The organism is Streptosporangium sp. NPDC048047, assembly GCF_040653115.1.
In the GTDB taxonomy this organism is placed as follows: Bacteria; Actinomycetota; Actinomycetes; order Streptosporangiales; family Streptosporangiaceae; genus Streptosporangium.
This window is the reverse complement of record NZ_JBEZNH010000007.1, coordinates 1-57671: the sequence shown is the minus strand read 5'-3', so window position 1 is coordinate 57671 and position 57671 is coordinate 1. Positions and strand designations below refer to the sequence as shown.

General features: G+C 72.1%; 47 protein-coding genes, 1 pseudogene and 1 riboswitch (1 of these 49 running past the window's edge). Of the genes and pseudogenes, 22 read left to right on the top strand and 26 right to left on the bottom strand.

The features are described 5' to 3' along the window. Positions 1 to 22, top strand: partial view of an aldo/keto reductase gene (locus AB0D67_RS08370; RefSeq protein ID WP_362931342.1) — the 3' end only. It extends 947 nt beyond the left edge of the window; the window shows 22 of its 969 coding nt (coding positions 948–969); its start codon lies off the left edge, out of view; it ends in the stop codon at positions 20 to 22. A gap of 283 nt (positions 23 to 305) precedes the next feature. On the opposite strand, the gene thpR is transcribed toward AB0D67_RS08370, so the two are convergent. From thpR to AB0D67_RS08345, 5 genes are all read right to left on the bottom strand, one after another. Continuing rightward, the gene (thpR, locus tag AB0D67_RS08365) at positions 306 to 878 is read right to left on the bottom strand and encodes an RNA 2',3'-cyclic phosphodiesterase (protein WP_362931340.1); all 573 of its coding nucleotides are present in this window, start codon (positions 876 to 878) and stop codon (positions 306 to 308) included. Next, a complete protein-coding gene (locus AB0D67_RS08360; protein ID WP_362931338.1) occupies positions 835 to 2205 on the bottom strand; it encodes an MFS transporter in 1371 nt (456 codons plus the stop codon). The genes thpR and AB0D67_RS08360 overlap by 44 nt, the downstream gene beginning before the upstream one ends. Positions 2206 to 2336: 131 nt before the next feature. Then, a complete protein-coding gene (locus tag AB0D67_RS08355) occupies positions 2337 to 2789 on the bottom strand; it encodes a MarR family transcriptional regulator (protein WP_362931336.1) in 453 nt (150 codons plus the stop codon). 271 nt (positions 2790 to 3060) lie between these two features. Continuing rightward, positions 3061 to 3765 (bottom strand): response regulator transcription factor, encoded by a 705-nt coding sequence (locus tag AB0D67_RS08350; RefSeq protein ID WP_362931334.1) that lies wholly within the window; start codon positions 3763 to 3765, stop codon positions 3061 to 3063. Then, a complete protein-coding gene (locus AB0D67_RS08345) occupies positions 3762 to 5084 on the bottom strand; it encodes a histidine kinase (protein WP_362931332.1) in 1323 nt (440 codons plus the stop codon). The genes AB0D67_RS08350 and AB0D67_RS08345 overlap by 4 nt, the downstream gene beginning before the upstream one ends. Before the next feature lie 230 nt (positions 5085 to 5314). Between AB0D67_RS08345 and AB0D67_RS08340 the strand changes: the two genes are divergently transcribed. Both AB0D67_RS08340 and AB0D67_RS08335 read left to right on the top strand, forming a co-directional pair. Further along, positions 5315 to 6601: an alpha/beta hydrolase gene (locus AB0D67_RS08340; RefSeq protein WP_362931330.1), complete on the top strand. Its 1287-nt coding sequence runs from the start codon at positions 5315 to 5317 to the stop codon at positions 6599 to 6601. Between the two features lie 193 nt (positions 6602 to 6794). Then, on the top strand, positions 6795 to 8300 hold the full coding sequence (locus tag AB0D67_RS08335; RefSeq protein ID WP_362931328.1) for an ATP-binding protein: 1506 nt from the start codon (positions 6795 to 6797) through the stop codon (positions 8298 to 8300). 95 nt (positions 8301 to 8395) lie between these two features. On the opposite strand, the gene AB0D67_RS08330 is transcribed toward AB0D67_RS08335, so the two are convergent. Beyond that, a complete protein-coding gene (locus AB0D67_RS08330; protein WP_362931326.1) occupies positions 8396 to 9859 on the bottom strand; it encodes an NCS2 family permease in 1464 nt (487 codons plus the stop codon). A gap of 129 nt (positions 9860 to 9988) precedes the next feature. Between AB0D67_RS08330 and AB0D67_RS08325 the strand changes: the two genes are divergently transcribed. Then, positions 9989 to 10291, top strand: a complete 303-nt coding sequence (locus tag AB0D67_RS08325; RefSeq protein WP_362931324.1) for a DUF2530 domain-containing protein — start codon at positions 9989 to 9991, stop codon at positions 10289 to 10291. A gap of 160 nt (positions 10292 to 10451) precedes the next feature. Here AB0D67_RS08325 and AB0D67_RS08320 read toward each other — a convergent pair whose 3' ends face one another. Together AB0D67_RS08320 and AB0D67_RS08315 are read right to left on the bottom strand one after the other, a co-directional pair. Beyond that, positions 10452 to 13508 carry a hypothetical protein gene (locus AB0D67_RS08320; RefSeq protein ID WP_362931685.1) on the bottom strand — a complete coding sequence of 1019 codons (3057 nt, stop codon included), beginning with the start codon at positions 13506 to 13508 and terminating at the stop codon, positions 10452 to 10454. A gap of 169 nt (positions 13509 to 13677) precedes the next feature. Next, entirely contained in the window at positions 13678 to 14505 is an 828-nt protein-coding gene (locus tag AB0D67_RS08315) for a DUF3027 domain-containing protein (protein WP_362931322.1), read from the bottom strand. Positions 14506 to 14793: 288 nt separating this feature from the next. On the opposite strand from AB0D67_RS08315, the gene AB0D67_RS08310 reads away from it, so the two are divergent. After that, positions 14794 to 16551 carry an MFS transporter gene (locus AB0D67_RS08310; RefSeq protein WP_362931320.1) on the top strand — a complete coding sequence of 586 codons (1758 nt, stop codon included), beginning with the start codon at positions 14794 to 14796 and terminating at the stop codon, positions 16549 to 16551. Positions 16552 to 16578: 27 nt separating this feature from the next. Here AB0D67_RS08310 and AB0D67_RS08305 read toward each other — a convergent pair whose 3' ends face one another. The 3 genes from AB0D67_RS08305 to AB0D67_RS08295 form a co-directional block, all read right to left on the bottom strand. Beyond that, positions 16579 to 16977 carry a cold-shock protein gene (locus AB0D67_RS08305; protein WP_362931318.1) on the bottom strand — a complete coding sequence of 133 codons (399 nt, stop codon included), beginning with the start codon at positions 16975 to 16977 and terminating at the stop codon, positions 16579 to 16581. 89 nt (positions 16978 to 17066) lie between these two features. Then, on the bottom strand, positions 17067 to 17684 hold the full coding sequence (locus tag AB0D67_RS08300) for an HAD family hydrolase (RefSeq protein WP_362931316.1): 618 nt from the start codon (positions 17682 to 17684) through the stop codon (positions 17067 to 17069). 202 nt (positions 17685 to 17886) lie between these two features. Beyond that, entirely contained in the window at positions 17887 to 18321 is a 435-nt protein-coding gene (locus tag AB0D67_RS08295; RefSeq protein WP_362931314.1) for a hypothetical protein, read from the bottom strand. Positions 18322 to 18590: 269 nt separating this feature from the next. Between AB0D67_RS08295 and AB0D67_RS08290 the strand changes: the two genes are divergently transcribed. The 6 genes from AB0D67_RS08290 to AB0D67_RS08265 all read left to right on the top strand — a co-directional run bounded on the left by AB0D67_RS08290 (position 18591) and on the right by AB0D67_RS08265 (position 27990). Further along, a complete protein-coding gene (locus AB0D67_RS08290) occupies positions 18591 to 19910 on the top strand; it encodes a helix-turn-helix transcriptional regulator (RefSeq protein ID WP_362931312.1) in 1320 nt (439 codons plus the stop codon). An 11-nt stretch (positions 19911 to 19921) separates the two neighbouring features. Then, a complete protein-coding gene (locus AB0D67_RS08285; protein ID WP_362931310.1) occupies positions 19922 to 20053 on the top strand; it encodes a hypothetical protein in 132 nt (43 codons plus the stop codon). 42 nt (positions 20054 to 20095) lie between these two features. Next, positions 20096 to 22765: a helicase-associated domain-containing protein gene (locus tag AB0D67_RS08280; RefSeq protein ID WP_362931308.1), complete on the top strand. Its 2670-nt coding sequence runs from the start codon at positions 20096 to 20098 to the stop codon at positions 22763 to 22765. 91 nt (positions 22766 to 22856) lie between these two features. Beyond that, positions 22857 to 23462, top strand: coding sequence for a hypothetical protein (locus AB0D67_RS08275; protein ID WP_362931306.1), 606 nt, complete (start codon positions 22857 to 22859; stop codon positions 23460 to 23462). Positions 23463 to 23817: 355 nt separating this feature from the next. Then, positions 23818 to 25464: a DNA repair helicase XPB gene (locus tag AB0D67_RS08270; protein WP_362931303.1), complete on the top strand. Its 1647-nt coding sequence runs from the start codon at positions 23818 to 23820 to the stop codon at positions 25462 to 25464. A gap of 438 nt (positions 25465 to 25902) precedes the next feature. Next, positions 25903 to 27990, top strand: a complete 2088-nt coding sequence (locus AB0D67_RS08265; RefSeq protein WP_362931301.1) for an AAA family ATPase — start codon at positions 25903 to 25905, stop codon at positions 27988 to 27990. A gap of 155 nt (positions 27991 to 28145) precedes the next feature. Here AB0D67_RS08265 and groL read toward each other — a convergent pair whose 3' ends face one another. The 7 genes from groL to AB0D67_RS08230 form a co-directional block, all read right to left on the bottom strand. Further along, the gene (groL, locus tag AB0D67_RS08260) at positions 28146 to 29771 is read right to left on the bottom strand and encodes a chaperonin GroEL (RefSeq protein ID WP_362931299.1); all 1626 of its coding nucleotides are present in this window, start codon (positions 29769 to 29771) and stop codon (positions 28146 to 28148) included. A 459-nt stretch (positions 29772 to 30230) separates the two neighbouring features. Further along, entirely contained in the window at positions 30231 to 30431 is a 201-nt protein-coding gene (locus AB0D67_RS08255) for a cold-shock protein (RefSeq protein ID WP_012895270.1), read from the bottom strand. Between the two features lie 334 nt (positions 30432 to 30765). Further along, the gene (locus tag AB0D67_RS08250) at positions 30766 to 31041 is read right to left on the bottom strand and encodes a MoaD/ThiS family protein (RefSeq protein ID WP_362931297.1); all 276 of its coding nucleotides are present in this window, start codon (positions 31039 to 31041) and stop codon (positions 30766 to 30768) included. A 23-nt stretch (positions 31042 to 31064) separates the two neighbouring features. Then, positions 31065 to 32357: a threonine synthase gene (thrC, locus tag AB0D67_RS08245; protein WP_362931295.1), complete on the bottom strand. Its 1293-nt coding sequence runs from the start codon at positions 32355 to 32357 to the stop codon at positions 31065 to 31067. A gap of 14 nt (positions 32358 to 32371) precedes the next feature. Continuing rightward, positions 32372 to 32511, bottom strand: a riboswitch (SAM riboswitch). A 129-nt stretch (positions 32512 to 32640) separates the two neighbouring features. Continuing rightward, positions 32641 to 34131, bottom strand: coding sequence for a S1 family peptidase (locus tag AB0D67_RS08240; protein WP_362931293.1), 1491 nt, complete (start codon positions 34129 to 34131; stop codon positions 32641 to 32643). Between the two features lie 269 nt (positions 34132 to 34400). Next, the gene (locus AB0D67_RS08235) at positions 34401 to 35954 is read right to left on the bottom strand and encodes a S1 family peptidase (protein WP_362931291.1); all 1554 of its coding nucleotides are present in this window, start codon (positions 35952 to 35954) and stop codon (positions 34401 to 34403) included. 283 nt (positions 35955 to 36237) lie between these two features. After that, complete coding sequence (locus tag AB0D67_RS08230) at positions 36238 to 36795, bottom strand: RNA polymerase sigma factor (RefSeq protein WP_362931289.1); 558 nt, start codon at positions 36793 to 36795, stop codon at positions 36238 to 36240. 231 nt (positions 36796 to 37026) lie between these two features. Here AB0D67_RS08230 and AB0D67_RS08225 point away from each other — a divergent pair, with 231 nt between their 5' ends. Further along, a complete protein-coding gene (locus AB0D67_RS08225; RefSeq protein ID WP_362931287.1) occupies positions 37027 to 38454 on the top strand; it encodes a trehalose-6-phosphate synthase in 1428 nt (475 codons plus the stop codon). Positions 38455 to 38606: 152 nt separating this feature from the next. Here AB0D67_RS08225 and otsB read toward each other — a convergent pair whose 3' ends face one another. Both otsB and AB0D67_RS08215 read right to left on the bottom strand, forming a co-directional pair. Continuing rightward, entirely contained in the window at positions 38607 to 39398 is a 792-nt protein-coding gene (gene otsB / locus AB0D67_RS08220) for a trehalose-phosphatase (RefSeq protein WP_362931285.1), read from the bottom strand. 277 nt (positions 39399 to 39675) lie between these two features. Then, positions 39676 to 39972: pseudogene (locus AB0D67_RS08215) on the bottom strand (DUF3263 domain-containing protein); the annotation flags it as partial. A 115-nt stretch (positions 39973 to 40087) separates the two neighbouring features. Between AB0D67_RS08215 and AB0D67_RS08210 the strand changes: the two are divergent. Both AB0D67_RS08210 and AB0D67_RS08205 read left to right on the top strand, forming a co-directional pair. Beyond that, positions 40088 to 40891: an SAM-dependent chlorinase/fluorinase gene (locus AB0D67_RS08210; RefSeq protein ID WP_362931283.1), complete on the top strand. Its 804-nt coding sequence runs from the start codon at positions 40088 to 40090 to the stop codon at positions 40889 to 40891. Positions 40892 to 41217: 326 nt separating this feature from the next. Continuing rightward, complete coding sequence (locus tag AB0D67_RS08205; protein ID WP_362931281.1) at positions 41218 to 41655, top strand: hypothetical protein; 438 nt, start codon at positions 41218 to 41220, stop codon at positions 41653 to 41655. A 217-nt stretch (positions 41656 to 41872) separates the two neighbouring features. On the opposite strand, the gene AB0D67_RS08200 is transcribed toward AB0D67_RS08205, so the two are convergent. From AB0D67_RS08200 to AB0D67_RS08180, 5 genes are all read right to left on the bottom strand, one after another. Then, the gene (locus AB0D67_RS08200) at positions 41873 to 42886 is read right to left on the bottom strand and encodes a dipeptide ABC transporter ATP-binding protein (protein ID WP_362931279.1); all 1014 of its coding nucleotides are present in this window, start codon (positions 42884 to 42886) and stop codon (positions 41873 to 41875) included. Further along, positions 42870 to 43907, bottom strand: coding sequence for an ABC transporter ATP-binding protein (locus tag AB0D67_RS08195; RefSeq protein WP_362931276.1), 1038 nt, complete (start codon positions 43905 to 43907; stop codon positions 42870 to 42872). Before AB0D67_RS08195 ends, AB0D67_RS08200 begins: the two co-directional genes overlap by 17 nt. Positions 43908 to 43919: 12 nt before the next feature. Beyond that, entirely contained in the window at positions 43920 to 44876 is a 957-nt protein-coding gene (locus tag AB0D67_RS08190) for an ABC transporter permease (protein WP_362931274.1), read from the bottom strand. Further along, positions 44869 to 45807: an ABC transporter permease gene (locus AB0D67_RS08185; protein ID WP_362931272.1), complete on the bottom strand. Its 939-nt coding sequence runs from the start codon at positions 45805 to 45807 to the stop codon at positions 44869 to 44871. The genes AB0D67_RS08190 and AB0D67_RS08185 overlap by 8 nt, the downstream gene beginning before the upstream one ends. A gap of 133 nt (positions 45808 to 45940) precedes the next feature. Then, positions 45941 to 47575: an ABC transporter substrate-binding protein gene (locus AB0D67_RS08180; protein WP_362931270.1), complete on the bottom strand. Its 1635-nt coding sequence runs from the start codon at positions 47573 to 47575 to the stop codon at positions 45941 to 45943. A 508-nt stretch (positions 47576 to 48083) separates the two neighbouring features. On the opposite strand from AB0D67_RS08180, the gene AB0D67_RS08175 reads away from it, so the two are divergent. The 4 genes from AB0D67_RS08175 to AB0D67_RS08160 all read left to right on the top strand — a co-directional run bounded on the left by AB0D67_RS08175 (position 48084) and on the right by AB0D67_RS08160 (position 50832). Then, a complete protein-coding gene (locus tag AB0D67_RS08175; RefSeq protein WP_362931268.1) occupies positions 48084 to 49019 on the top strand; it encodes an ABC transporter permease in 936 nt (311 codons plus the stop codon). Then, positions 49012 to 49863, top strand: coding sequence for an ABC transporter ATP-binding protein (locus AB0D67_RS08170; protein ID WP_362931266.1), 852 nt, complete (start codon positions 49012 to 49014; stop codon positions 49861 to 49863). The genes AB0D67_RS08175 and AB0D67_RS08170 overlap by 8 nt, the downstream gene beginning before the upstream one ends. Positions 49864 to 49914: 51 nt before the next feature. Then, positions 49915 to 50436 carry a YbhB/YbcL family Raf kinase inhibitor-like protein gene (locus AB0D67_RS08165; protein WP_362931264.1) on the top strand — a complete coding sequence of 174 codons (522 nt, stop codon included), beginning with the start codon at positions 49915 to 49917 and terminating at the stop codon, positions 50434 to 50436. Between the two features lie 192 nt (positions 50437 to 50628). After that, entirely contained in the window at positions 50629 to 50832 is a 204-nt protein-coding gene (locus AB0D67_RS08160) for a hypothetical protein (RefSeq protein ID WP_362931262.1), read from the top strand. A 400-nt stretch (positions 50833 to 51232) separates the two neighbouring features. Here AB0D67_RS08160 and AB0D67_RS08155 read toward each other — a convergent pair whose 3' ends face one another. Then, positions 51233 to 51595 (bottom strand): hypothetical protein, encoded by a 363-nt coding sequence (locus AB0D67_RS08155; RefSeq protein WP_362931260.1) that lies wholly within the window; start codon positions 51593 to 51595, stop codon positions 51233 to 51235. A 528-nt stretch (positions 51596 to 52123) separates the two neighbouring features. On the opposite strand from AB0D67_RS08155, the gene AB0D67_RS08150 reads away from it, so the two are divergent. The 4 genes from AB0D67_RS08150 to AB0D67_RS08135 all read left to right on the top strand — a co-directional run bounded on the left by AB0D67_RS08150 (position 52124) and on the right by AB0D67_RS08135 (position 57616). Then, complete coding sequence (locus AB0D67_RS08150; protein WP_362931258.1) at positions 52124 to 52738, top strand: DUF1707 domain-containing protein; 615 nt, start codon at positions 52124 to 52126, stop codon at positions 52736 to 52738. Between the two features lie 292 nt (positions 52739 to 53030). After that, positions 53031 to 54140 (top strand): phosphate acyltransferase PlsX, encoded by a 1110-nt coding sequence (plsX, locus tag AB0D67_RS08145; protein WP_362931256.1) that lies wholly within the window; start codon positions 53031 to 53033, stop codon positions 54138 to 54140. A gap of 253 nt (positions 54141 to 54393) precedes the next feature. Continuing rightward, positions 54394 to 56142 carry an arginine--tRNA ligase gene (argS, locus tag AB0D67_RS08140; protein ID WP_362931254.1) on the top strand — a complete coding sequence of 583 codons (1749 nt, stop codon included), beginning with the start codon at positions 54394 to 54396 and terminating at the stop codon, positions 56140 to 56142. A gap of 145 nt (positions 56143 to 56287) precedes the next feature. Continuing rightward, positions 56288 to 57616: a hypothetical protein gene (locus AB0D67_RS08135; RefSeq protein ID WP_362931252.1), complete on the top strand. Its 1329-nt coding sequence runs from the start codon at positions 56288 to 56290 to the stop codon at positions 57614 to 57616. Positions 57617 to 57671: the final 55 nt, after the last annotated feature.

Sequence of the window (57671 nt, the reverse complement as noted above, 5' to 3'; positions counted from 1 at the left end):
CCCCGAGGAGTACGCCTGGTAGCAGGCGACCGGCGGACACGGCGCGCGGGTTCCCGTTCCTGCGGGGATCCGCGCGCCGTACGGCCCGCGGGATCCGCACGCCGTACGGCGGGGCCCGGGAGAGCCGGCGCGTGCCCCGTGAAGCCGTACGGCGGAAGCCCGGGAGAGCCGGCGCGTGCCCCGTGAAGCCGTACGGCGGGGCCCGGGAGGTCTAGGAGACGAGGGCGCCGATCACCACGAGCAGCACGAGCAGTGCGAGCACCGTGGGCAGCAGCCAGCGACGGGGACGATCCACGCTCTGGAGCTTAGTCCCGCCCATCGGATGCGGGCGCCGCGAGGGGGTAGTCCCCGACCTTCTCGTAGCGGACCGTCGCCCCCAGGTGGCTCCGCACCAGGTGCACGGTGTCCGCCTCCCAGGAGGACCCGGCGAACGCGGCGAACGCGTCCACCAGGTCCTGGACGTCGACGCCGGACCTGGCCCTGGCCAGCGACAGATGCGGCCGGAGCCGCCGCCGGTCGGTCTGTTCGGCCCCGGCCCGGCGCGCCCCCGCCCCGAGCGAGTCCGCCAGGCGGACGAGCCGGAGCTCGGGGCCGCGCAGACCGGTCCAGAAGACCCGCGCCCGGCGGGCGGAGGGGAAGGCGCCCCCGCCCGCGAACGACAGCGTCATCGGCTCGTGGCGTGACGCGGCGCGCGCCAGCCGGACGTGCAGGCCGGGCAGGGCCGCCTCGGGGACCTCGCCCAGGAACGACAGCGTGACGTGCCAGTTCACGGCGTTCAGCCAGCGCAGCTCGGGCCAGGCCGCCCGGTGGGGCTCCAGGGCGCGGGCGAGCTCGTCAAGCGCCTGCCGCGGCGGCAGTAGTCCGACGAACAGCCGCATGCGTCGTCCTCCTGCCGATCGCCCTGGTCAGCATTATCGCCGCGCCGACCCCGAGCATCGTGAGCACCCCTCCGATGACGACGCCCGTACGGGGACCGCCGATCTCCGCGACCCAGCCGAGCAGCGGCGCGCCGATCGGGGCGCCTCCGGTGAAGACCAGCACGTAGATGCCCATCACCCGGCCGCGCATCTCCGGCGAGGCGGCGAGCTGGACGCTGGTGTTGGCGGCGGTGTTGACCGTGATCAGCGCGATCCCGGCGGGGATGAGGAAGAGCAGGTAGAGCGGGTACCAGAGGGCCAGGCCGCTGACGATCTGCGCCACGCCGAAGGACAGGGCGCCGCCGATCAGCAGCTTGCGGCTGGGCCGTACCCGCCGGGCCGCGAGCAGCGCGCCGCCCAGCGCGCCGACCGCGAACATGCTGGAGGCCAGGCCGAAGGAGGACGCGCCCGCGCCGAAGACCTGCCGGGCCATCAGCGCGATCGACATCGAGAACGACTGGGTGAACAGCGACACGAAGGCGACCAGCAGTATCGGCAGCAGCAGCTCGGGGCGCGCCAGCACGTACCGCAGGCCCTCGCGGAGCTGGCCCTTGGCCCTGGGAACCGGGTCGGGAGCGGTCAGCTCCGAGGTCCGCATCATCGCCAGCCCGGCGAGGACCGCACCGAACGACACCGCGTTGATGAGGAACATCGGGCCGGTGCCGCCGAGCGCGGAGATCAGCACGCCCGCGACGGCCGGGCCGACCACGCGGGCCAGGTTGAAGCTGGAGGCGTTCAGCGCGACGGCGTTGGACAGGTCCTTGCGGCCCACCATCTCCACGACGAACGACTGCCGGGTCGGCACCTCGACGCAGGAGATGAGGCCCAGCATGAAGGCCATCACGTAGACGTGCCAGACCTGCGCGCTGCCGGTCACCACGAGCACGCCCATGGTCAGCGCCAGCAGTCCCATGAGCGACTGGGCGGTGATGAGCAGCGGCCGCTTGGGGTAGCGGTCGGCGAGCATGCCGCCCCACAGCCCGAACAGCAGCAGCGGCAGGAACTGCAGCGCGGTGGTCAGGCCCAGGGCGAAGGCGCTGCCGTGCGCCAGGTCCAGCACCAGCAGGTCCTGCGCGGTGCGCTGCATCCACCCGCCGACGTTGGAGATCACGCCGCCGATGGCGAACAGCCGGTAGTTGTGGACGCGCAGCGACCGGAACATCCCGCCCCGCGCGTCGGAGGCGCCGGGAACGGCCTGGACGGTCCTGGTCTCGACGGCCTGCAGCTCACCGACGGCCGCCGCCCGCGCGGTCCGGCGGCGGCGCGCGGCCGCCCGCCGGCCGGGCATCGCGCGCGTCACCCGTCGCGTGGCCCGCCGTACCGGCCCCTCCTGCGGTACGGCGCTCCCGGCGCCCTCCGGTACGGCGTGCGCCTCGGCGTCCTGCGGGGCCGCCGAGGCGCGGGGTTCCTCGGGTTCGGCTAGATCCGGCTGAGCTTCTCCAGAATCGGAGCCGCCTGCCTCAGCACGGCCCTCTCCTCGGGTGTCAGCTCCTTCAGCTGCCGTGTCAGCCACGCCTCCTTGCGGCGGCGCTCCTCCTTCAGCAACGCCGAGCCCGCCTCGGTCACGCTCAGCGTCACCTGGCGCCGGTCGGTCGGGTGCGGTGTGCGCGACACCAGCCCTCGCTCGCCCAGCACGGCGGTCACGCGGGTCATCGAGGGCGGTTGCACCTTCTCGAGCTCGGCCAATTCGCCGGGGGTTATCCCGGAATGCCGTTCCACCGCGGCGAGCGTCGCGAGCTGGGTGGGGGTCAGTGAGTGCCCCGCGGCCTGCCTGCGCAGGCGTCTGTTCAGTCGCGCCAGCGACACGCGCAGCGCCGAGGCCAGACCGGCGTCGCTGCGCAGACTCGCGCGTTGGTCCTTGCTTGGGTTCATTATCAAGACTCATTACCTTCGCTAACTATACACGGCGCTCGGGAATTCCCGGAGGGACAGGCTTTCTCACGTGCGTCGGCCGGCCCCGGACAGCGGCCCCCGCCGCATGTTCGCAGAGTACGGCGAGCACCCCCCTCGCCTCCCCCGGACCCCGCGGAACGGATGGACCGGCCCGCTTCTGACATGCGGGTACGGACAGGGGCGGAGCCGTCCGGGTTCCGCCGCCGTCGGGCCGGCGGCCGGACGGCGCGGCGGGGAACGACCCGGGCGGTCACCGCCGGCCGGGTGAGTCCTCCGGCGCACGGTCGCCGGACGAGCCGGGGGCGATCAACCCGGTCTCGTAGGCCAGCACGACCGCCTGAACCCTGTCCCTGAGGCCGAGCTTGGACAGGATGCGCGCGACATGGGTCTTCACCGTCGCCGCACTGAGACTCAGCCGGTCGGCGAGCTCGGCGTTGCTCAGCCCGGTGGCCAGCAGGCGCAACACCTCCAGCTCCCGGGGCGTCAGCTCCGACAGGTCCCGGTGCACGGCCGTCCCGGCCTCGTCGCGGCGGGCGAACCGCTCGACCAGGCGGCGGGTGATCGTCGGCGCGAGCAGGGCGTCCCCCGCGCGCACCAGGCGCACCGCGGCCGCCAGGTGCTCGGGGGTGACGTCCTTGAGCAGGAAGCCGCTGGCCCCCGCGGTGAGTGCGGCATAGACGTAGTGATCGAGGTCGTAGGTGGTCAGGATGAGGACGCGGGTCCCGTCCGCGCCTTCCGTCATGATCCGCCGGGTGGCTTCGATGCCGTCCATCCGCGGCATCCGGATGTCCATGAGCACGACGTCGGGCCGGGTGCGCCGGACGGCGGCGACGGCCTCCGCCCCGTCGGCCGCCTCGGCCGTCACCTCGATGCCGTCGGCGGCGAGGATCATCCCGAACCCGCTGCGCACCAGCGCCTGGTCGTCGGCGATGACCACGCGCACGGGCCCGCTCACGTGGTGGTCCACGGAACCCGCGCCCTGATCCGGTAGCCGCCGTCGTCTCGCGGCCCGGCCTGCAGGGTGCCGCCGTAGAGGGCGAGCCGCTCCCGCAACCCGATCAGGCCCCGGCCCCGGCTGTCTCCGGCGCGTGCCGTCCGCCCGCCCCCGGTGTCGGTGACCTCGATCTCCAGCCAGTCGCCGCGGTGGCCGACGGTGACGTACGCCGTCGCACCGGCCGCGTGCTTGATCGTGTTGGTCAGCGCCTCCTGGACGACCCGGTAGACGGCGAGGTCCACCCCGGGCGGCAACGGGCCGGGCGGCGGAGAGATCTCGGCCCCGACCGGCACCCCGGCCGCGCGGACCCGTTCGATCAACGAGTCGAGCCGGTCGAGTCCCGGTTGCGGTTCGAGCCCTTCGGCGCCGCCCGCCCGCTCGCTCTCGGGCCCGGCGAGCAGTCCCATGACGTGGCGCAGCTCGGCCATGGCGGCCCGGCCACCGGCTTCGACCGCCAGCATGGCCTCCTTCGACCGTTCCGGAGCCGTGTCCATCACCTTGCGTGCCGCTCCGGCCTGGATCACCATCACGTTCACATTGTGGGTGACGACGTCATGTAGTTCGCCGGCGATCCGGGAGCGCTCTTCCTGGACGGCCTCGCGCATCGCCTCCTCCTGCGCGTACCGCAGTTCGGTGAGCCGCCGCCGCCAGGATCGGGTGAGACCGGCGGCGACTCCGGCGCTCATCAGCACCACGAACGGCCCCAGCCAACCCGGCAGCGCCGGGAGGGAGTCCCGGAAGGCGACGCCCGCCAGCACGGCGGCGAGGACGAGTCCCCCGATGGCCGGCATCCGGTGGGGGCTGTGGGCCACGGCGCCGTAGGCGGCGACGGCGAACGTCAGCACGGTGATCCACGTCGCGTCGTCGTGGGTGGCCAGCGCCGCGGCCAGCACCGTCCAGAAGGCGACCAGTGGGTGGAGCCTCCGCACCGCCAGCGGCAGGGCCGTCAGGACCACCAGGAGCGGGAGCGGGCCCCGGTCCTTCCGGTCCTCCGCGGGGGCGACGGGCCGTTCCGGGCGATCAGGCGGGACTGCGCTGCTCGGCGGCGGAGGAGGAGGGGGCCGCAGCCGCAGGGGCTCCAGCAGGGAGGGCGGCCGCTCTCCGACGCGGTGGGCGTCGCCCACGGAGCCCGCCGTCGCGGCCACCGCGGCGACGGTCAGGACGATCGCGAGCAGCAGGTCGGCGAGAAGCGACCGGCGCGAAGGCCGGGCGGGTTTCCATGCGGGACGCGGCACATCCAGCCCGAACCGCCGCCGTCCCCGTCGTTCGCTCCGTATCACCGGTGAATTGTCCCGGTTGTACGGCGCGCCCCGCGTCCGTCCCGGTGACCGTGTCCGTCGCCGCCAGGAGTACATCGCGGGGATGACACGGCGGAGGGGTCCTCCCCGGGAGGGGCGCGATATCGCCATGGCAGCCGACGCGGACGGGCCCCGCCGAAGCCTAGGTTCGTTGCCGCAACCGGCCGCCACCGGGGGTCCCGTCGAGGAGGCCCCGTCAGGAAGGACAGCTCATGAGCCATGTGATGGACAGGAAGAGCACGCCCGGCCCCACCGCGGAACACGGTGGCGGCGAACCGGCGCCGCCCCGCCGGATCCGCCGGGGTGCCACCACCGTCGCGGCCCTGCTCGCCTTCGTGGCCGTCCCCTCCTGCGCCTTCGCGTCCGCTCCGGCCGGACCCGGCCCGGTCGTCGTGACCGCCGCCTCACAGGAGACGGCGTCCGGGTCCACCGGCGCGCTCCGCCTCCCCGAACCGACCGGCCCCCACCCGGTCGGCATCACGTCCCTGCACCTCAGGGACGCCTCCCGCGCCGACCCCTGGGTCCCCGGTGTGAAGGCCAGGGAGCTCATGGTCTCCCTGTGGTATCCGGCGAAGTCCCGTGGAGGGAAGCGGGCGCCTTACATGACGGCTAAGGAGTCGGAGCTCATCCTGAAGGGCGAAGAGGTCACCGGCGTGCCGTACGACGTGTTGAGCAGGACGCGGACCAACGCCTTCAGCGGCGCCGAACCGGCCGGGCGTGAGCACGGCCTGCCCCTGGTGGTGCTCTCTCCGGGCTTCACCGAGCCCCGCAGCTCGCTCACCGCCCTGGCCGAGGAACTCGCGAGCAGGGGTTACGTGGTGGCCGGCGTCGAACACACCTACGAGAGCCTGGCCACGTCCTTCCCCGACGGCCGGATCACCACGTGTGTCGCGTGTGAGGCGCCCAAGGGCCAGGACTTCTGGAACAAGGTGGCCCGGGGCCGGGCGGACGACGTCTCCTTCGTGCTGGACGAGCTGACCGGCGCACGCCCCGCGTGGAAGGGCGCCTCACTGATCGGCCCGTCCCGGATCGGGATGGCCGGGCACTCGGCGGGCGGCGCGAGCGTCATCGCCGCCATGCTGAAGGACACCCGCGTGCGCGCCGGGATCGACATGGACGGCACGACCTTCGCCCCGATCCCGGACGGCGGGCTGCCGCGGCCGTTCCTCTTCCTGGGCACGAAGGCGGGGCACAGCCCGGGAGGCAGGGACACCACGTGGGAACGTGACTGGGCGCGTCTGACCGGGTGGAAGCGCTGGCTCGTGGTGAAGGGGGCGGAGCACTCCTCCTTCACCGACACCGCGCTGCTGGTGGAGCGACTCGGCATCCACCGCAATCCCGACCTGCCCGGAGAGCGCGCCGTCGAGATCACCCGCGACCACGTCCGGGCCTTCTTCGACCTGCACCTGCGCCACAGGCCCCAGCCGCTGTTCGACAGGCCGTCGAAACGCCACCCCGAGGTCGAGCGGTGCGACGTCGAACGGAAGACCTGCGCCTAGACCACCGGCCCCGGTGACCTGGAACGGCTCGGACGGCTGAGGAAGACCCTCCGCGACGAGGATCACGACATCATCTCGGCCCTCCCCCGCCCCTGTGCCCGCGTCACTGTCTCGCATGTCGAGCGAGCGCAAGTTGTCTGCACGTATGACTCCTATTTTGTATGCTTGGAAGCATACAAAATAGGAGGCGCCAATGAAGAAGCCCTCTCGCCTGCTCTCTCGCGACTCCGAATGGTCGACGCTCACGGAGTTCGTCAGGCATCCCGACCCGCACCTGCGCCTGGGAGTGGTCTCGGGACGCCGCCGGGTCGGCAAGAGTTACCTCCTGCGCGCGCTGGCCGACGCGGTGGGCGGGCTCTACGTCTCCGCGGTCGCCGAAGAGGGCGCGCCGGCCGCGCGGCGGCGGTTCGCGGAGGACATCGCGCGGTATGCGGGGATCGGGCCGGACATCCTGGGCGCCGACGCCGGCTGGGAGTCCCTCCTCGACTCGGCGATCAGCCTGACCGCGCGCCGGAGCGGCGCGTCCGGGCTCCTGGTCATCGACGAGTTGCCCTACTGGATGGCGCACTCCCCGGAGATCCCCGGCCTGCTCCAGCTTCTCTACGACCGCTCACAGACCGGTCACGGTCATGAGGGCGGTCGAGTGATCCTGTGCGGATCCGCCATCTCCGTGATGAACGAGCTCATGTCCGGCACGAAGGCGCTGCGTGGCCGGGCCGCCGTCGACCTCCGCCTCCAGCCGTTCGACCTGACCACCACCGCACGGCACTGGGGGATCGATGACCCCGCGACCGCCCTGCGCGTGCACGCCGTACTCGGCGGGTCGCCCGGCTACCGCAACCTCGCCCCCGGGCCCGCGCCCCGGAGCCTCCCGGAGTTCGACGCATGGATTCCCGCCACGGTCCTCGACCCGGGTCAGGCGCTCTTCTCCCGCAGTGAGGCGGAGTACCTCCTGCGGGAGGACCCGCGGTTCACCGGCAACTCGCTCCACTACGCGATCATCAACGCGGTCGCCTCCGGGGCGACCAGCCCGGCGAAGATCGGCGGCATGCTGGAGCGGGATCGCACCTCTCTGGGCCGTCCGCTGGAGATGCTGACGAACTCGGGTTACCTCAGTCATTCGACGGACCCGCTCTGGGAGCGGCGTCCGGTGATCACCGTCGCGGACCCCATCATCCGCTTCCACAACCTGATCACCGTTCCGAAACGGGATCTCGTCGAAACGGGCGGTTCGGCGCGGGCATGGCACGACTCGCAGGCCACCTTCGTCTCCCGCGTTCTGGGCCCGCACTTCGAGGAGTGCGCCCGTGACTGGCTCCGCCGTCACCCCGACCCCTCGCTCCGCGGAGGAAGCGGTCTGGTCGCCTCGACGGTGGTCAACGACAAAGGCGGCAGGGCCAAGCATGAGATCGACGTCATCGCCCTGGACAAAAGGGCCGGCCGTGCCGTGGTGGGTCTCATCGGGGAGGCCAAGGCCACCCTCGTACGGCGAGGCCCCGCCGACCTGGAGCGACTCGGACGGCTGAAGGAGGTCCTCCGCGGCGAGGGGCACGACGTCACCTCGGCCCTGCTGGCGATCTTCTCGCTGGAGGGTTTCCATCCCGACCTCGTGGAGGCCGCCGGCCGTCGTGGCGACGTGCTCCTGGTCGACCTGCCCTCCCTCTTCGGGAGGACGGCGCCTCCGCTCATACCCCGATGACCCGGGCCCGGCGGCCTCACGGGGCCCGGGGGAAAGCCAGAGAGGCCGTCGTGGCGACCCGCGCCGTCGCCACGACAGCCTCTCCCATGTGTTCCTCAGCCGACGCCGAGGAGGGACTTGATCGGGCCGAGGGCGAAGTAGAGGACGAACAGCGCCGCGACCACCCACATCAGGGTGTGAACCTCGCGCGCCTTGCCCTTCGCCAGCTTGATCAGCACGAAGCTGACGAAGCCCGCGCCGATGCCGTTGGCGATGGAGTAGCTGAACGGCATGAGCACGATGGTGAGGAACGCCGGGATGGCGATCTCGTAGTCGGTGAAGTCGATCTCGCGGATCGCCGTCATCATCAGGAAGCCCACGACGACCAGCGCCGGGGCGGCGGCCTCGTGCGGGACGACCGCGACCAGCGGCGAGACGAAGATCGCCAGCAGGAAGAGCACGCCGGTGACGACGCTGGCCAGACCGGTGCGCGCGCCCTCCCCGACGCCCGCCGCCGACTCGACGTAGGTGGTGTTGGACGAGACCGAGGCCGCGCCGCCGACCGCCGCGCCGATCGAGTCGACCAGGAGGATCTCCCTGGTCCGGGGCAGCGTGCCGTCCTCCTCGATCAGGCCCGCCTGCCCTCCGACGCCGACGATCGTTCCCATGGTGTCGAAGAAGTCGGTGATCAGCAGGGTGAAGACGAGCAGCAGCGCCACGATGACCGAGACGGAGCCGAACGCGCCGAACGGGTCGAACTCCCGGAACAGCACCAGCGGGTTCTCGAACCCGAAGACCTTCTCCGGCATCGCGGGCACGACGAGCCGCCAGCCGCCGGGGTTCGGCTGGTCGGGCGTGCCCGAGCCGCCGACCTTGGCGACGGCCTCCACGATGATCGCCAGAACGGTGGTCCCGACGATGCCGAGGAGGATGGCGCCCTTCACCTTGCGGGCCACGAGCATGACGAGCAGCAGCAGGCCGGCCACGAACACGAAGATCGGCCAGCTCGTCAGGTTGCCGCCGATGCCCAGCTCCAGCGGAACGGCCGGCGCCTTGCGGACGAAACCGGCGTCCACGAAGCCGATCAGCGCGATGAACAGGCCGATGCCGACGCTGATCGCGGTCTTCAGCTGGGGCGGGATGGCGTTGAACACCGCCGTCCTGAACCCGGTCAGCACCAGCAGGGCGATGATCACGCCTTCGAGGAAGACCAGGCCCATGGCCGCTTCCCACGACATCTGCGAGGCGATGCCGTAGGTGACGAAGGCGTTCAGGCCGAGCCCGGCGGCCATCGCGAACGGGACCTTCCCGACGACGCCCATCAGGATGCACAGCACGCCGGCGACGAAGGCGGTCCCGGCGGCCACCAGGCCGGTGGGCGCGGAGGTCGCGTCGGCGATGAACTGGCCGTCCGCGTCCTTGGCGGTGGCGATGATCAGGGGGTTGAGCACCACGATGTAGGCCATCGTGAAGAAGGTCGCCAGACCGCCCCGGACCTCTCGGCCGACCGACGAGTTGCGCTCGGAAATGCGAAAGAAACGGTCAAGACCGCTCAATTGGGTGGGTTTACTGTCAGTCACGGACGCAGGGTGACAGTGCGTGTCCGCCGCCGGAAGAGCCAGGCCGGGATGGTGATGTTTTCGCGACCGATTCGCGATCTCACGGGGCCATGTTGCGGGCGGTGAGCCCCCGTCGCCTACGCTGGCTCCGTGAAGCAGTCTCGCCCCTCGGATCTCCAGCCGCTGAAGACCAACGACACGGCCACGATCCTCACGGGCATCGGCCTGTGGGCGGCCGCCCTCGTCGTGCTTCTGATCGTCGGCACCGACGCCGAGCACCACTGGTGGATCTGGACCTGCGTCTCCGGCATCTGCGGCGGCGTCTTCGGCGTGTGGTTCATCCGGCGGCGCGACCGGCACCCCCCGGCCTCGGCCCCGGCTCCCGGCCAGGAGCCGGTCGAGCCCGCCACCGCGATCCCGCCGATCTCCCCCGCCCCGCCGCCCACCCCCTGACCGGCGGCCCGGCGAGGACGGTCGGCCCGGCCAGGACGGCCCCCGGCTGAGGGCCGTCCGGTCGCTCTCCGCTCACGAGAGGGCCGCTCCGGCTGAGGAGCGTCCGGTCCCTCTCCGTCCACGACGGGGGCGGCCCCGGCGACCGCCCCCGTCCGGAGCGCTAGTTCGTCGAGGCGGTCCAGCTGTCCAGGTCGGCCTCGGCCAGCAGCAGCGGTACGGCCGCCGGGTCGCGCAGCAGCGCCGCCACGGCCAGCCGGTCGCCCCACTGGCCCGACGCCCAGGCCAGCCCCCGCGCCAGGCCCTCCACACCCGAGGCGTGCACCGTGCCCTCGAAGAACCGCCAGGCCGCGGGGACGCCGTCCACCAGCAGTTTCTCGTGCTCCACGTACGTGGCGGGCGCGGTGGGCAGCAGCGACCGTACGGCGGGCGGCACCTCGCGGACCGCGCCCGACGAGGTCACCTCACCGGCCGCCTCCTCCCCCGCCAGCGGCAGGTCCAGCAGCTCCGACAGCGCCTCGGCGAGATCGAACGGGGCCAGCACCAGCGGGCGGCCCGCCACCAGCGGCAGCAGGTCCGGGGCCTCCACCACCACCGGCTCGGGCACCTCGGCCCCGGCGCCCCCGACGCGGTCGGACCCCGCGAGCAGCCGCCCGTTCTCGACGTCCACGACGACGATCTCACCGTCGAGGATCGCCCGCACCGCCGTCGGCGGCGCGACGCGGGCGGGCTCGACACCGGCGAGCGCCACCCACAGCGACCGCAGCTGCGCCCGGTCCACCTCGACCGAGGGGTCGCCCAGCAGGTCCAGCAGCTCGTCGGGGCCGCCGTGCGAGGCGAGCAGGTCGGTCAGGGTGGTCCGCACGCCGATCATGGCGAGCGCGGCCTCGTCCACCGCCGGGGACGCGTCGCCGTACAGGCCGAACAGCAGCGGGTCGGCGGCCGGCAGCCGCAGCTGCGTGGGACGCCGGCCGTCCAGGACCGGGCGGGTGGACAGCCACCACGCGGTGTAGGACGGCACCTCCACGACCTCACCGGCCGCCAGGACCCGCAGCGGGTGCAGGACCGAGCGCAGCGGCGGGCGTGACAGCAGGGCCAGGGCCGACGGCCAGTCGGCGACGTACTCCAGGTCGCGGACGGCGGAGAACTCACGGGCGACCGGCGGCACGTCGAGGTCGGGCAGCAGGTCGAGCACCGCCTCCAGCCACTCCTCCTCACGGTCGAGGTCGTGGTCGCACTCGTCCGGGTCGAGCATGACGTCGGCGTCGTTGACCACGGCGAAGCCGTCGAGCACGCCGGTCGCGGCCAGCACCCGGGGACCGTACCGCTCCACCAGGTCGGGCGCGGCCGTGCCGAAGTGGGTCTCGGCGTCGAGCAGCCCGGCCAGCGCGCCGTCGGCCAGGAGAAGCTCGCCCGCCGGGTACAGCTCGCCGTCGGAGCCGCGCAGCGCCAGCTCCGACAGCCACGGCGCGTCACCGGGGACCAGCCCGGCGGCGTCCACCAGCGCGAGCACCGCCTGCGCCACAGGCTCGGGGTCGGGGCCGTCCAGCGACTCCGCGACGGCCGAACGGGTCAGCGGGTCCTCAAGGACCGTCCTGGGCGTCGCCTCGGCGGCGCCCAGGCGCAGCAGCAGCGGGTGGGCGGCCTCCGGGTGGACCACGCGCAGGCCCAGCGGGCCCAGCACCGCCGGGTCCAGCGCCGAGCCGTCGCTCAGCAGCAGCGTGCCGCGCGGCCCCCGGACCAGGCGGCCGTCGGCCAGCGGCACCGGCAGCGCGCCGAGCGCCTCGGGGTCGTCGGCGGGCAGCACCTCGTACAGCGACCGCCACCACCCGGGGCCGAGGTCGGCGACGGCGTCCCCGGAGAGCATGTCCACCACGTCGGACAGCTGCACCCGCCGGACGCCGAGCGCGGAGATCGCGGGGTGCCGGGACGGCCACCCGGCCGGCAGCAGCCCGGGGACCATGCCGGCGATCTTCGTGAGCAGTTCGCCCGGCGCCGCCACCACCGACGCCTGCCGTCCCGCGACGACGATCTCCCCGGCGTCCCCGGCGTCCCCGGCGGCTTTGCCCGGCCCGGCGGCGGCGTCGGCGGGGGGCGACAGCGCCGGAAGCAGCGGCAGGTCCGGAAGCCTGCGCAGGATGGCGCGGCGGATCCGCGCGTCGAGCTCGCCCCTGCCCATCAGGCCGGGGACGAGGTCGAGGAGGGCGGGCGTGCGGGGCAGCCCGGCCAGCAGGTCGAGGTAGGCGTCGGCGGCGCGCTCCACCAGGAAGTCGGTCAGCGGCCCCATGGCCACGTGCCGCCGGTCGGTCGCCATCGGGAAGGAGGCGATGAGCAGGACGGGCAGGTCGAGCGGCTCGTCGCTGGGCGTCGGCGCGTGCACCACCGGCCGGACCAGCTCGGGCAGCGGCCGCGGCTCACCCGACGCCTCGGCGACCGGTACGGCCCAGCGGACCAGCCAGTGGGGACGGCTCCGCTCCTCGGTCGGCCGGTCGGCGAACAGCTCGGCGGCCTCCTCCGGAGTGAACCGCCCGGACGCCGAGACCACCCGCCAGCCGCCCGGCAGGATCGTGCGCGTCTCGCCGTCGAGGTCGATCTCGATCGACTCCAGCGCGGGCAGCCCGAGCAGCAGCGCGGGACCGGCCTCCCGCAGCATCCGCCGTACGGCGTCCTCGGACGCGGCGTCGCGCAGCGGCAGCCGGACGAGCGTGTCGAACCCCGGCGGCACCTCCACCGGACCTGCCGGGAACGGCAGGCGCAGCAGCGGCACGTGCCCGCCGCGCTCGGCCAGCTCCGCGGCGAGCACCGGCTCGGCGGCCACCAGCGCGGCGGTCTGGGAACGGGACCAGCGGACCACCCCGGACCCGAGCGAGCCGATCACCGGCTCGTCGCTGACCGAGACCACGGCGGCGAAGCCGACACCGAAGCGGCCCGCGGCGTCCTCCTCGCCGCGCTTGGCGGAGGCGCGCAGCGTCGACAGGCTCTCGATCCCGGCGGTGTCCACCGCCGCTCCGGTGTTGGCCGCCGACAGCACGCCCTCGCGCAGCGACAGGCGCAGCCGCCCCGGCGCCCCGGCGCGGACCGCGGCGTCGGCGGCGTTCTGGGCGAGCTCGACGATCAGCCGGTCGCGGTAGCCGCCGAGCGCGAAGTCCTCCTCGGCGTTGGCGTCCTCGCGGAACCGCGCGGGCGAGGCCGTCCAGGCCGCGAGCACCGCGGAGCGCATCCGGTCGGTGCCGAAGGTGTCGGGGCCGAAAATGTCAGTCACAGCGATGAGTCCAAGGGTCGAAGGGATCCAATGGTCACGTCGCGCGCCGGGCCGGCGGGCCGGTGAACGGCCCGCCCGCGCCGGACGGCCCCGCGGGGACCGGGACGCGGCCCCGCGAGGGGCCGCGTCAGGAGTGGCCCAGCGGCTCGGCCGCGGCGTCGTCCACCGAACCGCCGCGGTCCGCCCCCGGCAGCTCCTCCGCGAGGTGCTCGGTGATGTCGTAGGCGAGTTCGTCGAGGATCGGCGCGGTCGGCTCGACCTGGGGCGGCGTCACGGCCGCCTCCGAGTGCGCGCCGCAGCCGTGGTCGGCGGCGACCACGCGGCCGTCGTCCGGGGCGAACTCGTTGGTGCAGACGCCGAACGTGGCGCCCAGCGCGCCGGCCAACGGCCAGTAGAAACCGCAGGTGGAGCACTGGGCGGGCGCGGCGTGCGCGATCGGGGTGTGCGGCCCGGCCTCGCCCGCGTGCCAGCGCCGCACGGCGCGGTCGCGGCCGACCGGGGACAGCACCCGGGCCCTGCCGAGACCGTACTCGAAGAACATCTCGCGGTCGGTCTCCTCGCCCGTGTCGGTGAAACCGGGCGCGAGGCGGACGTCGTCGGCCGAGGTGGGCAGCAGGTCGCCCACGCCGAGGTCGCCGGGGAGCAGGCGTTCGCTCCACGGCACCCACTGCGGCGGCAGCAGCGCGCCCTCGCCGGGCACGAGCACGACCTCGCTGACCGTGACGTTGCGCGCCCGCGAGGCGCGGGCGACGGTCACCGCCCACCGCCAGCCGATGTAGGCGCGGTCGAGGCAGGCGAAGTAATGGGTGACGACCCGCTCGCCGTCGCTCTCCGCTCCGAGGTGCCCGCCCACCTCGCCGGGCGGGACGTTCTCCTCGACGGCGGAACGGGCCAGGTCCACGGCGGCGGCGCAGGCGGGGTCGAGAACCGGGGTGCGGGTCCTGGCGGGGCTCACGAGCTCGCTCCCGTCGGCCCCGCAACCGGACGGTCGCTGTGCTTGCTCGCTCGCTCGTTGCGCTGACTCACAGTTCATTCTCACCCATGTCCGGAGCGGACGGCACCGTCCTCCCCTGCACGGGAGGGACGGGCGGTGGCCATCGGACGACCTGGCCATCACCATTTTTCCAGGAACCGGTCCCGGGTGCGAAAAGGCGTCCCGACATCGCCGGGCGCGCGCCGCGGAACGGCCGGCCCTGGGCGCGGACCGATCGTAGGGCGAGATCGATCGGGTAAGACTGGATGCGTGGGAAACGGGTGGAACCGGACGCGGCGGGTGGTGGGCGAGGCGTCCCGCCGGGTGAGCCGGGCGGCGGCCGGAGCGGGGCGGGGCACCGTACAGGCGGGCCGGGGCGCGGGACGGGCGGCGGCGCGCGCCGGTCGCGGCACGGCCGGCGGGGTGCGCCGGTCAGGCCGGGCCATGCGGCGGCTCACCCATGCCCAGGGGGCCGGCCGTACCGGGCTGGGGCCGCTCATCGAGCTGACCGCCGCGCAGAGCGCCGGCGACGCGCTGGTCACCGCCGCCCTGGCCGGGACGCTGTTCAAGCTCCCGGTCAACGAGGCCCGCGGCCAGGTCGCCCTCTACCTGCTGATCACGATGATCCCCTTCGTGGTGGTCGCGCCGTTCGTCGGCCCGGTCCTCGACCGCCTCCGCTCCGGCCGGCGCTTCGTGATGGCCGGCACGCTGTTCGGCCGGGGACTGCTGTGCTTCGCGATGGCGGCGGCGTTCGTCAGCGGCGACCCGTTCACCATCTTCCCGGCGGCGCTGGCCGTGCTGGTGCTGTCGAAGGCCTACAGCGTCTCCCGCGCCGCGATCATGCCGAACGTGCTGCCGGCCGACATCCCGCTGGTCACCGCGAACGCCAGGGTCGCGCTGTTCGCGCTGGTGGCGGCCGGGGTGGCGGTCCCGGTCGGCGCGGGCGTCAGCGCCTGGATCGGCGGCGACTGGATACTGCGCGGGGCGACGGTGGTCTTCCTGCTCCAGGGGGTGTGGGCCGTACGGCTCCCCCGCCACGTCGACTCCCCCGACCTGGAGGAGCTCCGGGAGGAGGGGGAGGAGCGGCCGCACCGCTGGCGCACCCTGCTGAACGTCGGCCCGGTGGTCACCGAGGCGATGCGGGCCAACATGGCCATCCGCGTCCAGTCCGGGTTCCTGCTGTTCTACCTTCTGTTCCTGGTGCAGGACGGCAAGCTGCCGGGCCAGACGCCCGCGGTGACCATCGGCCTGCTCGCGGTGGCCGCCGGGGCGGGCGGCCTCGCCGGCACGGCCGTGGCCTCCCGGATGCGCCGCCGCTCGCCGCAGGTCATCGTGCTGGCCACGCTGGCGCTGGCGACCGTGGCGACGATCGTCCCCGCGGTCGTGTTCACGCTGTGGACGGCGGTGGCCGTCGCCCTGGTGGCCGCGTTCGCCCAGGGGCTGGGCAAGCTGGCGCTCGACGCCATCGTGCAGCGTGAGATCGGCGAGGAGGTGCGCTCGTCCACCTTCGGCGTGGTGGAGGCGATCCTGCAGATCACCTGGGTGGCCGGCGGCCTGTTCGGGCTGCTGCTGTCGCTGTTCGCCGGCGGCCGTACCGGGCTCGCGGTGATGGCGGCGCTGCTGGGCGGCTCGTTCGGCTGGCTGGTGGCTCGGCGCCGGGGACGGACGATGGCGGTGGAGGAGCGGATCCAGGCCGCGCGATCCGCTTCCGGCGTCCCCGCCGCCTCGACGGTCGCCGGGGCCGGGGACGACGCGCCCGGCTCCGAGGGCCCCGCCGCCCCGCCCGCGCCGGACGGTGATCCGCAGGGCCCGCCGTCCGGCGGTCCCGCGCCGGGCGGCCCGGTGCCCGGTGGTCCGGCGGGCGAGCCGTACGACGACTCCGCGGCGTCCGGCACGCGCCGGCTCCGGTGGACCCGGCGCGCTCCCAAGCCCGCCGGGCCGGCCACCACGATCGTGCGTCACGGGGACCACCCGGCGGACAAGAAGACGGACAAGCACACCAAACCGCTGACCAACCCGCACGGCTGAGCCACCCGGGAGGTCAGGGTGAGGCCGTCAGGCCTCCAGGTCGTCGGCCACCGTGCGGAGGATGGCGGCGATCTTCCTGCCGTGCGCGGGCTCGGGGTGCTTGCCCCTCTGGTACGCCGTGGAGACGTCGTCCAGCAGCTTGATCAGGTCTTCCACGATGACCACCATCTCGTCGGGCTTCTTGCGCTTGCCCTTCGGCTTGGCGGCCCTGGCGAGCGTCGGGGGCTGGTCGAGCACCCGGACCGAGAGCGCCTGCTGGCCACGGCGCCCCTCGGCCACTCCGAACTCGACCTTCTGCCCTGGCTTGAGGATGTCCACGCCACCGGGAAGCGCGGAGGAATGCACGAAGACCTCACCGCCGTCGTCGCGGGTGAGGAAGCCGAAACCCTTGTCGGCGTCGTACCACTTGACCTTGCCACTCGGCACAGGGGTGACCTCGTTCAGACTGTCGTGAAACGGAATGGATGTAGGTTATGCCCACAGGACGCCGGGAGCGACCGTCTATTTCCGTGGAATTACGCGACGACAGCGGCGTTTCGCCAACCGCCGAACCACTCCCCGAACTCGGTCAGATCCGCCAGGACCACATCGGCCCCGTGATCACGCAGATCCTCCGCCGGATGGCCGCCGGTGGCCACCGCCACGCTGACCGCGCCGCCCGCCCTGGCCGCCTCGATGTCGGCCACGTGGTCCCCCACGTAGGCGGTCGCGCCGAAGTCGGCGAGGGCCGGGCCCTTGGCCGCTCCGAAGACCGACCCGGCGACCGCGTCCACCTCCAGGCCGAGGAACTCGACCGTCCGCGTCGCGTCGACGGTGTTCTTCCCGGTCACCACGATGACCCGGCCGCCGCCGCGCCGTACGGCCTCGACGGCCTCGCGCGCGCCGGGCATGGTCACGGTGGCGGGCACGGCGATCGAGGGGTACAGCTCCCGGTAGAGGGCCACGGCCGGCGGGATCTCCTCCGGCGGCAGCCAGTTGGCCAGCTCCCACTCCAGCGGCGGCCCGAGCCTGGCCACCACGACGGCGCTGTCGATGAACACGCCGAGCCGCAGGGACAGCTCGTCGTAGACGGCGGCGATGCCGGCGCGCGTGTCGGCGAGCGTCAGGTCCAGGTCGAATCCCACCGACGTCATCGGACGCTCATCCGCTCAACACTCCTCGTCATCCGCCGGGGGGCTCACCCCGCACGCTCCCCGCAGTGTGCCAAATCCCGCGGGGGCGGGGGTAATCGCCACCGGTGAACGGTCCCGGTCCCCCGAGGGCGGGGTGATCGCCCCCGGGAACGGGCCGGGCGGCGGCCGCCCTGCGGATCCCCGCGGATCTTTTGGCGGGTCGTCAGCAGGGAGAGCGCGGCCCCGGTGGTGAGTCCCGCACGTACGCGTCCTGCGGACGCGACCCCCGCCCGTACGGTGTGACGGCGGTCGCCGCCGGCCGCGCGTGCCGCCCCTGGCCCGTGGAGAAGCCCATGGCCGGTCTGCTCACCGGAGAGCCCGTGGGCGAGTGGAACAGCCTGGAGGAGCGGGCCGTGGTGGGCTTGATCGTGCCGGGGAAGGGACGGTCGCACAGGCCGAGGCGCCTGCGGGCGGTCATCCGGGCGCGGACCTGGGCGGGTGTGGGCTGCTCCCACAGGTGTCCGGGCCGGTGTGGCAGGCCGTGGGTGTCGTGGGCGTAGGGCGGGTGGCCGCACCAGCGGCACCCGAGCGGGGTGGGTGGCTGTTCGGCGTGCCAACGGACCCGGATGATCCGTAGGGCTCGGTTAGGGTTGGACACGGGTCGCACCTCCGCGTGCGATCAAGGCCCTGCCCGGCGACTTGGCCTCGCCTGGTGGGGCCGTTTCCTTGTGGGCCATGAGGTTTCAGGGAGCTTGCCGGGAGCCTGTTTCCACAGGCTGTGGACAAGTGTGCGGACCGTCAGACGGGACCCCAGGGTCGCTCGGGCTCAGGCTCCGGCGCAGCTCCGCACATCGCGCAGCCACCAGCCGGGCGATCTCCTCAACCCCGGACACCGGCCGTTCCAGCGCTCGTCACCCCTCACGGAGAGTGAAGCTATGGAAGCACAACGGCGCGGACATCAGTGCCGTTGATATTTCGCCGATGGGTAAGGCCAAGGCCGTCCAGCGAGGTTACTTTGAGGCCATGGCCTACTCAGATCCGGCGGCGGAGAGCGTGGGGACCCGGGTACGGCGTGCCCGCAAGCGCGCCGGTATCACCCAGACCGAGCTGGCCCGGCGCATCGGCCGCACGCAGTCCTGGGTGTCCGGGGTCGAGAACGACAGCATCCCTCTGGACTCCATCGCACTGATCAACACCCTCGCCCACGCCCTGCGCATGCATCCCAATGAGCTCACCGCCCGCCCCTACCGCGGCGACAACCCGAGCGAGGACCGCGGCCACTCCGCCATCCCCGAGATCCGCCGCCAACTGGAGCGCTACGACCTCGACCCCGAGTGGGAAGGAACGGTACGGCCACTGGCAGACCTGCACGCGGCGATCGAACACGCCCGCTGGCTGAGACGAGAAGCACGCTACGCAGAGCTGGCGGACGAACTTCCCTCACTGCTCTCCGAACTCCAGGCCGCGACGCACCTGTACGAGGGCCCCGACCGGGATGCGGCCTTCGGTCTGCTCGCTTTCGCGTATCGAGCAGCCGACGCGGTCACCTACAACCTGGGCTACGCCGATCTCTCTGTGATCACTGCCAATCGGGTTCGCTGGGCAGGAGAACGCGCCGGGGACTTCTATAACGAGGCCATATTCGCCTATATCCGAAGCCGCAACCTGTGGGCCAGCACTTCGTGGAACGACGCGATGACCGTACTCGACACGGCGTGCGCAAGCATCGAAAGCGAGTACGCCGCAGGCACGCCGGAAGCATTGGCCGTCTGGGGTGGCCTCCAGTTGAGAGCCGCGATCACGGCCGCGCGTAAGAACGATGCCGATGAGGCGTGGTCACGCCATCGGTTTGCGGCTGAAGCGGTCAGGCGACTCGGGCAGCGCCAACGCACGAACTACTACGAGTTGTCCACCAACCAGACCAACATCGACATTCACGGCGTCGCTATTGCCGTTGAACTCGGTGATGGTCCACAGGCTGTGCAGCGAGCCCAGACGGTTCGGCTTCCGAAGCATCTGCAATCCGGTCGCGCTGGATATCACCATCTGGATTATGCACGGGGGTTGTTGTGGTGTGGCAAGCGCGACGCCGCTGTGATTGAGCTGGAACGCGCCGAGAAGATCGCCCCGATGCTGATCCGCAACCACCCCATGGCCCAGCAGGCCGTACGAACGCTGCTGGACCTGGAGCGCTACAGCTACCGCGAACGCATCCGCCGCCTCGGCGTCCGCATGCACATCCTCTGAGGCGTATCTGCTTGAGGAGGAAGACCGGGCCGGCCGCCGTCCTCGGCGTCGAGAACGTCGACGGCCTTCGCGGCCGGCCGTCCCAGTGGCCCCACCAGGGCCGCATCGGCGAGATCGGACCGGCCGTCGGTCCCATCCCGTGAGCACTTGAGCCTTTGTCGGGGACGCCTCCTACCATGGACGGAATGAGCACGGAGTTCACCGAATGGCTGCGCGGCCGGAGCGACGACCGGTTGCGGGCGCTCGTCGCCGCGCGTCCCGAGCTCATCACCCCCGTCCCGGCCCACATCGAGGGGCTGGCCGGGCGGGCGAGCAGCCCGTCGGCGGTCGCCCGGGTGCTCGACCGGCTCGACCGGTTCGCGCTCGCGGTCCTGGAGACGCTGATCGTGCTCCCCGAGCCCGTCGGCTACGACGTCCTGCGCGGCCGGCTGGCCCAGGCGCTGCCCGGGGCAGCCGGGCGGCCGTTCCGGGCGGCGCTCCGGGAGACGGTCGAGCGGCTGCGGACCCTCGCCCTCATCTACGGCACCGACCGCGCCCTGGCCCCGGCGCCCGGCGTGCGGGAGGCCCTGGACGCCCCCGCGGGGCTCGGCCCTCCGGCCGCCGAGGCGTTCCGGCACCACTCCGCGGAGCGCCTGGCGGAGCTGATCCACGACGTCGGCGGCCGGCACGGCGACGCACCGGACGGCGGCGCCGGTGACACCCCCGGGCACGGCGGTGACATCACCGGGCACACCGGAGACGCCCTCGGACACGGCGTTGACGCCACCGGGCACGGCGGCGCTGTCGCCGGGGCGAACGGCGTCCATGCCACGCCGGACGGCGCCGACGCCGGCGTCACGCGGAACGGCGCCGCCCCCGCCGCGACCGTCGAGCGGCCCGGCGATGGAAGGAAGACCCTCGCCGCGCTGCTCGGCGACGACGCGACCGTCGGCCGCCTCCTCGGCGAGGTCTCCCGGCAGGCCCGCGCCGCCCTAGACGAGCTGGCCTGGGGTCCGGCCAGCGGCCGGGTCCCCAACGCCCGCCGCGAGGTGCGGGCCGCCACCGCCCGGTCGCCGATCGACCAGCTCCTCTCCCGCGCGCTGCTGGCCGCCACCGGTGAGGAGACCGTCGTCCTGCCGCGCGAAGTGGGCCTGTACCTGCGCGGCGGCCGGATCCACCGCGACCTCTCTCCGCTCCCGCCCGCGCTGGAGGGTCCCGCGCGCGATCCCCGGCTCGCCGACCGGACGGCGGCGGGGCAGGCGTTCGCGTTCACCCGCTCGGTGGAGGAGCTGTGCGAGCACTGGAGCGCGGACCCGCCGGGCGTGCTGCGCGGGGGCGGCCTCGCCGTACGCGACCTGAAGCGGTGCGCGGCCCTGCTCGACCTGCCCGAGTGGGCGGCGGGCCTGGTCGTCGAGGTGGCGCACGCCGCCGGGCTGGTGGCCGCGAGCGGCTCGGTCGACGGCGAGTGGCTGCCCACCCCCGCCTACGACGCCTGGCGGGTGAAGGGCACCGAGGACCGCTGGGTGGCGCTGGCCACGATGTGGCTGACCATGGACCGGGTGCCGGGCATGATCGGCGACCGCGACGAGCGTGACCGGCTGCTCAACGCCCTCCATCCCGACCTGCGCACCTCCGTGGCCTCCGAGGTCCGCACCACCACGCTGGGCGTGCTGGCCGTCGCGGGTCCCGGGGTGGCGCCGACGCTCGCGTCGGTGCGTGAGCGCCTGACCTGGGAGCAGCCCCGTCGCCGCGGCGAGCGGCGCGACCGGCTGGTGGAGTTCACCCTCCGCGAGGCCGAGCAGCTCGGGGTCACCGGCCTCGGCGTGCTCGCCGGCCACGGCCGGGCGCTGCTCCCCGGTGTCCTCGACCATCGGGACCCCGCGGAGCCCGGCGGCCCCGACGATCCCCGTGGGCCCGGCGAGGGCCCCCGCGGGTCCGGCGAGCCCGGTGGCGTCCGTACGAGCACCGCGGGCGAGCTGCTGCTCCCGCTGCTGCCCGAGCCGCTCGACCACGTGCTCCTGCAGGCCGACCTGACCGCCGTCGCCCCCGGCCCGCTCACCGGCGAGCTGAGGCGGTGGCTGGCGCTGGCCGCCGACGTGGAGTCCACCGGCGGCGCGACCGTCTACCGGTTCGGCGAGGGGTCGCTCCGGCGGGCGCTGGACGCCGGTCAGGGCGCCGACGAGATCCTCGCCATGCTGGAGCGCCATTCGACCACGCCGGTGCCGCAGCCGCTGACCTACCTCGTCACCGACGTGGCCCGCCGCCACGGCCGGATGCGCGTCGGCACGGCGAGCGCCTACGTCCGCTGCGACGATTCCTCGCTGCTGGACGAGGTGATGGCCGACCGGCGCTCGCTGCCGCTGCGGCTGCGCCGCCTGGCCCCCACGGTGATCGCCTCCAAGGCGTCCCGGCAGACGCTCCTCGACGCGCTGCGCGCGATGGGGTACGCCCCGGCGGCCGAGTCGCTGGAGGGCGACGTCATCATCACCCGGCTCGACGTCCGGCGGACCGAGGGCCGGCCCTCCGTCCGCCCGCCGGTCACGTTCACCGGCCTGGAGGCCGACGTGGTCGCGGCGGCGGTCCGGGCCGTGCGGGCCGGGGACGCGGCCCACCGCTCGCGCCGCGCCCCGGTGAGCCCGCCGGAGGGCCGGCCGCCCCGTTCGCCTTCGACCGCCACCGTCGACGCGCTGCGCGAGGCCATCCGGCAGGGCTCCCAGGTCTGGATCGGTTATCTCGACTCCCAGGGAAACGCCACGAGCCGGATCCTGGAGCCCGCCCGGATGGAGGGTGGTTACCTCACCGCCTACGACGAGACCAGGGCGGCGGTGCACCGCTTCGCCCTGCACCGCATCACCGGCATCGCGGGCGTCGAATGACGCGAGCGCCGTTCCGCTGTGGCCGGGAACCCGGCCTCATATCGTGATATCTGTTGAAACTGGTCTGCCCAACCGAAGTGAGAGATCCACAGTGAGCAGCGGTCACCCCGAAGGCCCCAACCACAACCCGGACGATTGGAAGAGCCCGTACGGCTCCGGTCCCGGCCAGACCCCCGGATACGGCCACTCCGGCGACCCCGGCCAGGCCCCCGGACACGGTCAGTCCCACGACTACGGCCAGGCCCCCGGATACGGCACGCCGCCGGGCGGCCAGGGGTACGGCGGCCAGTACCCTCCGCCGGGCCAGCCGTACGGCCAGGGGTACGGCGAGCAGGGATACGGCGGCCAGGGGTACGGCGACCCCTCCTACGGGCAGTCCGCCCCGGGGTACGGCCCCGGCGGCTACGGCGGTTACGGCTACGGCCCCGCGCCGCAGGGCGGCAGCGACGGCGTGCGGACCCACGCGATCGTCGCGCTGGTGATCAGCATCGTGCTGGCCCTGAGCTGCTACGTCAGCCTGGGCGGCATCGCCGGAGTCATCCTGTCCGGCATCGCGCTGGGCAAGGTCGAGCGTGAGCCGCAGTCCGCCAGGAACCTCCTCAAGTGGACCTGGATCAGCATCGGCATCAACATCGGCCTCCTCATCCTGATCGTCGGCGGCGTGGTCATCCTCGGCATGAACGGCGCCTTCGACTGACCGGCGGCCCCGTCAGCACCCAGGCCCCGCTCAGGACTCAGGCCCCGCTCAGGATCCAGGCCCCGCTCAGGCCGCCGGCCCCGGCCGGGGGCTCGGGTCGCGGCTCCGGTCAGGGTCCCGGTCGGGGACTCGGGCTCCGGTCGGGGACTTATCGGGTGCCCGTATCCGTTGAACATCGGGGAGCCGCACACGGAGAGCGGGATGACACCGCCGTCCGGGCCGTCCACGCGGACACCCGCGACCGCGGATTCATGACGGATCCGCAGCGGATCCGCGACGCGGGCCCGGAACACGCCGGCCGCCCCCTCGCCGATGCGAGCATGGGGTTCGCCGGCCGCGCAACGAGGGAGAAGCCTTGACCGACGGACCACTCATCGTGCAATCGGACAAAACCCTGCTGCTGGAGGTCGAGCACGAGCGGGCCGACGAGTGCCGCAAGGCGATCGCGCCGTTCGCCGAGCTCGAACGCGCCCCCGAGCACGTGCACACCTACCGGGTGACCCCGCTGGCGCTGTGGAACGCGCGGGCCGCCGGGCACGACGCCGAGCAGGTGATCGACGCGCTGATCGGCTACAGCCGCTACCCCGTCCCGCACGCGCTGCTGGTGGACGTGGCCGAGACCATGGCGCGCTACGGCAGGCTGCGCCTGGAGAAGCACCCGGTCCACGGGCTGGTGCTGACCAGCACCGACCGCGCCGTGCTGGAGGAGGTGCTGCGCTCCCGGAAGATCCAGCCGCTGCTGGGCGAGCGGCTGAGCGACGACGGCGTGGCGGTCCATCCCAGCGAGCGCGGCAACATCAAGCAGCATCTCCTCAAGCTGGGCTGGCCGGCCGAGGACCTCGCCGGGTACGTCGACGGAGAGCGTCACCCGATCAGCCTGGCCGAGGACGGCTGGACCCTGCGCGGCTACCAGCGTGAGGCCGCCGAGGCGTTCTGGCACGGCGGGTCGGGCGTGGTGGTGCTCCCCTGCGGCGCGGGCAAGACGATCGTGGGCGCGGCGGCGATGGCGCAGGCCCAGGCGACGACGCTGATCCTGGTGACGAACACGGTCTCGGCGCACCAGTGGAAGCAGGAGCTGATCCGGCGGACCTCGCTGACCGAGGACGAGATCGGCGAGTACACCGGCACCAAGAAGGAGATCCGGCCGGTCACCATCGCCACCTACCAGGTGATGACCACCCGCAGGCAGGGCGTCTACCGCCACCTGGAGCTGTTCGACGCCCGCGACTGGGGCCTGATCGTCTACGACGAGGTGCACCTGCTGCCCGCGCCGATCTTCCGGATGACCGCCGACCTGCAGGCCCGGCGGCGGGTCGGTCTGACCGCGACGCTCGTGCGGGAGGACGGCCGGGAGGGTGACGTGTTCTCCCTGATCGGTCCCAAGCGCTACGACGCGCCGTGGAAGGAGATGGAGCACCAGGGGTGGATCGCCCCGGCCGACTGCGTCGAGGTGCGGGTGACGCTGAGCGAGTCGGAGCGGCTCGCGTACGCGATGGCCGAGGCCGAGGAGCGCTACCGGTTCTGCGCGACCACGCCGGCGAAGCTGCGGGTCTCCGAGGCGCTGGTCCGGCGGCATCCGGACGAGCAGGTGCTGGTCATCGGCCAGTACATCGACCAGCTCGACGAGCTGGGCGAGCACCTGGGCGCCCCGGTGATCAAGGGTGAGACGAAGGTCAAGGAGCGGGAGCGGCTCTTCCAGGCGTTCCGCGACCGGGAGATCCAGGTCCTGGTGGTGTCGAAGGTCGCGAACTTCTCCATCGACCTGCCGGAGGCCGCGGTGGCCATCCAGGTGTCGGGCACCTTCGGCTCGCGCCAGGAGGAGGCCCAGCGGCTGGGCCGGGTGCTGCGTCCCAAGTCGGACGGGGGCGGCGCCCGCTTCTACTCGGTGGTCAGCCGGGACACCGTCGACCAGGACTTCGCCGCCCACCGTCAGCGGTTCCTGGCCGAGCAGGGGTACGCCTACCAGATCATCGACGCTGACGACGTGCTCGCCGGCGAGTGACACCGCCAGGCGAGCACGCCCTCGCATGTACCGGTCCATCGACCGGTCAGGTCCACGAGATACCGCGAGTCTTCGGCAACCACACCACCCCCTCGACAAGGCCGCCGGTGGCCATTGGCGACATACCCCCATGATCTGCGGGAGTCACCAGATTTGCTCCCCTTTTTTGCGATTTTCGAGTAGTGTGACGGAGGGTGCAAAAGGGATCACTGAGAGAATTGGAACGTTCCTCTAAATGTCCCCCGATACGGCCCTCCGTCCCATTGGTCCGTACGGTGCCCAGGACGCCGGCTCCGACGATCGGCACGACCGTCGCGATACCCACCGCGCCGGGTTCCCAGTCGCGCGTTAATCGCTTTGAGACGTCCGGAATCCGCGGCTAAGCTGTTCGGTTCGCTGCCTGACCACCTCCGTTGACCGCATGGGAGGCGTTTTCGTATGCCCGCGCACCAGCTGGCCCCCGACATAGCCGACGACCCCGACCGACCCGGCCGCTCCGGCCACCCCGACGAGTCCGGCCCCGGAGTCGCCGCCGACGGCGCGGACGCCGCGGTGGTCCTCGACGCCGAGCGCCGCCACCTGGCCGTCTCACGGGCGGCGCTGCGCGCGATGCGCGAGCACGCCCAGTCCCTGTCCTCCGACGCCGCCGGCGACTGGGTCTCCCAGCAGGTCCTCCAGGCACTGCTGGACCAGCGCGTCGCGGCGCTGGCCGACCACTCGGGAACCCCCCTGTTCTTCGGCCGCCTCGACCGCACCGGCGGCGACGACCTCCCCGGCACCATCCACGTGGGGCGCCGGCACGTCCACGACGAGCGCAGCCGCCCCCTGGTGATCGACTGGCGGGCGCCGGTCTCGCGGGCGTTCTACCAGGCCACCCCGGCCGATCCGATGGGCGTGGAGCTGCGCCGCCGGTTCGGCTACCACGGCGGCGACCTGACCGCCTACGAGGACGAGCCGCTCACCGGGGGCGGCACGCTGGCGCAGAGCAGGATCCTCACCGATGAGATCGAGCGTCCCCGCTCCGGCCCGATGCGCGACATCGTCGCGACCATCCAGCCCGACCAGGACGAGATCGTCCGGTCCGACCTGGGCGGCACGGTGTGCGTCCAGGGGGCGCCGGGCACCGGGAAGACCGCCGTCGGCCTGCACCGGGCCGCCTACCTGCTGTTCACCCACCGGGAGAAGCTCGCCAGGTCCGGCGTGATGATCGTCGGGCCGAACCGCGCCTTCCTCGCCTACATCTCCTCGGTGCTGCCCGCGCTGGGCGAGGTCAAGGTCGACCAGACCACCGTCGCGGGGATCCTCGGCGAGTACGCCGCGCCGGAGGACCCGGCCGTCGGGACGATCAAGGGCGACGCACGGATGGCGCCGGTGCTGCGCCGCGCCCTGTGGGCGCACGTCGTCAAGCCGGCCGAGGGACTGCTGTTCACCAAGGGCGTCAACCGCTACCGGGTCGCCGACCGCGAGGTCCGCGAGATCGTCGCCTCGCTGCGCGGCACCACCCGCTACGGCCCCGGCCGCGCGGCCCTCGCCCAGCGGCTGGCCCACACGGTGCTGGTCCGGATGGAGCAGCGCGGCGAGTCCCCCGACGACCGGGTGCAGGACGCCGTGGCCCGCTCCAAGCCGGTCAAGCAGCTCGTGGACGCCGTGTGGCCCAAGCTGACCCCGCAGCAGGTGCTCCACCGGCTGTTCAGCGACCCCGATTTCCTGGCCGCCGCCGCGAAGGACGATCTCACCGCCGACGAGCAGGCCCTGCTGCTGTGGGCCAAGCCGGCCAAGTCGTACCGGTCGGCGAAGTGGTCGGCGGCCGACGGCGCGCTGATGGACGAGCTGGCCGACCTGATCGAGCGGACGCCCGTCCTGGGGCACCTGGTGGTGGACGAGGCCCAGGACCTGTCGGCGATGCAGCTGCGGGCGCTCGGGCGGCGGTGCCGTACCGGGTCGGCCACCGTGCTCGGCGACCTGGCGCAGGGCACCACCCCCTGGTCGGCCCGTTCGTGGACGGAGGTCCTCACGCACCTGGGCTTCGAGAGCGGCGCCGTCACCGAGCTGACCCTCGGTTTCCGTGTGCCGCGCGAGGTCCTCGACTACGCCGCCCGGCTGCTGCCCGACGTCGCCCCCGGCCTGGCCGCGCCCCGCTCGCTGCGGCCCGGCGCCGGCTCCCTGACGGTACGGCGGGTGCCCGACCTCGCCGCGTCCCTGCCGGAGGCGGTGCGGGAGGTCCTGGCGCGGGAGGGGTCGATCGGCGTGATCGTCCCGGACGCCTCGGTCGCGGCCGTGTCGGCGTCACTGACCGGCCTGGACCACCGGGTGCTGGGCCCCGACTCCGTCGAGGAGCACCGTCTGCTGGTGGTGCCGGCGTCCCTGGCCAAGGGCCTGGAGTACGACCACGTGATCGTGACCGAGCCGGCCGACATCGTGGACGCCGAGCCGCGCGGCCTGGCCCGCCTCTACGTGGTCCTCACCCGCGCGGTCACCTCCCTGACCGTCCTGCACACCCGCGACCTGCCCGCCCGGCTGCGCTGACGCCGCCCGCCCTCCGCGGCCGGGTGGCGTACGGCATCGGCCCGGCCGTGACACGGCCCGCGAAAGGCGCGCGGAAGGGTCGCGGGAAAGCAGAGAAGCGGAAAGGCGGCCCCGGGGATCCGGGGCCGCCTTTCTCGTTCGTGTGGGGCGATGGACTAGAAGTCCATGTCGCCGCCGCCCGGCATCGCGGGAGCGGCCGGGGTCTTCTCCGGCTTCTCGGCGATGACGGCCTCGGTGGTGAGGAACAGCGCCGCGATGGACGCCGCGTTCTGCAGCGCGGAACGCGTCACCTTGGCCGGGTCGAGGATGCCCGCCTCGAACATGTTGACGTACTCGCCGGTGGCGGCGTTCAGGCCCTCACCCGGGGTGAGGTTGCGCACCTTCTCCACCACGACGCCGCCCTCGAGGCCGGCGTTGACGGCGATCTGCTTCAGCGGCTCCTCCAGGGCCTTGCGGACGATCGCGGCACCGGTGGCCTCGTCGCCGGTCAGCTCCAGCTTGTCGAACGCCTTGGCGCCCGCCTGCAGCAGCGCCACGCCACCGCCGGGGACGATGCCCTCCTCGACGGCCGCCTTCGCGTTGCGAACGGCGTCCTCGATGCGGTGCTTGCGCTCCTTGAGCTCGACCTCGGTCGCCGCGCCGGCCTTGATGACGGCCACGCCGCCGGCCAGCTTGGCGAGACGCTCCTGGAGCTTCTCGCGGTCGTAGTCGGAGTCGGTGTTCTCGATCTCGGCGCGGATCTGGTTGACCCGGCCGGCGATCTGCTCGGCGTCGCCGGCGCCGTCGACGATGGTGGTCTCGTCCTTGGTGACGATGACCTGGCGGGCCCGGCCGAGCTGGTCGAGCGTGGTGGACTCCAGCTTGAGGCCGATGTCCTCGCTGATGACCTGGGCGCCGGTCAGGATGGCGATGTCGCCCAGCATGGCCTTGCGGCGGTCGCCGAAGCCGGGGGCCTTGACGGCCACCGAGCGGAACAGACCGCGGATCTTGTTGACGACCAGGGTCGCCAGGGCCTCGGCCTCGACGTCCTCGGAGATCAGCAGCAGCGGCTTGCCGGACTGCACGACCTTGTCGAGGACGGGAAGGAGGTCCTTGTTCGCGGAGATCTTCGAGTTGACGACGAGGATGTACGGGTCGTCGAGGACGGCCTCCATACGCTCCGGGTCGGTCACGAAGTAGGGCGAGATGTAGCCCTTGTCGAAGCGCATGCCCTCGGTGAGCTCAAGCTCCAGGCCGAAGGTGTTGCTCTCCTCGACGGTGATGACGCCTTCCTTGCCGACCTTGTCCATCGCCTCGGCGATCATCTCGCCGATCTGCGGGTCGCCCGCGGAGATGGAGGCCGTGGAGGCGATCTGCGCCTTCGTCTCCACGTCCTTGGCGAGCTTGAGCAGCTCCTCGGAGACACGCTCGACGGAGGCCTCGATGCCCTTCTTCAGGCCCATCGGGTTGGCGCCGGCGGCCACGTTGCGGAGACCCTCGCGAACCAGGGCCTGCGCGAGGACGGTGGCGGTGGTGGTGCCGTCACCGGCGACGTCGTCGGTCTTCTTGGCGACTTCCTTGACGAGCTCGGCCCCGATCTTCTCCCACGGGTCCTCGAGCTCGATCTCCTTGGCGATGGACACACCGTCGTTGGTGATCGTGGGGGCGCCCCACTTCTTCTCCAGGACGACGTTGCGGCCCTTCGGGCCCAGGGTCACCTTGACGGCGTCCGCGAGCTGGTTCATACCACGCTCGAGACCGCGCCGGGCGTCCTCGTCAAACGCGATCATCTTGGCTGCCATACGGCTAGACCTCCCGAACACAGGGTGGCTTGCACCGGATCGAGCCGACGCCCGCGACGGCATTCGGATCCGCGACTCCGTTCGGCGGATCCCATCGTCCCGATCCAGGGTTGGCACTCGCCCTCGGTGAGTGCCAACAAACTATTTAGCACTCTACCCTGTCGAGTGCAAGCGACGTCGCGTTGACCTGCCCGGGAGGTGACGGTCTCCCGCGACGACCCGTTACGGCGGACGCCCCGTACGGTCTCGCCCCCGGCCACCGCCCCGCGCGACCAGGTCCCGGCCGCCGTGTCCCGGCGGATTCGGGCCTCCGGTACAGGGAGGCCCCGGTACGGCGAGGGCCCGGCCCTCCGAGGGGACACGGTGGACCGGGCCGGCGCGCCGAGGGCCCGCGTGGACTGCGCTGCCACGGGGGTCCGTCCGGCGCGCCCCTTTTGCGCGTCCGGGGGGACGGCTGCCTCAGACGGCCCTCACGGACTCCGCCTGCGGGCCTTTCTGCCCCTGGGTGATCTCGAACTCGACCCGCTGGCCCTGTTCGAGTGCGCGATAGCCGTCCATCATGATCGCGGAGTAATGGACGAACACATCCTTACCACCGTCTACCGCGATGAAGCCGTAGCCCTTGTCCGCGTTGAACCATTTGACGGTGCCTTGCGCCACTTCCGACTCCTCTTACTGGACTTGAGGACATCGCCCATTCCTCTCGCGACGTCCTCAATCTCCGAGGCGGACACATCGCCTGCGTCGATCGTTCTCGACCATACCTGTGGTACGCCGTAGGGCAACAGAGTCAACCAGCAAACTGCCGCTTTACGTACGAATGCAGCACGAGAACATAGTTTTGCCATCGGGCCCGCTGATCAAATATTGCATTATTTCAACAAGCGCCGATATGGACATCCTCCCGAAAGCACGACGCCCGCCCCGGCCAGGCCGGAGCGGGCGTCGGCGGGCGCCGTACGGGACGGCGGCCCGGAGCGCGGGGACGACGGGGTCAACCCCCGGCGACCGCCGGGATGATGGAGATCTGGACGCCGGACGGCGTCGCGGTGTCCAGGTTGTCGGCGAAACGGACGTCCTCATCGCCGACATAGACGTTGACGAACCTGCGAATCTTGCCGGAGTCGTCGAGAATCCTGGCGCCGATCCCGGGGAAGTCGGCGTCGAGTTTCCGCAGCACCTCGCGGAGGGTCTCACCCTCGGCGTTCACCTCGGCCGCACCACCGGTGTACGTCCGGAGAATTGTCGGAATCCGTACAGAGACACTCATTATTAAGCACCTTTCCGGTGATTTCAGGCGATGACCGAGCGGAATTCGTCAAGCGAGGGGCGGATGACCGCGGTGGGACGGGCCTCGCCCGCCACCGCGTCGAGGGTCTTCAGGCCGTCACCGGTGTTGAGCACCACGGTCTCGGCGTCGGGGTCGAGCCGCCCCTCGGCGGCCAGCTTGCGCAGCACGCCGACCGTGACGCCGCCCGCGGTCTCGGCGAAGATGCCCTCGGTCCTGGCCAGCAGCCTGATCGCGTCGACGATCTCGGCGTCCGTGACGTCCTCCACCGCGCCGCCGGTACGCCGGGCGATGTCCAGCACGTAGGGGCCGTCGGCCGGGTTGCCGATGGCCAGCGACTTGGCGATCGTGTCCGGCCGTACCGGGCGGATCACGTCGTGACCCGCCTTGTAGGCGGCCGAGACCGGCGAGCAGCCCTCGGCCTGCGCGGCGAAGATCCGGTACGGCTTCTCCTCGACGAGCCCGAGTGCGATCAGCTCCTTGAACCCCTTGTCGATCTTCGTGAGCTGGGAGCCGGACGCCACCGGGACGACGATCTGGTCGGGGAGCCGCCAGCCGAGCTGCTCGGCGATCTCGTACGCCAGGGTCTTGGAGCCCTCGGCGTAGTACGGGCGCAGGTTGACGTTGACGAAGCCCCACTGCTCGCCCAGCTCGTCGCCGATGAGCTCCGAGCAGAACCGGTTGACGTCGTCGTAGGTGCCCTCGATGCCGACGAGCTTCCCGCCGTACACCGAGGCCATGACGATCTTGGCCTGCTCCAGGTCGGCGGGGATGAACACGCAGGCGTCCAGCCCGGCGCGGGCGGCGGCCGAGGTCACCGCGCCGGCGAGGTTGCCGGTGGAGGAGCACGACAGGGTGTGGAAGCCGAAGTTGCGGGCCGCCTCGACGGCGATGGCCACCACGCGGTCCTTGAACGAGTGCGTCGGGTTGCCCGAGTCGTCCTTCACGTGCAGCGAGCGCAGGCCCAGCTCGCGGGCGAGGTTGCCCGCGTCGACGAGCCTGGTCCAGCCGGGCTCCGTGTTGGGCCGGGCGGCGACGTTCTCCGGGACGGGCAGCAGCGCGCGGTAACGCCAGATGTTCGCCGGGCCGGCGGCGATCTGCTCGCGCGTCACGCGCCCGAAGTCGTAGGCGATCTCCAGGGGGCCGAAACACTCGATACAGGCGAAGCTCGGACCGAGGTCGTAGCGGGTGCCGCACTCCCGGCAGGACAAGGCCACGGCGGGGCCGAAGCGGCCGTCGGGCGCGGTGCCGGCGGAGACGGGGGCGGAGGTGGGGATCTGTGTTTCTGCGAGCGCCATGAAGCGAGGCCTTTCCCTCATCTTCGTCCGCGACCACCCTGGCCACGGACCGGAATTGGCACCTGTCCCGGCCGACCCCGCCATGTCGCGAGTTTGAACCGGGAGGGTTGCCGGGGCTTCGCAGGGCCGGTCCCTCCACCCCTCTGGATGAGCAATATGAAGTTGTGGACCCGATGAACGGGTCTCTCGCACTTTACCCCGGCCGCCGGGCGTTCTGACCAGATGTCTCACTGTGCGAGACGACGCGTGTCATTCCCCGGACGACGGACGGTGAAAAGGCCCGTCACGGGTGGCGGTACCCCAGGAGGAAGGGCCCGCCGCCCGCCACGGCGACCACCCGGTAGCGGTAGTAGCCGGGCGTGCCCTCATAGGTGATCGTCTCGAAGGGGTACGGGCTGACCGAGGAGGCGACGGTCCGCCAGCCGGAGCCGGCCGCCCACTTCTCCAGGTACAGATCGAAGTCGGTGCCGTCGTCGGAACTCAGGCAGCCGTGGTGGGTCCCGGCGGTCCTCGACCGGTAGTAGCCGCCGGCCGCCCGGTTCCGGGGGCCGACGGGCCGGTAGGCGACCTGCCCCTCCCGAAGGATGCCCCGGCCGACGCCGGGATGGCCCTCGCAGGAGCCCGTGGCCGGCCGGAAGGCGCCGCCCGCGGTCAGCAGGGTCAGCCCGTACGCCGAGAGGATCTCGCCGATCGGCTGGAAGTAGCTGACCCCGGCGCCCGGGAAGCAGGAGCCGGAGCCGCCGGAGAGCACCCCCTGGGCCTGGTCCACCGAGACGAACGGCCCGCCGGAGTCGCCCCGGTCGGCGCAGACGCTGGTGCGGGTCAGCCCGAAGACGTTGCCCTCCGTATAGGCGACGCTGGCGCCGCGCTGCAGGACGAGGCCGCAGTACCAGTCGGAGGTGGATCCGGACCGGCACACCGACGCCCCCTCGATGGCCTCCCGGGTGCCGGTGACCGGTACGGTGCCGCCCTCGGCGTTGCCCACCACCGGCTTGGGCGTCCAGTCGTCGTTGACCTGGATCCAGGAGAAGTCGCTCACCGGGAAGACCGACCCCCGGAAGACGCCCTGGGGGACCCGGTTGTAGCCGCTGGTCTTCTCACCCTCGTCGCCGCAGTGGCCGGCGCTGACGAAGCCGTTCATCCCGTCGCGGACCACGGAGAAGCCGACCGAACAGCGCTGGGTGACGCCGATGTAGAAGGGATCGCCGCCCACCAGGTCGTAGAGCGGCCGGGGACGCTCCGTGGACGGCACCACCAGGACCAGCGAGGTGTCCAGCCCGAGGTCCCTGAGGGCGGACTCGGTCCGCACCGGCTCCTCGGACAGCACGACGACCCGGTTGTTCCGCACGTCGACGTAGCGCACGCTCCCGCCCGCGGTCGGGCGGGCGGGCAGCGCGGCGTCGAGCTTGTCCTTGGCCGCGTTGAGCTCGCCCAGCGAGTGGTCGACGACCTCGGCCCGGGCTCCCTGCGTGACGATCCGGGGGATGTCGGCGGGGTCGGTGGTGGCCACCACGAGGTTCTGCGCGACGGTCCCCTGGAACCACGAGCCGGCGAAGCCGCCGCCGAGCGTCACCCGCAGCCTCGCCTCGACCGGCGTCAGGCGGATCTCGTTGAGCAGCCGGGCCTGGGCCTGCCCGGCGCTGAGGCCGAGGTCACGCTGGAGGGCCTGGAGCATGCCCGGCGGCGGCACGTTGTACGGCAGGCCGGCCCGCCCGGTCCGCCGTACGACGCGCCCCGCGGAGCCGTGCCGGGGCCGGACCGCCGGGAGTCGCACGGAGGCTCCGCCGCCGGGCCTCCCCGCCGGGAACCGTACGGAGGCTCCGCGGCCGGGCCTTCCCACCGGTAGGCGCGGGAGGGTTCCGCGGCCGGGTCTCGCCGCCGGGAACCGTACGACCGGGGCGTCCCGGATGGCGGCCAGGGGTTCGGGCTCGGCCCGGACCGCCGGAGGCGTGACGGCGGCGAGCAGGGCGGCGGCGGAGAGGACGGCACACCCGGCGACGACGGCGCGACCGTGGAACATACGACCTCCCGGCGGTCCGTCCTTCAGGGCAGGTCGTGCTGGTAGCCCAGCGTGTAGCCGCCGGAGCCGCTCGCGGCGGTCACCCGGTAGCGGTAACGGCCGGCCGCGCCGAGGTAGGAGATCGACTTGTCGGCGTCCGGGCCGGTGTCGCTCGCCACGACGACCCAGCTCCGGCCGTTCCACCTCTGCAGGTAGAGGTCGAAGTCGCTGCCCGCCGGGCCCTCCAGGCAGCCGGTGTGCAGCCTGTAGGCCGTGGTCCGGTAGTAGCTTCCGCTCGGCTGGTAGGCGACACCGCCCGCGCGGAGCGTCCCGGCCACCCGCCGCGGATAGCAGGGGCAGGCGCAGCCGGTCTCCGGCGGGACGGGCGCGTCGACCACCAGGCTCACGCCGTAGGCGGAGAGGATCTCGGTGACCGGCTGGAAGACCGTCTCGCCTCCCGCGGTGCAGTTGCCGTTGCCGCCCGACAGGACCCCCTGGGCCTGGTCGACGGAGACGAACGGCCCGCCGGAGTCGCCCGGCTCGGCGCAGGCGTCGGTGAGGGTGAGCTGCGAGACCGTCTGGGTCTCGTCGTAGACGACGGTGACGTCGCGCTGCCGTACGGTGCCGCAGTGCCAGCCGGTCGTCGAGCCGGACCGGCAGACCGACGCGCCCTCGATCGCCTCCCGGGAGCCGGTGACGCCGATCGTGCCGCCGGTGCTGACCACGTCCGGGGTGGGCCGCCAGTTCGTGTTCACCGTGATCCAGGAGTGGTCGTCGCCGGGGAAGCTGGAGCCCTGGAAGACGCCCTGGGCGACGTTGTTGTACCCGGTGGTGACGCTGCCCGCGTCGCCGCAGTGCCCCGCGCTGACGAAGCCGTTCTGGGCGCCCTTCGTGGCGGAGAAGCCGACCGAGCAGCGCCACGCGCTGTCGATGCGGTAGGCGTCGCCGCCCCGGAGGTCGTACAGGGGCCGGAACCGCTTGGCCGAGGCCTCCACCCGCACCGCCTCCTGGCTCACGCCGGTGAGCCCGACGAGGTTGCGGGTCTGCTCCGGCACGGTCGTACGGATGACCACCTGGTTGGTGCGGACATCGACGTACCGGGCGAAACCTCCCGCCTCCCCCGCGGCGGCCAGATCCTTGTCGAGCTCGTCCTTGATCGCGGTGAGCTGGGTCAGCGACCGGGCGACGATCTTCGGCTGGGCGCCCGCGGCGGCGATCCGGGGGGTCGCGGCGAGGTCTGTGGTGGCCACGATCAGTACCTGCGCGCTCCTCCCCTCCAGCCAGGACCCTCCGAAGCCCGCCCCGAGCTCCCGGCGGAGCCGGGCCTCGATCGGCGCGTACCGGATCTCGTTGTCCAGCCGGGCCTGGGCCTCCTGCGCCGTGAGGCCGAGGTCGCGCCGGAGCGCCTCGATCATGCCGTGCGGCGGTTTCCGGACGCTCCGGGCGCTCGAAGCGCCCCCGGAGCTCAGGGGGTTCCGGAGTTCCTGAGCCTTACCGACATCCTGGGCCGCGGAGAACGCCGGGGCCACGGGGATCGTCACGACGAGGGCGACGGCCGCGAGGACGCACCCCACGGCGGCTGGACGTCTGCGAAGCATGGATCTCTCCCCTGGCGCTGACGGACACGGCGCGAGGGGAGATCGGCGCGCACCGCGGTCGATCACCGGGTACGGGCGGCACCACTCTAATCCGCCCATCAGGCGAAAGGCCGGGAAAGCCCGACGACACGCGGGGACGCCTCCGAGCGGAGACCCGGAAGCCGGGCGGCACACGGACGCTTCCGCGGAACGACGCCTCAGAAGCCGGGCGAGACGTGAGCGTGGAAGCGTTCCCGGGGCCGCCGGGTCTCGGGCGACCGGGCGGGACCCCCCGAGCGGGATCTCAGAAGCCGTAGGCGTCGCCCAGGGCTCCCTGGACGTACTTGCGCGCCTGGTGGATGCGCGACTTGGCGGTGCCGAGCGGGATGCCGAGCTGCTCGGCCACCTCGCTGTAGTCGAGCTGACAGATGTCGCGCAGCACCAGCGCCTGGGCGAGGTCGGGCTTCTCCGCCTCCAGCGCCTCCATCGCGTCCAGCAGGTCGAGCCGTGAGCCGGCGATCACACTCACCCGGGCGACGTCGGGCCGCTGCATCGGCAGTTCGTCGGAGCTCTGCTCGGCCGAGCGCCGCTTCAGCGAGCGATAGGTGGTGCGGGCGCAGTTGGCGGTGATGATATGCAGCCACGTGCTGAACCGGGCGCGTCCCTCGAACCGGCCGATGTTCCGCGCCACCGCCAGCAGGGTGTCCTGGCACGCCTCCTCGGCGTCCTGCCGGTAGGGGAGGATCCGGCCGCAGTGCCGGAGGATGTCGGGCTCGATCCGTTTCAGCAGCTCGCCGAGCGCGCGGTGATCACCTCGGGCGGCCAGCCGGGCCAGTTCCTCGGTCGTCTCGTCCAGCGCCATCACGAAGCTCCTGATCGGCGGTCACGGTCGATCCATCCTAAGCTCCGACCGCCCTTCCCTTGGCGTCGCCTTGACCGTTCGCCCTCATCCGGCGGCCTCCGGCGTCCCGGCGGATGAGGCGGGAGCGATCCCCCTGGTAACCCGTACAGGTGGAAGACCAGGGCATTCTGCCCCAGGTCCGGCTAACCTTTTCAGTCCAGGCAAGCGCGTCCCTCAGCCGAAGGGATCCCGATGAGCGGCCCCATCCTGCTGGCTTCCAACCGCGGCCCCGTCTCCTTCACCCTCGCCGACGACGGCTCCCTCACCATGCGCCGGGGCGGAGGGGGCCTGGTGTCGGGCCTGTCGGAGGTGTCGCGGGACATCGACCTGCTGTGGATCTGCGCCGCGCTGTCCGACGGCGACCGCGGCGCCGTACGGCTGGCGCCCGGCGGCCGGCTCGACCACACGGGTTTCGACACCGGGGCGGTGCGGATGCTCGACATCCCCCCGGCGACCTTCCACCGCGCCTACAACACGGTGGCGAACTCCACACTGTGGTTCGTCCACCACCTGCTCTACGACACGCCCAACCGGCCGCAGTTCGACGCGAGGTTCCGCCGCGACTGGGAGTCCTACCAGGCGTACAACGAGGCGTTCGCGACGGCGCTGGGCGAGGAGGCCCCGCACGAGGCCCGGGTGATGGTCCAGGACTACCACCTGTCCCTGGTCCCGGCCATGCTGCGCGGCGAGCGGCCCGACCTGCGGGTGGCGCACTTCTCGCACACCCCCTGGGCCCCGCCGGAGTACTTCTCCCTGCTCCCCGACGACCTGCGGGTCGAGCTGCTCGAAGGCATCCTCGGCGCCGACCGGGCCGGTTTCCTCACCGGTCGGTGGGCCGGGGCCTTCATGGACTGCTGCGAGGCGGTGCTCGACGCCCGGGTGGACCGCGTGCACCGCACCGTCACCCACGGCGGCCGGACCACCCGGATCGGCGTGCACCCGCTGGGGGTGGACGGCGAGGCGCTGTGGGCGCGGGCCTCGGAGCCCGACGTCGAGTCGCACATGGCGGCCCTCCGCGACCAGGTGGGCGACCGCAAGCTGATCGTGCGGATCGACCGGACGGAGCTGTCCAAGAACATCGTGCGGGGCCTGTCGGCCTACCGGGAGTTCCTGGCGGATCATCCGGAGTGGCACGGCAGGGTGGTGCACCTGGCGTTCGCCTACCCCTCCCGCCACGACCTGCCCGAGTACCGCGAGTACACCGCCGCGGTGCAGCGCTGCGCCCAGGAGATCGAGGACGAGTACGCCACCGAGGACTGGAGCCCGCTGATCCTCAACGTCAACGACGACTACCCGCGCTCGCTGGCCGCCTACCGGCTTGCCGACGTGATGCTGGTCAACCCGATCCGCGACGGCATGAACCTGGTGGCCAAGGAGGGGCCGCTGCTGTCGCCGGGCAGCGCGCTGATCCTGTCGCGTGAGGCGGGCGCCGCCTCCGAGCTGGGCGAGAACGCGCTGCTGGTGAACCCCTTCGACGTGTCGGCCACGGCGACCGCCATCCACCGGAGCCTGGTCATGCCGGAGGCCGACCGCGTCCGCAGGGGCGCGCGGCTGACGGCGGCGGCCACGGCGCTGCCCCCGCGCCGCTGGTTCACCGACCAGCTCGCCTCCCTGGGCTGACCGCCGGGTCCTGCGCCTGGCGACCTGCCCGCCGCGACCGGCGCGCCGTGCCCCGCCGTCCCTCGACCTCCGCCGTCCCTCGGCCGGCGCCGCGCCCCACCACCCCGCCGTCACTCGACCGGCGCCGCGCCGCGGGCCCGCCCGCGCCCGGTTCAGGCGCGGTCCGCGCCCCCGGATTCGATCGTGTCGGCGATCGAGGCGAACAGCTTCATCACCCCGTCGGGCCCGTCCACCACGATGTCGGCCTCCACCTCCAGCTCGGCCGACCCGCTGAACACCGTCACGCCGGGCAGGCCCGACGTCCGTACGGCCTCGAACGCCGCGATGTCGCCGAGGTCGTCGCCGGCGAACAGCACCGAGCGCGCGCCGCGCTCGCGCAGGAACGCGCCGAGCGCCATCCCCTTGTCCATCCCCGGCGGCCGCAGCTCCAGCACGAACTTGCCGGGCTCCACCGCCAGCCCGGTCTCGACGGCCAGCTCGGCGACCGGGTCGCGCAGCGCTGCGAGAACGCCCTGGGGGTCGTGGGCCCGCCGGGTGTGCACGGCCAGCGCCCGCTCCTTGTCCTCGACCACGACCCCGTCGAACGGCTCGACCAGCCGGGGCAGGCCCGCCCGCGCCCGGTCCAGGCCGGGGTGCGGCGGCGGCGAGGTGACCGTTCCCGCCTCCCAGCGTTCGAGGCCGTAGTGGCCGAGCACGACGACCCCGGGTATCCCGGCCAGGGAGCCGTACTCCACGGCGGTGGCCGCCGGGCGCCCGGTGACGACCGCCACGGCGCCGACCAGACGGCCGAGCCTGGTCAGTACGGCGACGCCGTCCGGGTGGATCCTGGCGTCGGCGGGGTCGGGCACGATCGGGGCGAGCGTGCCGTCGAAGTCGACCCCGATCACCGCCCCGGCGGGGTCGGCCGTGATCGCGCGCAGTCCGTCAGGGAGGTCAGTGGTCATGCTCGCTCGCTCCGTCGTCGGCCCGGCCGTCTCGCCGGATCACCGTGTCTCACCGCGTCTCATGTGGATCACCGCGTCTCGTGCGGATCACCGGCTCGCCGTCGTCTCCCGGCTCGCCGTCGTCTCCCGGCTCACCGGCGTCCGCCGGGGTGCCCGCTCGCTGTGCCGTACCCCTCCATTTGATGATTTATCCGAAATAGGGGCTATCACCAGGCTCGCCGGGCGGAGCGTCGCGTGAGGCGTCGGACGGAGAGGAGGCGCCGGGCGGGGCCGACGGGCCGGAGCGGCGGACGTCCCGGTCACGACGGCGCGTCTCACGGAGCCGGCGCAGACGCTTGACGAGCATCGGGTCCTGGGCCAGCGCCTCCGGCCGGTCGACCAGCTCGCCGAGCAGCTGGTAGTAACGGGTGGCCGAGACGCCGAAGGTCTGCCGGATGGCCTGCTCCTTCGCGCCGGGACGGCGCCACCACCGGCGCTCGAAGGCCAACAGCTCCCGCTCCCGCCCGGTGAGTCCACGGGCGTCCGGCTCGCGTCCGGCGCCTTCGCCGTCGCCGGGGACCGGTGCGCCGTCCATCGCCCTCCTCCTCGGTCGGGCACCCGGCGACCACGCCGAGTGCGCGCCCGGAAGTCAGGATAGTCCGGAATTTCTGCCTGTTCACGGCGAAGGCCCCGACGTACAGTCACCAGGTGTGACCTCAGTCATCACCATTCTCACGGACTACGGCCTGCAGGACGGCTACGTCGCCTCCTGCCACGGCGTGATCGTCGGCATATCGCCGGAGGCGCGGATCATCGACGTGTGCCACCAGGTTCCGACGGGGGACGTACGGCGTGCGGCGGCGATCCTGGCGCAGACGGTCCCCCACATGCCGCCCGCCGTCCACATCGCCGTGGTGGATCCCGGGGGCGGGGCCCGGCGCGCTGTGGCGGTCGAGGCGGGCGACCACGTGTTCCTGGGGCCGGACAACGGGGTGCTGTCGTGGGCGGTCCAGGCGAACGGCGGCGCGCGGGCGGCCTACGAGCTCACCAACGAGGAGTTCTTCCACCGGCCCGTCTCACCGACCTTCCACGGCCGCGACGTCTTCGCGCCCGTCGCGGCGTTCCTGACGGTCGGGCGCAGGCCGTCCGAGGTGGGGCCGCCGATCCCGCTCGACCGGCTGGTCTCGCTGCCCGCGCCGACCTCGCGACTGCATGAGGGCGCGGTGGAGGGCGAGGTGCTGTCTGTGGACGGCCACGGCAACACCCAGCTCTCGGTCACCGGGGGCGACCTGGCCACGCTGGGCGCGCGTCCCGGGAGCACCCTGGTGGTCTGGCTGGGCAGGCGGCACGTCACCGTGCCGTTCCGTGAGACGTTCGCCGCCGTCGCGCCGGGCGAGCTGGTCGCCTTCACCGACTCGGCGGGGCTGCTGTCACTGGCGGTCCACGCGGGCGACGCCTCGCAGCGGCTCGGCCTGCCCCCCGGCGCCCACGTGCGCCTGTCGGTCCACCCCTGACCCGCGCCGCGCCCCGCGGCCCGGGGCCGTGCCGGTTCACCCCTGACCCGCGCCGCGCCCCGCGGCCCGGGGCCGTCTCCGGTTCCGGCCGCCGGGGACCCCCGGGCGCGAGGGTCACGACGGTCGCGGCCGTGCGGTGCCAGGCGGGCTTTATCTCACTGTCTGCCCGCCTATGGTGCTGCGATCATTGCCGCCGCCTGACCTTCTCGGCACCGCCCGTAGACGCGCCGCTGGATAGTCTCACTCTCGCTACTTCGCGTGATCACGCGCATACGCGGAGTTCCAAGGCCAATCACTGGCGCGATTTCCTTTCGGGGGGAACACAAATGATTCGTCGTCTTCTCGTCACCTCGGCGTGTGTCGGCCTCGCCGTCCTCGCCCCGGCCGTCGCCGCCTCGGCGTCCACGGCCAAGACGGCCAACTGCTGCGGGGGCAGCGCCTTCATCCCGACCAGCACCGTCACCTACGGCCAGGTCGTCACCTCGACCCCGGTCGCCATCGCCAGCGGCGCCAACTGCTTCGGCGGCGGCTGGGGCGTCGGCGGCGGCAGCTGCTGGGGCGGCGGCAGCTGCTGGGGCGGCGGCTGGGCCGGCGGCGGCTGGGGCGGTGCCGGCTGGGGCGGCGGGCTCGTCCCCGGTGGCGGCGGCTTCCTCGGCGGCGGCAACAACATCAACACCCTCAGCCCCGGCACCGGCGTCGTGGGCAACGGCACGGGCATCGGCGGCCTCGTCGGCGTCGGCAACCTGGGCATCGGCATCCTCTAAGGAGCGGTGCCGCCGGCCGGTCCCGCGCACTGCGGCGGGCGCCGGCCGGCTTCTCCGAATACCGGAAAGGGGCGGTGCCCCGCACGTCACCGTGCGGGGCACCGCCCTCGGCCGTTTTCCGGCACGCGGCCGTACCCGACCGCCGGCCCGTACGGCCGGCGCGTCGCGCGACGGCCCGCCATACGGGCCGTGCGGGCCGTACGGCCGGAGAGAACCCCTACACGTGCACCACGTCGTGGGTCTCGGCGAAGTGGCAGGCGCTGGCGTGCCCGGTACCGGGCCTGATCTGCAGCAGCGGCTCCTGCTGGGCGCAGATGTCCTGCGCCTTCCAGCACCGGGTGCGGAACCGGCAGCCCGACGGCGGGCTGGCCGGGGACGGCGGGTCGCCCTGCAGCACGATCCGCTCGCGCCGTTCCCGCCCGTCGGGGTCGGGCACCGGCACCGCCGACAGCAGCGCCTGGGTGTACGGGTGCGCGGGCCGGTCGTAGATCTCCACGTCCGTGCCCATCTCCACCATCTTGCCCAGGTACATCACACCGACCCGGTCGGAGATGTGGCGGACCACCGACAGGTCGTGGGCGATGAAGACGTAGGCGAGGCCGAAGTCCCGCTGCAGCCGCTCCAGCAGGTTGACGACCTGCGCCTGGATCGACACGTCGAGCGCGGACACCGGCTCGTCGCAGACGATGATCTCCGGCTGGAGCGCCAGGCCGCGGGCGATGCCGATGCGCTGGCGCTGCCCGCCGGAGAACTGGTGCGGGTAGCGGTTGACGTGCTCGGGGTTGAGCCCCACGACCTCCAGCAGCTCCTGCACCTTGCGGCGGCGGTCGCCCTTGGGCGCGACCTCGGAGTGGATCTCGTACGGCTCGCCGATGATGTCGCCCACGGTCATCCGGGGGTTCAGCGAGGTGTACGGGTCCTGCATCACCATCTGGATGTTGCGGCGGACCCTCTTGAGCTCGGCCCCCTTCGCGTTCGCGATCTCCCGGCCGTTGATCCTCACCGAGCCGGAGGTCGGCCGCTCCAGCGCCATCAGCACCTTGGCCAGCGTGGACTTGCCACAGCCGGACTCGCCGACGATGCCGAGCGTCTCGCCGCGGCGCAGGTCGAAGGAGACCCCGTCGACGGCCTTGATCGCGCCGACCTGCTTCCTCAGCAGGACGCCCTGGTGCAGCGGGAAGTGCTTGACCAGGTCGCGGACCTCCAGGATCGGCTCACCTTCGGCTGTCATCGAGGACCTCCCTCCAGTAGTGGCACGCGCTGCCCCGGGTCGGCCCGATCGGATGCAGCGGTGGCGCGTCGGTGACGCAGTCGTCCTGACGGTAGGGGCACCGGGGGTGGAAGGCGCAGCCCCGCGGCATGTCCAGCAGGTTCGGCGGCATGCCCTTGATGGCGTACAGCTCCTGGCCCTTGAGGTCCACCCTGGGGATGGAGTCCAGCAGGCCCTTGGTGTACGGGTGGGCGGGCGCGCGGTAGATGTCGTGCACCAGGGCGTTCTCCACGATCCGCCCGCCGTACATGACCGCGATCTTGTCGGCCACGTCCGCCACGACGCCGAGGTCGTGGGTGATGAGGATCAGACCCATGTTGCTCTCGCGCTGGAGTTCGGCGAGCAGCTCCATGATCTGGGCCTGCACCGTCACGTCGAGCGCCGTGGTGGGCTCGTCGGCGATCAGCACCTCCGGGTCGAGCGCGATCGACATCGCGATCATGATGCGCTGGCGCATGCCGCCGGAGAACTGGTGCGGGTAGTCGTTCACCCGCTGCCGGGCCGCGGGGATGCGGACCCGGTCCATCAGCTCGATCGCCTTCTTCGTGGCGTCGCGGCGGGACATGCCACGGTGGACCCGGAACATCTCGCTGATCTGCCAGCCCACGGTGAACACCGGGTTCAGCGCGGAGAGCGCGTCCTGGAAGATCATCGAGATGCGCTGGCCGCGGACCTGCGCCCGCTGGTCCTCCGGCAGCCGCAGCAGGTCGGTGCCGCGGAAGCGGATCTCACCGCGGGGGATGCGGGCCGGCGGCATGTCGAGGATGCCCATGACGGCCTGCGCGGTCACCGACTTTCCGGAGCCGGACTCGCCGAGCACGGCGAGGGTCTCGCCGGGGCTCAGCGAGTAGCTGACCCCGTTGACCGCCTTGACGACGCCGTGGCGGGTGGCGAACTCCACGTGCAGGTCGTCGACGGCGAGCAGCGGTTCGTCACCCGGGGCCGTCCGCGCCGGCAGCACCGGCGTCGAGGTCTTCTTCACAGCGGGTCCCCCTTACCGCAGCTTCGGGTCGAGGGCGTCGCGCACGGCGTCGCCCAGCATGATGAAGGCCAGCACGGTCAGGCTCAGGAACAGCGCCGGGAACAGCAGCGGAGCCGGAGCCTCCAGGAACCGCTCCCGGGCGTCGGAGATCATCAGACCCCAGGAGATGTCCGGGGAGCGGAGGCCGACGCCGAGGAACGACAGGCCCGCCTCGGCCGCGATGAACGTGCCCAGGTTGATCGTGGAGACCACGATCACCGGCGCGACGGCGTTCGGCAGGATGTGCCGGAACATGATCCGGGGGGCCGAGGCGCCGAGCGCCCGTGCGGCGACGACGTAGTCCTGGCTCTTGGCGGTGATCACCGCGGCCCGCATGATGCGGAACGTCATCGGCCACGTCAGCACGGCCAGCGCCAGCATGACGGTCCAGACGTTGCCGGTACGGAAGACCGCGAGGATGAGCAGCGCGCCGAGGATCGACGGGATCGCGAAGAAGATCTCGGTGATCCGGGAGAACAGGGTGTCCACCGCGCCGCCCTTGAACCCGGCGAACAGGCCGAGCAGGCCGCCGACGACCGCGGTGACGATCGTGGTGCTCAGGCCGACCACGATCGAGTTGCGGGCCCCGTGGAGGGTGCGCGCGTAGACGTCGCAGCCGAGGTTGTCGGTGCCGAAGAAGTGGGCGCCGCTCATCGGCTGCCGTGCCTTGCCGAGGTCGCAGCCGGCGGCGTCGAACGGGTTCACCGAGGTGAAGAGCCCGGGGAACGCCGCGATGAGCAGGATGACCGAGATGAGGACGGCCGAGCCGATGAAGAGGGGGCGGCGGCGCAGGTCGTGCCAGGCGTCGCTCCACAGGCTCGCCGCCTTGGGCGCCTTGGGCGCCTTGGGCGGCTTGGCGGCCCCGCCGTGCCTGGCGGTCCCGCCTCCGTGCTTGCGGCGCCGGGTGGCCGGCGCGATCGTGTCACTCATAGCGGATCCTCGGGTCGAGCACGGCGTACAGCAGGTCTACGACCAGGTTGGCCAGGATGTAGACCAGCACCAGCACGGTCACGATCCCGACGACCACGGACTGCTCGCGCAGGTAGACGGAGCTGAACAGCTGCTGGCCGATGCCGGGCAGATTGAAGATCGTCTCGGTGATCACCGCGCCGCCCATCAGCGTGCCGAGGTCGGCGCCGAGGAAGGTGATCAGCGGGATCAGGGCGTTGCGCAGCGCGTGCCGGCCGACGACCCGGCGGCGGGGCAGACCCTTGGCCACCGCGGTGCGGATGTAGTCGGCGCGCAGCGTCTCGGCCAGGCTGGTCCTGGTGAGCCGGGTGAGGTAGGCGATCGACACCCCGGCGAGCACGAAGCCGGGCAGAAGATAGCTGCGCCAGCCCTCCGTCACGCCCGCGATGGGGAACAGGTCGATCCCGGCCGTCTTGAGCTTCACGCCCAGCAGCAGCTGCAGGACGAAGCCGGTGACCAGCGTGGGGATGGAGATCAGCACCAGCGTCGCGGCGAGGATCGCCGAGTCGGCGGGCCGGCCGCGGCGCAGCGCCGCGAGCAGGCCGAGGCCGATGCCGATGACCGCCTCCAGGACCAGCGCGGTCGCCGCCAGGTTGATGGTCACCTGGAACTTCCCGGCCATGAGGTCCGTCACCGGCACGCCGGCGAAGGTCTTGCCGAAGTCGCCGCTGAACAGTCCCGTGAGGTAGTACCAGTACTGCACGATGAACGGGTCGTTCAGGTGGTACTGCTCGCGCAGGATGCCGACGATGTTGGGGTCCAGCCGCTTCTCGCCCGCCAGCGCCGCGATGGGGTCGCCGGGCAGCGCGAAGACGATGGCGTAGATGAGCAGGGTGGCGCCCAGCAGGACGGGTATCGCCTGGATCAGGCGCCTGAGGATGTAGCGGCCCATTCAAGCCTCCCTTGTGCCCCGCCGCGGCCCTCCCCGGCCGGCACCCGGGGGTGGTCGGTGCCGGACGAGGAGGGTCCGCGGCCGTGAGGCGGTTCGTGCGGCCGGGCGCGGCGCCCGGCCCCTGGGGCGTCGGTCAGGCGACCTTCTCGACCTTGGTCCAGACGACCTGGTTGAGGAGGTTGGTGGTGACGCCCTTGACGTGCTGGGAGAAGGCCGCGTTGGTCCGGTAGAAGTACACCGGGATGTACGGCAGATCCTTGATCAGGATGTCGTCGGCCTGCTGGTAGTACTTCAGGCCCTCCTCCTGGGTCGCGGCGGCGTCGCCCTTGGCCAGCAGCTCGTCGAACTGCTTGTTGGACCAGCCGGCGTAGTTGGAGCCGGTCTTGATCGCGACGGTGGAGAAGACCGGGGTCAGGTAGTTCTCCGCGGACGGGTAGTCGATCGCCCAGCCCATGCGGAACATGCCGGTGTAGCTCTTCTTGTCCAGGTCGTCGAGGATCGAGGCGAACTTCTCGAACGGCTTGACCGTGACCTGCACGCCGAGGCCGGCGCGGAGGCTGTTGGCGACGGCCTCGATCCACTCCTTGTGCGGGCCGTCGGTGTTGTAGCCCAGCTCCAGCGTCTTCGGGCCGCCCGCGGCCGCGTACTGCTCCTTGGCCTTGGCCGGGTCGTAGGTGCAGACCGCGCAGGCGCCCTGGCGGTAGCCCTCCAGCAGCGGGTTGATGAAGTCGTCGGCGGGGGCGCGGGTGCCGGAGAAGACGGTCTCGGCGATCGTCTTGCGGTCGATGGCCATGGAGATGGCCTCGCGCACCTTGATGTTCGAGTAGATCTTGTTGTACTGCAGCGGGAAGCCGATGTAGCCGACGCCGGCGTCGGCGGTGTCGATGTAGCGCTCGCCCAGCTCGGTCTTGGCCCGGGAGATGGCCGACGGGGGCAGCGAGTCGTGGACGTCCAGGTTTCCGGCGACCAGGTCGTTGAACGCGGTCTCCGGGCTCGTGTAGAGCTTGAACTGGAGCTTGTCGAACTTAGGCTTCTCACCCGGGAACTTGTCGTAGCGGGTGAGGTCGATCGTCTGGTCGGTGCCCTTGTTGTAGGGCTTGTCGAGCTTGAAGTAGCCCTGGCCGATCGGCTGCTTGGCGTACGCGTCGGTGATCTTGCCGTCGGGGCCGAAGGCCGCCTTGGGCAGCGGGTAGAACGCGGTGTAGCCGAGCATCGTCTTGAACTGCGAGAACGGCTTGGAGAGCGTCACCTTGAAGGTGCTCTCGTCGACGGCCTTGAGGCCCTTCATCCCCTTGGCGGAGACGGTCTTGCCCTCGCCCGGGTTCAGGTCGGCCCAGCCCTCGACGCGGCTGAAGAAGCCGTTGGCGCCCTGCGCGTTGTCCTGGTTCGCCGCGTAGTTCCAGGCGTCCACGTAGTTCTGGGCGATCAGCGGCTCGCCGTTGTGCCAGGTGTAGCCCGGCTTGAGCTTGATCGTCCAGACCTTGTTGTCGGTGGACTCGATCGACTCGGCGACGTCGTTGACGACCTGCTTGTTCTCGTCGTAGTCGACGAGCGGGGCGAAGATCGCGGCCAGGACCTCCGAGCCCTCGGACTCGGTGGTGTCGCCGGGGTAGAAGAGCTTCTGCGGCTCACCCAGCTCCATGCGCACGGGCTGGTCACCGCCGGCGGCCGACCCCCCACCGGTGGAGGACTGGCTGCCGCACGCGGCGAGCCCGAGCGCGAGCAGCGCGGTGCCAGCGATGATCCGTGCGCCGTTAGTAACGCGCATTGTAGGTTTTTCCTCCCTTTACAGGCGGACGTCGCCGATTAACTGCCGAAGACCGGGGCACAACGGAAGAGGATCTTGTGGTCCTCAGGTCCCCGTCACCCTGGGCAACGTGCTGACGCCACACCAGTCAGACGCGACTATCCCGTACCGCTCCACACCGAGTCGCCCCTGTGATGTTGCAGTTCGGTCACGCTTGTGCCGGTTCAACGTCATAAGTCTGCCAGCACCGCCCCCACAACCCCCCATCGAGGTATTAACCCGACATAGGGGCACATATGGTACGTGAACGACCAGGCTAAAATACCGGCGCACCGGCAGTGCTCGCACCCGTTGCCCCCCTGCTGACCTTGAGCTGGGCTAACGTTGGGCGGGGCGAGAGGGACCCGGGGTCCATCGGCAAACCACACGAATCGCCGTGGAACCTCTTTCCCGGAGATCCCGTCCAATGTGTGCGGCGGGACCCCCGCCGCAGGCACTTCAACCACTCGCATCCAATAGAGTCCTTGCCATGAGCCAGCCGGAATCCGCGATCGCGGACGCCCAGGCGGGCGGCCCGAAGAACGGCACCTCCGCCACGGGGCAGGAGCCGCTGGCCAAGCTCGCCGAGCGTTACGGACTTCGGCGTGCCATCGCACGCCCCAGTCTGCCCGTCTACCTGCGCCAGTTGTGGGAACGACGGCACTTCGTCATGACGTACGCCACCGCGCGCAACGTCTCGAAGTACAGCAACTCAGCCCTGGGCCAGCTGTGGCAGGTCCTCACGCCGCTGCTCAACGCCGCGATCTACTACGTGATGTTCGGCCTCATCCTCGGGGCCAAGGGCGGCATCGTGAACTACCCGGCGTTCCTCATCACCGGGATGTTCGTCTTCACCTACACCCAGCGCTCGGTGAGCAGCGGCGCCAAGGCGATCTCCGGCAACCTGTCGCTGATCCGCGCCCTGCACTTCCCCCGCGCCGCGCTCCCGCTCGCCTACACCATCCAGGAGTTCCAGCAGCTCCTGATATCCATGGGCGTGCTGGTCGCGCTGATGTTCGTCCTCGGCGAGATGCCCACGTGGCTCTGGCTCCTCGTCCCGGTCGCACTGGCGCTGCAGACCATGTTCAACATCGGCGCGAGCCTGGTCCTGGCCCGCGTCGGCGCCTCGGCCCGCGACCTGAACCAGCTGCTGCCCTTCATCATGCGCACCTGGCTGTACGCCTCCGGGGTGTTCTTCTCCATCCAGGACCGGGTCGTGAACGCCGCGCACCTGCCCCAGTGGGTCGCCGACGTCATGTACTTCAACCCGGCCGCCGCCTACATGGAGCTCATGCGCGACCTGCTCATGCAAACGCACGAGCTTCGCCCCTACATCTGGCAGGTCTGCGTATTCTGGGGAGTGTTCGCCCTGATCGGTGGCTTCTGGTACTTCTGGCGAGCCGAGGAGAAGTACGGCCGTGGCTGAGTTGACCGAGGAGCTGTCGCACGTGAAGGCCGAGGAGCCCGGCGTCCCCAGCACGGACGTCAGGGTGCACCCTGACCCCGAACCCGCGGGCAAGGGCGAGGAGCCCGTCCCCACGGTCATCGTGGACGATCTGCACATCATCTACCGCGTGTACGGCGCGGCCACCGACAACGAGAAGGGCAACGCCGCCAACGCCCTCATGCGCCTCGTCAAGCGCCAGGGACGGCCCCAGATGAAGGAGGTGCACGCCGTACGCGGCGTGTCCTTCGTGGCCCACCACGGCGACGCCATCGGCATCGTCGGCCGCAACGGCTCCGGCAAGTCCACGCTGCTGCGCGCCATCGCCGGCCTGCTGCCGCCGCACTCCGGCGCCGTCTACACCGACGGCCAGCCGTCCCTGCTCGGCGTCAACGCCGCGCTGATGCGCGAGCTCACCGGCGAGCGCAACATCGTGCTCGGCTGCTACGCCATGGGCATGAACCCCGCGCAGGTCAAGGAGAAGTACGACGACATCGTCGATTTCTCCGGCATCGGGGAGTTCGTGCAGTTCCCCATGTCCACCTACTCCTCGGGCATGGGCGCCCGCCTGCGCTTCGCCATCGCCTCGGCCAAGTCCCACGACGTGCTGCTCATCGACGAGGCCCTGGCCACCGGCGACCGCGACTTCAAGCGCAAGAGCCAGGAGCGCATCAAGAAGATGCGCGACGAGGCCGGCACGGTCTTCCTCGTCGCCCACAACCTCGACGTGATCGAGGAGACCTGCAACCGGGTCATCTGGCTGCACAAGGGAAAGATCAAGATGGACGGCGACCCGAAGGCGGTCCTCGCCGCCTACAACGCCTGACCCCGGGCAGGATGGGGAGGTCAGAAAGACCGTCCCACCGGAGGTGAACCTGTGTCCTCGCGGCCACCGATCCCCTACGACTTCCTGCCCCAGGTCCCCGCACTGACCGTCGAGAGCGACGACGTCCGCGACGGCGAGACCATGTCCCGGACCCACGTGTTCGACGACTGGGGCTTCACCGGAGAGAACCTCTCCCCCCACCTGCGCTGGTCCGGCGCCCCTGAGGGCACGCTGAGCTACGCCGTCACCTGCTACGACCCCGACGCCCCCACCGGCAGCGGGTTCTGGCACTGGCTGCTGTTCGACATCCCCGCCGACGTGACGGAGCTTCCGAGGGGCGCCGGGAGCGCCGACGGCGGATTCGGCACCCACGGCCGCAACGACTACAGCGCCAACGCCTACGGCGGCGCCGCCCCGCCGCCCGGCTGGCCGCACCGCTACGTCCTCGCGGTGCACGCCCTCGACGTGGACAAGCTCGATCTGGGCCCCGACACCCCGCCGGCCGTGGTCGGGTTCAACATCACCGCCCACACCCTGGCCCGCGGCTACATCGCACCGGTCTACGAGAGCTGACCACCGCGCCGCCGCCCCGGTCCTGCCCCGGGCGGACCGGCGCCCGCAGGACGGCCGCCCGCCCGGACGCGTCCCGGCACACCCGGTTCCCCGGCCCCGCCGCGTCCGGCGCGCCGGGCGGGCCGCCGCGTCTCCGGCGCGCCCGTCCCGATCCGCTGACACGAGGATCAGCGGTCCGCTATGATTCGAACGTTGGTTCGATCATTGGAAGCCGTCATGGAGTGGGGGAGCGCGTTGCGAGAGCTGTCGACCGCGATCGACCACCTGGCCGTCGAGGACCCATCCGAGATTCCCCGCCTCCAGCTGACCGAGCAGCTCATCGAGCTGCACTGGCAGATGGCACGGCTCCAGGCCCAGATCGCCCGCCGCACCGCCGTACGGGCGCCGGGGGCCTGAGCGGAGCGGGTCCGCGCACACCCGGGGGATCCGCGGGCCCGAAGCACCCGGGAGACCAGCGCGAGGTCCCCGGCACCGGGAAGGGCGGCGCCCCGGGGCGCCTCACGCCCACCGGGAGGGCGCACGTGGCCGGACTTCGGCGGCCGGTCACGGCGCGCGGCACGACGGAGAGGGGACGGCCGATGCACATCGGCCGCCCCCTCTCCTCGTCACGGTCATCCGGCTCCCGGCGGGTGCCGAGGGCCGGGGGCCGCTCCGAGCCCCGTCCCGGGCCCCGTCCCGCGAATCGATCCGCGGTCCCGCGAAGCCATCCGCGGTCCCACGAAGCGATCCGCGGGGCGGAGACCCGGACCGTCCGGTGGCGCCCCCGCCCGTTCGCGGGAGCGCCACCCGGCCGCCGTCAGCGGCCCATGACCACCAGCGGCATGCCGCCCATCGGCATCCCGCCCATCTGCGCGCCCATCGGCATGCCGCCCATGGGCATGCCACCCATCGGCATTCCGCCCATCGGCATTCCGCCCATGGGCATCCCGCCCATCGGCATGCCCATGGACGGCATGCCCGTCTCGGTGCCGCCGTTGAGACCGAGCGACCCGATCGGCTGGCCGAGCAGGTTGAGGTTGTCGAGCTGCAGACCGAGGATGCCCAGCAGGTTGTCGTTCCCGCCGATACCGCTGTTCGTCGCCGCCTGGGCGGGGGCGCACACCGTCGCCGCGATACCGAACGCCGCGACGGCCACGGCCGTCTTGATGACCTTCTTCATGGTTGCCTTCCCAGCTTCTCTTCGGCCCGCTTGACTCCCGGACTCTTTTCGGGAAGCGGGCTTTCGGACCCTGTGTCGCCGGCGGGCGCGAGGTGAAGGGTGCGCGGAGAACGCGCCGGCCGGGAACCGCTCGGCATTTGTATCCCAGGCCGGACGGCGCGAGATCGGCCTTTGGCCAGCTGATTACCCTCCTGGCCCGCGCCGTCCCGTTCCCGGGTGCACACTTGACCGGTCACGGCGGATACGGGGCCTCCACGCCACGGCCCACACTCCCACCGGACGGCACACCGGAACCCCGAACCGGATGCGGCCCGCCTCCCCTGCGTCCTTCCGGTTCCGGACAGCACGGCCCCTCCCCGATACCTCTCCCGCTCCGGACCGCACGGCCTCTTCCCCGGCGTCCTTCCGGCTCCGGACCGCGCCCCCACGCGGCTCGCCGTTCCCGACGCTCCGTACGACTTGACGTCCTCCTCCGGAAAACACCGGATTCGCCTATCGCGATATATCTTGTCCGCATACAATCGGCGTATGACCTCCCTCGACCCCGCCACCCGCGTGGCCGGTCTCGTCCCGCACGGGTCCGACCCCGCGCTGCGCGCCTCCGACGCCGACCGCGACCATGTGGCGAGCGTGCTGAGCGAAGCCCTCGCCTCCGGCAGGCTCACCAGCGTCGAACACGCCGACCGCCTGGAGGCGACCTACAACGCCGTGACCGTGGGTGAACTCGTCCCGATCACCCGCGACCTGCCCGACATCACCTCGGCCGGCACCGGCGCCGCCCCCGTCCGGCAGGAGATCGGCGCGGTCTTCAGCAAGGTGATCCGCGGCGGGCGCTGGATCGCCGGACGCCACACGGCGCTGAACGCCACCTTCGGCGCCCTGATCGTCGACCTGTCCGACGCCGTCCTCCCCGGCCGGGAGATCACCCTTGAGGTCGACTGCCGCTTCAGCAAGATGATCGTCAGGGTCCCCGAGAGCTCCCACGTCATCGACGAGGTCGGCGCGCTGTTCTCCAAGCGCAGCATCTCGGGCGGCATCGGTGCCGGGGACGGGCCCGTCATCAGGGTCGTCGGCAACGTCGCCTTCGGGAAGATCATCATCTCGCGGGAGACCACCGACTGGAACCTTCCCTCCAGGCACTGAGGCCCGCCCCTCCCGAGGCCCTCCCGCCTCCGGGAGCCTTCCTCCGGACCCCGGAACGCTTTCGAGCCCCGAAACACCTCTGCGTCCCCGGGAGGCATCTGCGTCCCGGGAGGCCTTCGGACCCCGGCCGCTTCCCCGAACGCTTTCGAACTCCGGACGCTTTCGGGCCTCGGACGCTTTCGGGCCCCGAGTGGGAAGGACCGCATCCGGGGGCTCCGGCCCCCCGGGAGACCGAGCCCGCGGCCACCCCGCCTACGATGCGGACATCCCCTTTCCCGCACGAGGTGACCGCTTGCCTGACACCGACGCCTCCGGCGTCCCGCCCATCGCCCTGGACGCCATGGGCGGCGACCACGCTCCCGACGAGATCGTCGCGGGAGCCGTGCGGGCCGTACGGGAACACGGGGTGCCCGTCCTCCTCGTGGGCGCGCCCCGCCCTCTCCACGAGGCGCTCGCCCGGCACGACGCGCTCACCGAGATCCCCATCGTGCGGGCCGAGGAGGCCCTCGCCATGGACGAGGGCGCCCTGGCGAGCCTTCGCCGCCCGCGCTCCAGCATCGCCGTCGCCTGCCACCTCGTACGGCGGGGCGACGCCTGCGCCGTGGTCTCCGCCGGCTCCACCGCCGGGGTGGTCGCCACCGGCAAGCTACGGCTCCGCAGCCAGCCCGGAGTGCTCCGTCCGGCCATCGCGGTCGCCCTGCCGACCAGGCCCGTCCCCACCATCCTGCTGGACGCCGGGGCGAACGCCGAGGTCAAACCCGAGATGCTGGTGCAGTTCGCCCATCTCGGAGCCGCCTACGCGCAGGCATGCCTCGACATCCCCGACCCCACGATCGGCCTGCTCACCATCGGCAGCGAGCCGGAGAAGGGCAACAAGCTCGTCCGGCGGGCCCACGAACTGCTGTCCGCCGCGCCGGGCCTCAACTTCGCCGGCAACATCGAGGGACACGACCTGCTCACCGGAGCCGTCGACGTCATCGTCGCCGACGGCTTCACCGGCAACGTGGCGCTCAAGACCATGGAGGGCAGCGTCCGTTACGCCTTCTCGGAGCTGGGGGCCACACTGCGGGAGAGCCACGCGGCCCGGCTGGGTGGCCTGCTGCAGCGCAGACGCCTCAGGGAGCTCCACCGGCGGCTCGACCCGGAGGTCCACGGCGGGGCCGTACTGCTCGGCCTGAACGGCACCGTGGTCATCGCGCACGGGGCCTCCCGGGCCGGCGGCGTCAGCGCCGCGTGCGTCCTGGCGGCCGAGCTGGCCCGGCGGGGCGTGGTGGCGCGGGTGGGAGAACGCCTGGCCCACTCCCGGTCGCACCGCCTCTGGGGACGATCGTCCCCGCAGGCCTCCCCGGCCGCGACCCCGCCGCCGTCTCCGCCGGACCCCGGCGACGGCCCCCCGGAATGAGACCGCCGTACGGGCGGGACGGCCACGTCGGTGAGACCGCCGTACGGGCAGGGCCGCCACGCCGGGCGAGACCCCGTACGGGCGGGACCGGCGCGTCCGGCGAGACCCCGTACGGGCGGGACCGGCGCGTCCGGCGAGACTCCGGAACGAGGCCGCGCAGCCCTCCCGCACCCCTGTCCGCGACCGTTTTCAAGATCATGTCATCGGCCGATATATAGCGGGTTCAACGCAGGCCAACCGATACCCTTGATACATGACCGACCCGCAGCTCGTGCTCACCGAGCGCGTCCAGCAGGCGCTGGCCGCCGCCTTCGGCGCTGAGTACGCCACCGCAGACCCGCTGATCCGTCCTTCGCAGTTCGCCGACTACCAGGCGAACGTCGCGATGAGCCTGAGCAAGCGACTGCGACGGGCCCCGCGCGAGGTCGCCCAGGAGATCGCCGACCGCCTCTCCGGCGCGAGCGGGGAGGGTGAGCCCTTCCCCGGCACCGTCGAGGTCAGCGGCCCCGGCTTCCTGAACATCACCCTCTCCGACGACTGGATCACCGGTCAGGTCACCGGCCTGCTGGCCGACCCGCGGGCCGGCGTCCCCGAGACCGCGTCGCCGCAGACCGTCGTGGTCGACTACTCCGCGCCCAACGCGGCCAAGGAGATGCACGTCGGCCACCTGCGCACCACCATCGTCGGCGACGCGCTCGTCCGCGTCCACGAGCACCTCGGCAACCGGGTCGTCCGGCAGAACCACCTGGGCGACTGGGGCACCCCGTTCGGCATGCTCATCGAGCACCTCCTCGACATCGGCGAGGACGCCGCCGTGGCGCAGCTGGAGGCCGGCGAGGGCAACGCCTACTACCAGGCCGCCCGCGCGAAGTTCGACGGCGACTCCGAGTTCAACCGGCGCGCCCGCGCCCGCGTGGTCACCCTCCAGGCCGAGGAGCCGGAGACCATGCGCCTGTGGCGCATCTTCATGGACGCCACGGTCCGCTACTTCAACAAGGTCTACGCCCAGCTCGGCGTGCTGCTGACCGACGCCGACATCGCCGGCGAGAGCATGTACAACCCCATGCTCGCCCAGGTCTGCGACGAGCTGCAGGAACGCGGCATCGCCGTGATCAGCGACGGCGCGCTCTGCGTCTTCCCGCCCGGCTTCACCGGCCGCGAGGGCCAGCCTCTCCCGTTCATGATCCGCAAGAGCGACGGCGGGTACGGCTACGCCACCACCGACATGGCGACGATCCGCTACCGCGTCCAGGACCTCAAGGTCGACCGCATCCTCTATGTGATCGGCGCGACCCAGGCCCTGCACATGTCGATGCTGTTCGCCTCCGCCCGGATGGCCGGCTGGCTGCCCGACCACGTCGACGCCGAGCACGTCCAGATCGGCAGCGTGCTGGGCAGCGACGGCAAGATGTTCAAGACCCGCAGCGGCGAGTCCGTCAAGCTGCTCGACCTGCTCACCGAGGCCGAGACCAGGGCCGCCGCGGTGATCGCCGAACGCGACTACGACGAGGCGACCCGCGCGGAGATCGCGCGCGCCGTCGGCATGGGCGCGGTCAAGTACGCCGACCTGTCGGTCAGCCACGACAGCGAGTACGTCTTCGACTTCGACCGCATGCTCGCTCTGACCGGCAACACCGGCCCCTACCTGCAGTACGCCACCGCCCGGATCCGCTCCATCTTCCGCAGGGGCGAGGTCGACCCGGCGGAGGCGACCGGTCCGATCGTCCTCGGCCACCCGGCCGAGCGAGCCCTAGCCCTCCAGCTCCTCGGGTTCGGCCCGGCCGTGCTGGAGATGGCCGAGGGGTCGGTCCCGCACAAGCTCGCCGCCTACCTCTTCGAGACCGCGAGCGCCCTCACCACGTTCTACGAGCACTGCCCCGTACTCAAGGAGGGCGTCGAGCCTGCCACCCGCGCCTCGCGCCTGGCCCTGCTCGCGCTGACCCTGCGCGTCCTGGAGACCGGCCTGGGCCTGCTCGGCATCCCGGTGCCCGAGCGCATGTGAGATCATCGACCGAATGATCGCCTTGATTCAGCAAATCGAGGCGATCATCCGGCAAAGTTGGATTCGGCGCGCCTCCCGACGGGGATGACCGGATCGCACTACGCTGGCGCGGTCAGTCGGTCACGATTTCGGGGAGTTCTCTGCCTTGAGCACGGACCTGACCGCGAGCCCCCGCATCGGAACGGAGCCGCACCGCTACGCCGAGGCGCTCCTTTCGGGCCTGACCGCCGGTGACGGCGCCGGCCTCCCGATGCCACCGGAGACCGCGGACGCGCCCGAGCACTGGCTGGGGCCCGCCGTCCAGGCTCTCGACATGATCCTGCGGGGCGAGGACGCCCTCGAACCTCTCGGCCGCGCCGCCCAGCTCGACGGCCGACAGACCGCGCTCTTCCTCTGCCTCGCCCTGGCCGTCGCCGGGCAGGGCGAGCAGATCCACGCCTCCTGGCTCGGCATCGCCTTCGGTGAACTGTCGCTGGACCGGCCGGTCACCCACGGCCAGCGCGCGCTCTGGCTCGCAGCCGCCCGCGGCGCGTACGGCCCCGCCGGCAAGATCTTCGTGCTCCGCAGGCTCGACGCGGTGGCCATCCCCGCGCACGCCGAGCCCGAACGCTGGCTGAGCGCGCTGACCCCGCACGAGCCCGCGATGGTGGTACCGCCCTCGCTGGTCGACTTCCCCCAGCTCGCCGAGCTTCCAGAGTTGGCCGAACCGGTGCAGGCCGCCGCCCAGCTCGCCCGCCTCCGCGGCCGGTGCACCGAGATCACCTCCGCCCGGCAGAACGGCTCCGGCCGCACACCGGCCGTCCCCGAGACGAGGCCCACGGAGGCCGAGAAAGAGCTCCTCGGCGCCCTACGGCACCTCATCGGCTCCGCCGAACCCGAGACGCCGCCCGGCCGGCTCACCGACCACCTCCTCACCGACCTGCGGCCCGGTTCCGACCTGCACCTCGCGGGCATCGCCCTGCACGTGGCCGCGCCCATCGTGCGGTCCGCCGCGGAGACCCTCGTCACGGCCACCCAGGCCGAGCCGCCGGAATCGGTCACCATGCCGATCCTGGGACACCACGTGGTCCTCCGGCCGGAGGGCCCGGACCCCGAGTCGCTGGCCGCGGCCGAGGAGCGGATCTCCGTCGAGGGTGTGCCGGACCGCGGTCGCCCCTGGATGGGTTACGCGCTCCTCGTCTTCGGCGTCGCCGTACTGGCGGCGGCGTTCGCCACTTCGGCGACGCTCCCCCTCGCGGGCCTGGCGCTGGCCCTGTTCGCGGCGGGAGGCTACGGGCTCTGGCACCGGCGCAGGCGCGAGCGGGCCGACGCCGAGTACGTCACCGCACAGCTCTCCGAGCTGAGGGAGCTGGCGGAAGGGGCCGTATGGGCGCTGCACGAGTACGCCCGGGAGAACGAGAAGCGCGTCCATGACGCGGCGGCGGACCTCACCGAACTGATCCGCCTGCTCCGCAGGGGACCACGCGCCCGCTAATACTCCAGCATCACTTTGTGATCTCTGGTGTGTAGCGTGTCGTCCTTGTGATGGA

Bases quoted from the DNA above. Each gene is read 5' to 3' on its own strand.
- thrC (WP_362931295.1), bottom strand. From the start codon at position 32,357: ATGGCGCTCGCAGAAACACAGATCCCCACCTCCGCCCCCGTCTCCGCC.
- AB0D67_RS08355 (WP_362931336.1), bottom strand. From the start codon at position 2,789: ATGAACCCAAGCAAGGACCAACGCGCGAGTCTGCGCAGCGACGCCGGT.
- AB0D67_RS08180 (WP_362931270.1), bottom strand. From the start codon at position 47,575: ATGCGCGTTACTAACGGCGCACGGATCATCGCTGGCACCGCGCTGCTC.
- AB0D67_RS08205 (WP_362931281.1), top strand. From the start codon at position 41,218: ATGATTCGTCGTCTTCTCGTCACCTCGGCGTGTGTCGGCCTCGCCGTC.
- groL (WP_362931299.1), bottom strand. From the start codon at position 29,771: ATGGCAGCCAAGATGATCGCGTTTGACGAGGACGCCCGGCGCGGTCTC.
- AB0D67_RS08225 (WP_362931287.1), top strand. From the start codon at position 37,027: ATGAGCGGCCCCATCCTGCTGGCTTCCAACCGCGGCCCCGTCTCCTTC.
- AB0D67_RS08340 (WP_362931330.1), top strand. From the start codon at position 5,315: ATGAGCCATGTGATGGACAGGAAGAGCACGCCCGGCCCCACCGCGGAA.
- otsB (WP_362931285.1), bottom strand. From the start codon at position 39,398: ATGACCACTGACCTCCCTGACGGACTGCGCGCGATCACGGCCGACCCC.
- AB0D67_RS08190 (WP_362931274.1), bottom strand. From the start codon at position 44,876: ATGAGTGACACGATCGCGCCGGCCACCCGGCGCCGCAAGCACGGAGGC.
- AB0D67_RS08360 (WP_362931338.1), bottom strand. From the start codon at position 2,205: ATGCCCGGCCGGCGGGCGGCCGCGCGCCGCCGCCGGACCGCGCGGGCG.
- AB0D67_RS08265 (WP_362931301.1), top strand. From the start codon at position 25,903: ATGCCCGCGCACCAGCTGGCCCCCGACATAGCCGACGACCCCGACCGA.
- AB0D67_RS08185 (WP_362931272.1), bottom strand. From the start codon at position 45,807: ATGGGCCGCTACATCCTCAGGCGCCTGATCCAGGCGATACCCGTCCTG.
- AB0D67_RS08320 (WP_362931685.1), bottom strand. From the start codon at position 13,508: ATGCGCTCCGCGGTGCTCGCGGCCTGGACGGCCTCGCCCGCGCGGTTC.
- AB0D67_RS08150 (WP_362931258.1), top strand. From the start codon at position 52,124: ATGACCTCCCTCGACCCCGCCACCCGCGTGGCCGGTCTCGTCCCGCAC.
- AB0D67_RS08200 (WP_362931279.1), bottom strand. From the start codon at position 42,886: ATGACAGCCGAAGGTGAGCCGATCCTGGAGGTCCGCGACCTGGTCAAG.
- AB0D67_RS08175 (WP_362931268.1), top strand. From the start codon at position 48,084: ATGAGCCAGCCGGAATCCGCGATCGCGGACGCCCAGGCGGGCGGCCCG.
- thpR (WP_362931340.1), bottom strand. From the start codon at position 878: ATGCGGCTGTTCGTCGGACTACTGCCGCCGCGGCAGGCGCTTGACGAG.
- AB0D67_RS08280 (WP_362931308.1), top strand. From the start codon at position 20,096: ATGAGCACGGAGTTCACCGAATGGCTGCGCGGCCGGAGCGACGACCGG.
- AB0D67_RS08230 (WP_362931289.1), bottom strand. From the start codon at position 36,795: ATGGCGCTGGACGAGACGACCGAGGAACTGGCCCGGCTGGCCGCCCGA.
- argS (WP_362931254.1), top strand. From the start codon at position 54,394: ATGACCGACCCGCAGCTCGTGCTCACCGAGCGCGTCCAGCAGGCGCTG.
- AB0D67_RS08235 (WP_362931291.1), bottom strand. From the start codon at position 35,954: ATGCTTCGCAGACGTCCAGCCGCCGTGGGGTGCGTCCTCGCGGCCGTC.
- AB0D67_RS08300 (WP_362931316.1), bottom strand. From the start codon at position 17,684: ATGACGTCGGTGGGATTCGACCTGGACCTGACGCTCGCCGACACGCGC.
- AB0D67_RS08155 (WP_362931260.1), bottom strand. From the start codon at position 51,595: ATGAAGAAGGTCATCAAGACGGCCGTGGCCGTCGCGGCGTTCGGTATC.
- AB0D67_RS08250 (WP_362931297.1), bottom strand. From the start codon at position 31,041: ATGAGTGTCTCTGTACGGATTCCGACAATTCTCCGGACGTACACCGGT.
- AB0D67_RS08335 (WP_362931328.1), top strand. From the start codon at position 6,795: ATGAAGAAGCCCTCTCGCCTGCTCTCTCGCGACTCCGAATGGTCGACG.